Annotated in this window: 56 protein-coding genes, 2 tRNA genes and 1 other annotated feature (2 of these 59 cut by a window edge); of the genes, 10 read left to right on the top strand and 48 right to left on the bottom strand. The window is 35.1% G+C overall.

Annotated elements, in window-relative coordinates:
• Window positions 1–572: the final stretch of a 23S rRNA (uracil(1939)-C(5))-methyltransferase RlmD gene (gene rlmD / locus H3T43_RS06275; RefSeq protein WP_198213321.1), read on the top strand. The gene continues 805 nt to the left of window position 1, outside the view; the window shows 572 of its 1,377 coding nt (coding positions 806–1,377); its start codon lies off the left edge, out of view; its stop codon occupies window positions 570–572.
• 242 nt (window positions 573–814) lie between these two features.
• Here rlmD (H3T43_RS06275) and H3T43_RS06270 read toward each other — a convergent pair whose 3' ends face one another.
• Window positions 815–1,771, bottom strand: a complete 957-nt coding sequence (locus H3T43_RS06270) for an alpha/beta hydrolase (RefSeq protein WP_198213320.1) — start codon at window positions 1,769–1,771, stop codon at window positions 815–817.
• Between the two features lie 71 nt (window positions 1,772–1,842).
• Here H3T43_RS06270 and H3T43_RS06265 point away from each other — a divergent pair, with 71 nt between their 5' ends.
• A complete protein-coding gene (locus tag H3T43_RS06265; RefSeq protein WP_034977337.1) occupies window positions 1,843–2,127 on the top strand; it encodes a hypothetical protein in 285 nt (94 codons plus the stop codon).
• A gap of 28 nt (window positions 2,128–2,155) precedes the next feature.
• On the opposite strand, the gene H3T43_RS06260 is transcribed toward H3T43_RS06265, so the two are convergent.
• From H3T43_RS06260 to map, 6 genes are all read right to left on the bottom strand, one after another.
• Window positions 2,156–3,319 carry a hydroxymethylglutaryl-CoA synthase gene (locus H3T43_RS06260; protein WP_198213319.1) on the bottom strand — a complete coding sequence of 388 codons (1,164 nt, stop codon included), beginning with the start codon at window positions 3,317–3,319 and terminating at the stop codon, window positions 2,156–2,158.
• Complete coding sequence (locus H3T43_RS06255) at window positions 3,303–4,529, bottom strand: hydroxymethylglutaryl-CoA reductase, degradative (protein WP_198213318.1); 1,227 nt, start codon at window positions 4,527–4,529, stop codon at window positions 3,303–3,305. Before H3T43_RS06255 ends, H3T43_RS06260 begins: the two co-directional genes overlap by 17 nt.
• Window positions 4,530–5,678, bottom strand: a complete 1,149-nt coding sequence (locus tag H3T43_RS06250; RefSeq protein WP_198213317.1) for a thiolase family protein — start codon at window positions 5,676–5,678, stop codon at window positions 4,530–4,532. It abuts the gene before it with no gap.
• Window positions 5,679–5,834: 156 nt separating this feature from the next.
• Entirely contained in the window at window positions 5,835–6,722 is an 888-nt protein-coding gene (galU, locus tag H3T43_RS06245) for a UTP--glucose-1-phosphate uridylyltransferase GalU (protein WP_045927754.1), read from the bottom strand.
• A 65-nt stretch (window positions 6,723–6,787) separates the two neighbouring features.
• Window positions 6,788–7,705 carry a YihY/virulence factor BrkB family protein gene (locus H3T43_RS06240; protein ID WP_052060226.1) on the bottom strand — a complete coding sequence of 306 codons (918 nt, stop codon included), beginning with the start codon at window positions 7,703–7,705 and terminating at the stop codon, window positions 6,788–6,790.
• A 5-nt stretch (window positions 7,706–7,710) separates the two neighbouring features.
• The gene (gene map / locus H3T43_RS06235; RefSeq protein ID WP_034977323.1) at window positions 7,711–8,538 is read right to left on the bottom strand and encodes a type I methionyl aminopeptidase; all 828 of its coding nucleotides are present in this window, start codon (window positions 8,536–8,538) and stop codon (window positions 7,711–7,713) included.
• Window positions 8,539–8,674: 136 nt separating this feature from the next.
• Between map and H3T43_RS06230 the strand changes: the two genes are divergently transcribed.
• Window positions 8,675–9,121, top strand: a complete 447-nt coding sequence (locus H3T43_RS06230; RefSeq protein WP_034977320.1) for a flavodoxin — start codon at window positions 8,675–8,677, stop codon at window positions 9,119–9,121.
• Window positions 9,114–9,647, top strand: coding sequence for a GtrA family protein (locus H3T43_RS06225; protein ID WP_034977316.1), 534 nt, complete (start codon window positions 9,114–9,116; stop codon window positions 9,645–9,647). Before H3T43_RS06230 ends, H3T43_RS06225 begins: the two co-directional genes overlap by 8 nt.
• A 52-nt stretch (window positions 9,648–9,699) precedes the next feature.
• Here the strand turns inward: H3T43_RS06225 and wecB are convergent, their stop codons facing one another.
• Window positions 9,700–10,842, bottom strand: a complete 1,143-nt coding sequence (gene wecB / locus H3T43_RS06220; RefSeq protein WP_198213316.1) for a non-hydrolyzing UDP-N-acetylglucosamine 2-epimerase — start codon at window positions 10,840–10,842, stop codon at window positions 9,700–9,702.
• 418 nt (window positions 10,843–11,260) lie between these two features.
• Between wecB and H3T43_RS06215 the strand changes: the two genes are divergently transcribed.
• The gene (locus H3T43_RS06215; protein WP_198213314.1) at window positions 11,261–11,497 is read left to right on the top strand and encodes a DUF2188 domain-containing protein; all 237 of its coding nucleotides are present in this window, start codon (window positions 11,261–11,263) and stop codon (window positions 11,495–11,497) included.
• Window positions 11,498–11,666: 169 nt separating this feature from the next.
• Here the strand turns inward: H3T43_RS06215 and H3T43_RS06210 are convergent, their stop codons facing one another.
• The 10 genes from H3T43_RS06210 to H3T43_RS06165 form a co-directional block, all read right to left on the bottom strand.
• Window positions 11,667–12,107, bottom strand: coding sequence for a hypothetical protein (locus H3T43_RS06210; protein WP_198213312.1), 441 nt, complete (start codon window positions 12,105–12,107; stop codon window positions 11,667–11,669).
• Window positions 12,108–12,252: 145 nt separating this feature from the next.
• Window positions 12,253–12,325: transfer RNA gene (locus H3T43_RS06205), tRNA-Arg, on the bottom strand.
• Between the two features lie 53 nt (window positions 12,326–12,378).
• Window positions 12,379–13,707, bottom strand: a complete 1,329-nt coding sequence (locus H3T43_RS06200) for a PTS sugar transporter subunit IIC (RefSeq protein WP_198213310.1) — start codon at window positions 13,705–13,707, stop codon at window positions 12,379–12,381.
• The gene (locus H3T43_RS06195; RefSeq protein WP_198213417.1) at window positions 13,704–14,939 is read right to left on the bottom strand and encodes a DEAD/DEAH box helicase; all 1,236 of its coding nucleotides are present in this window, start codon (window positions 14,937–14,939) and stop codon (window positions 13,704–13,706) included. Before H3T43_RS06195 ends, H3T43_RS06200 begins: the two co-directional genes overlap by 4 nt.
• Window positions 14,936–15,643 (bottom strand): GH25 family lysozyme, encoded by a 708-nt coding sequence (locus H3T43_RS06190; RefSeq protein WP_198213308.1) that lies wholly within the window; start codon window positions 15,641–15,643, stop codon window positions 14,936–14,938. The genes H3T43_RS06195 and H3T43_RS06190 overlap by 4 nt, the downstream gene beginning before the upstream one ends.
• A gap of 123 nt (window positions 15,644–15,766) precedes the next feature.
• Window positions 15,767–16,768, bottom strand: a complete 1,002-nt coding sequence (locus H3T43_RS06185) for a D-2-hydroxyacid dehydrogenase (RefSeq protein ID WP_198213306.1) — start codon at window positions 16,766–16,768, stop codon at window positions 15,767–15,769.
• A gap of 151 nt (window positions 16,769–16,919) precedes the next feature.
• Window positions 16,920–17,291 (bottom strand): hypothetical protein, encoded by a 372-nt coding sequence (locus H3T43_RS06180; protein ID WP_034977295.1) that lies wholly within the window; start codon window positions 17,289–17,291, stop codon window positions 16,920–16,922.
• A 94-nt stretch (window positions 17,292–17,385) separates the two neighbouring features.
• Entirely contained in the window at window positions 17,386–18,570 is a 1,185-nt protein-coding gene (locus tag H3T43_RS06175; RefSeq protein WP_198213304.1) for an amidohydrolase family protein, read from the bottom strand.
• A gap of 49 nt (window positions 18,571–18,619) precedes the next feature.
• Window positions 18,620–18,858 (bottom strand) — a binding site (T-box leader).
• Between the two features lie 1,048 nt (window positions 18,859–19,906).
• On the bottom strand, window positions 19,907–21,970 hold the full coding sequence (locus H3T43_RS06170; protein ID WP_232350290.1) for a glucose PTS transporter subunit IIA: 2,064 nt from the start codon (window positions 21,968–21,970) through the stop codon (window positions 19,907–19,909).
• 1 nt (window position 21,971) lies between these two features.
• Window positions 21,972–22,673, bottom strand: coding sequence for an N-acetylmannosamine-6-phosphate 2-epimerase (locus tag H3T43_RS06165; RefSeq protein WP_198213302.1), 702 nt, complete (start codon window positions 22,671–22,673; stop codon window positions 21,972–21,974).
• A 139-nt stretch (window positions 22,674–22,812) separates the two neighbouring features.
• Between H3T43_RS06165 and H3T43_RS06160 the strand changes: the two genes are divergently transcribed.
• Entirely contained in the window at window positions 22,813–23,634 is an 822-nt protein-coding gene (locus H3T43_RS06160; RefSeq protein WP_109586028.1) for a MurR/RpiR family transcriptional regulator, read from the top strand.
• Window positions 23,635–23,704: 70 nt separating this feature from the next.
• Here the strand turns inward: H3T43_RS06160 and H3T43_RS06155 are convergent, their stop codons facing one another.
• The 9 genes from H3T43_RS06155 to H3T43_RS06115 form a co-directional block, all read right to left on the bottom strand.
• The gene (locus H3T43_RS06155; RefSeq protein WP_198213300.1) at window positions 23,705–24,190 is read right to left on the bottom strand and encodes a prolyl-tRNA synthetase associated domain-containing protein; all 486 of its coding nucleotides are present in this window, start codon (window positions 24,188–24,190) and stop codon (window positions 23,705–23,707) included.
• Between the two features lie 41 nt (window positions 24,191–24,231).
• A complete protein-coding gene (locus H3T43_RS09615) occupies window positions 24,232–24,372 on the bottom strand; it encodes a type II toxin-antitoxin system YafQ family toxin (protein WP_370520794.1) in 141 nt (46 codons plus the stop codon).
• Between the two features lie 4 nt (window positions 24,373–24,376).
• A complete protein-coding gene (locus H3T43_RS06145) occupies window positions 24,377–24,544 on the bottom strand; it encodes a hypothetical protein (protein ID WP_198213421.1) in 168 nt (55 codons plus the stop codon).
• Window positions 24,529–24,834, bottom strand: coding sequence for a hypothetical protein (locus H3T43_RS06140; protein WP_198213298.1), 306 nt, complete (start codon window positions 24,832–24,834; stop codon window positions 24,529–24,531). The genes H3T43_RS06145 and H3T43_RS06140 overlap by 16 nt, the downstream gene beginning before the upstream one ends.
• A gap of 54 nt (window positions 24,835–24,888) precedes the next feature.
• A complete protein-coding gene (locus H3T43_RS06135) occupies window positions 24,889–25,773 on the bottom strand; it encodes a restriction endonuclease (RefSeq protein WP_045927737.1) in 885 nt (294 codons plus the stop codon).
• A 215-nt stretch (window positions 25,774–25,988) separates the two neighbouring features.
• Complete coding sequence (locus tag H3T43_RS06130; protein ID WP_198213296.1) at window positions 25,989–29,006, bottom strand: DEAD/DEAH box helicase family protein; 3,018 nt, start codon at window positions 29,004–29,006, stop codon at window positions 25,989–25,991.
• An 18-nt stretch (window positions 29,007–29,024) separates the two neighbouring features.
• Window positions 29,025–30,239: a restriction endonuclease subunit S gene (locus H3T43_RS06125; RefSeq protein ID WP_198213294.1), complete on the bottom strand. Its 1,215-nt coding sequence runs from the start codon at window positions 30,237–30,239 to the stop codon at window positions 29,025–29,027.
• Between the two features lie 18 nt (window positions 30,240–30,257).
• Window positions 30,258–31,835, bottom strand: a complete 1,578-nt coding sequence (locus tag H3T43_RS06120) for a type I restriction-modification system subunit M (RefSeq protein WP_370520792.1) — start codon at window positions 31,833–31,835, stop codon at window positions 30,258–30,260.
• A 152-nt stretch (window positions 31,836–31,987) separates the two neighbouring features.
• Window positions 31,988–33,280 (bottom strand): P-loop NTPase fold protein, encoded by a 1,293-nt coding sequence (locus tag H3T43_RS06115; protein ID WP_198213292.1) that lies wholly within the window; start codon window positions 33,278–33,280, stop codon window positions 31,988–31,990.
• A 362-nt stretch (window positions 33,281–33,642) separates the two neighbouring features.
• Between H3T43_RS06115 and H3T43_RS06110 the strand changes: the two genes are divergently transcribed.
• Both H3T43_RS06110 and H3T43_RS06105 read left to right on the top strand, forming a co-directional pair.
• Window positions 33,643–34,077, top strand: a complete 435-nt coding sequence (locus tag H3T43_RS06110; RefSeq protein WP_198213290.1) for a LytTR family DNA-binding domain-containing protein — start codon at window positions 33,643–33,645, stop codon at window positions 34,075–34,077.
• Window positions 34,074–34,532 (top strand): DUF3021 domain-containing protein, encoded by a 459-nt coding sequence (locus tag H3T43_RS06105; protein ID WP_198213288.1) that lies wholly within the window; start codon window positions 34,074–34,076, stop codon window positions 34,530–34,532. The genes H3T43_RS06110 and H3T43_RS06105 overlap by 4 nt, the downstream gene beginning before the upstream one ends.
• Before the next feature lie 135 nt (window positions 34,533–34,667).
• On the opposite strand, the gene H3T43_RS06100 is transcribed toward H3T43_RS06105, so the two are convergent.
• From H3T43_RS06100 to rlmD (H3T43_RS06080), 5 genes are all read right to left on the bottom strand, one after another.
• Window positions 34,668–35,030 (bottom strand): TIGR02328 family protein, encoded by a 363-nt coding sequence (locus H3T43_RS06100; RefSeq protein ID WP_198213286.1) that lies wholly within the window; start codon window positions 35,028–35,030, stop codon window positions 34,668–34,670.
• On the bottom strand, window positions 35,027–35,407 hold the full coding sequence (locus tag H3T43_RS06095; protein ID WP_198213284.1) for a YbgA family protein: 381 nt from the start codon (window positions 35,405–35,407) through the stop codon (window positions 35,027–35,029). The genes H3T43_RS06100 and H3T43_RS06095 overlap by 4 nt, the downstream gene beginning before the upstream one ends.
• 226 nt (window positions 35,408–35,633) lie before the next feature.
• Window positions 35,634–35,774 (bottom strand): hypothetical protein, encoded by a 141-nt coding sequence (locus H3T43_RS06090; RefSeq protein ID WP_198213282.1) that lies wholly within the window; start codon window positions 35,772–35,774, stop codon window positions 35,634–35,636.
• A gap of 219 nt (window positions 35,775–35,993) precedes the next feature.
• Window positions 35,994–36,605 (bottom strand): hypothetical protein, encoded by a 612-nt coding sequence (locus H3T43_RS06085; RefSeq protein ID WP_198213280.1) that lies wholly within the window; start codon window positions 36,603–36,605, stop codon window positions 35,994–35,996.
• A gap of 279 nt (window positions 36,606–36,884) precedes the next feature.
• Window positions 36,885–38,231 (bottom strand): 23S rRNA (uracil(1939)-C(5))-methyltransferase RlmD, encoded by a 1,347-nt coding sequence (rlmD, locus tag H3T43_RS06080; protein ID WP_198213278.1) that lies wholly within the window; start codon window positions 38,229–38,231, stop codon window positions 36,885–36,887.
• 172 nt (window positions 38,232–38,403) lie between these two features.
• Here rlmD (H3T43_RS06080) and H3T43_RS06075 point away from each other — a divergent pair, with 172 nt between their 5' ends.
• Window positions 38,404–39,114: a Bax inhibitor-1/YccA family protein gene (locus tag H3T43_RS06075; RefSeq protein WP_045927725.1), complete on the top strand. Its 711-nt coding sequence runs from the start codon at window positions 38,404–38,406 to the stop codon at window positions 39,112–39,114.
• 67 nt (window positions 39,115–39,181) lie between these two features.
• Here H3T43_RS06075 and H3T43_RS06070 read toward each other — a convergent pair whose 3' ends face one another.
• From H3T43_RS06070 to H3T43_RS05995, 16 genes are all read right to left on the bottom strand, one after another.
• Complete coding sequence (locus tag H3T43_RS06070; RefSeq protein WP_198213276.1) at window positions 39,182–40,102, bottom strand: diacylglycerol kinase family lipid kinase; 921 nt, start codon at window positions 40,100–40,102, stop codon at window positions 39,182–39,184.
• Between the two features lie 30 nt (window positions 40,103–40,132).
• Window positions 40,133–41,563 (bottom strand): Asp-tRNA(Asn)/Glu-tRNA(Gln) amidotransferase subunit GatB, encoded by a 1,431-nt coding sequence (gene gatB / locus H3T43_RS06065; RefSeq protein WP_034977233.1) that lies wholly within the window; start codon window positions 41,561–41,563, stop codon window positions 40,133–40,135.
• A gap of 3 nt (window positions 41,564–41,566) precedes the next feature.
• Window positions 41,567–43,006: an Asp-tRNA(Asn)/Glu-tRNA(Gln) amidotransferase subunit GatA gene (gatA, locus tag H3T43_RS06060; RefSeq protein ID WP_198213274.1), complete on the bottom strand. Its 1,440-nt coding sequence runs from the start codon at window positions 43,004–43,006 to the stop codon at window positions 41,567–41,569.
• Entirely contained in the window at window positions 43,006–43,308 is a 303-nt protein-coding gene (gene gatC, locus H3T43_RS06055) for an Asp-tRNA(Asn)/Glu-tRNA(Gln) amidotransferase subunit GatC (RefSeq protein ID WP_198180909.1), read from the bottom strand. Before gatC ends, gatA begins: the two co-directional genes overlap by 1 nt.
• A 14-nt stretch (window positions 43,309–43,322) precedes the next feature.
• Complete coding sequence (locus H3T43_RS06050; RefSeq protein ID WP_198213411.1) at window positions 43,323–44,462, bottom strand: CamS family sex pheromone protein; 1,140 nt, start codon at window positions 44,460–44,462, stop codon at window positions 43,323–43,325.
• 13 nt (window positions 44,463–44,475) lie between these two features.
• Window positions 44,476–46,488 (bottom strand): NAD-dependent DNA ligase LigA, encoded by a 2,013-nt coding sequence (ligA, locus tag H3T43_RS06045; protein ID WP_034977226.1) that lies wholly within the window; start codon window positions 46,486–46,488, stop codon window positions 44,476–44,478.
• Window positions 46,489–46,534: 46 nt separating this feature from the next.
• Complete coding sequence (pcrA, locus tag H3T43_RS06040) at window positions 46,535–48,787, bottom strand: DNA helicase PcrA (protein WP_198213272.1); 2,253 nt, start codon at window positions 48,785–48,787, stop codon at window positions 46,535–46,537.
• 80 nt (window positions 48,788–48,867) lie between these two features.
• Window positions 48,868–49,515, bottom strand: a complete 648-nt coding sequence (locus H3T43_RS06035) for a glycoside hydrolase family 73 protein (protein ID WP_198213270.1) — start codon at window positions 49,513–49,515, stop codon at window positions 48,868–48,870.
• Window positions 49,516–49,679: 164 nt separating this feature from the next.
• A tRNA-Leu gene (locus H3T43_RS06030) sits at window positions 49,680–49,765 on the bottom strand.
• A gap of 72 nt (window positions 49,766–49,837) precedes the next feature.
• Window positions 49,838–51,589 (bottom strand): ABC transporter ATP-binding protein, encoded by a 1,752-nt coding sequence (locus H3T43_RS06025; protein WP_198213269.1) that lies wholly within the window; start codon window positions 51,587–51,589, stop codon window positions 49,838–49,840.
• A gap of 80 nt (window positions 51,590–51,669) precedes the next feature.
• The gene (locus tag H3T43_RS06020; protein ID WP_198213268.1) at window positions 51,670–52,350 is read right to left on the bottom strand and encodes a MarR family winged helix-turn-helix transcriptional regulator; all 681 of its coding nucleotides are present in this window, start codon (window positions 52,348–52,350) and stop codon (window positions 51,670–51,672) included.
• A gap of 107 nt (window positions 52,351–52,457) precedes the next feature.
• Window positions 52,458–52,922 (bottom strand): SprT family protein, encoded by a 465-nt coding sequence (locus tag H3T43_RS06015; protein ID WP_198213409.1) that lies wholly within the window; start codon window positions 52,920–52,922, stop codon window positions 52,458–52,460.
• A gap of 1 nt (window position 52,923) precedes the next feature.
• Window positions 52,924–53,622, bottom strand: a complete 699-nt coding sequence (locus tag H3T43_RS06010) for a glycosyltransferase family 32 protein (protein ID WP_198213267.1) — start codon at window positions 53,620–53,622, stop codon at window positions 52,924–52,926.
• A 3-nt stretch (window positions 53,623–53,625) separates the two neighbouring features.
• On the bottom strand, window positions 53,626–55,056 hold the full coding sequence (locus H3T43_RS06005; RefSeq protein WP_034977212.1) for an oligosaccharide flippase family protein: 1,431 nt from the start codon (window positions 55,054–55,056) through the stop codon (window positions 53,626–53,628).
• Window positions 55,057–55,059: 3 nt separating this feature from the next.
• Window positions 55,060–56,202, bottom strand: coding sequence for a CDP-glycerol glycerophosphotransferase family protein (locus H3T43_RS06000; protein WP_198213266.1), 1,143 nt, complete (start codon window positions 56,200–56,202; stop codon window positions 55,060–55,062).
• Between the two features lie 310 nt (window positions 56,203–56,512).
• Window positions 56,513–57,361: an aldo/keto reductase gene (locus H3T43_RS05995; protein WP_198213265.1), complete on the bottom strand. Its 849-nt coding sequence runs from the start codon at window positions 57,359–57,361 to the stop codon at window positions 56,513–56,515.
• Window positions 57,362–57,650: 289 nt separating this feature from the next.
• On the opposite strand from H3T43_RS05995, the gene H3T43_RS05990 reads away from it, so the two are divergent.
• Window positions 57,651–57,671, top strand: partial view of a CPBP family intramembrane glutamic endopeptidase gene (locus H3T43_RS05990; protein WP_198213264.1) — the start only. Its footprint extends 720 nt past the window's final position; only the first 21 of its 741 coding nucleotides appear in the window; the start codon lies at window positions 57,651–57,653; its stop codon lies beyond the right edge, outside the window.

Raw genomic sequence — 57,671 nt, 5'->3', positions numbered from 1 at the left:
GTAAAAATCAAATCACTGATGAAATTTTAGGCAAAAAGTTTGCCTTGTCACCGCGAGCATTTTTTCAGTTAAACCCGGTACAAACTAGTACTTTGTATTCACGCGCACTTAAATTTTTAGATTTGAGTCCAAATGAAACGCTGATTGATGCCTACAGTGGTGTGGGAACGCTGGGAATTTTGGCATCAGATCAAGTCAAGCAGGTTATTGGCATTGAAACTATTCCTGAAGCAATTGCTGACGCTAATCATAACGTGGAATTAAATCATATCAAAAATGCTAATTATATCCAGGGAAGTGTGGAAAAGATTTTACCTGAACTAGTAAAAAATGGCGTTCCAATTGATGCGCTGATTGTCGATCCGCCCCGAACTGGTCTAGCGAAAAGTTTGATCAAAACCCTGTTGAGAGTAAAACCCAAAACCTTTGTTTACATTTCCTGTAATCCATCTACTCTCGCTCAAGATTTAGTTCTTTTAAGTGAGGCATACAATGTCAGATTGATTGAAAATGTCGACATGCTACCCCAAACACCTAGATGTGAATGTGTCGTTAAACTTACTTTAAGATAAATAAAAAGTAAAATAGTTGTCGCAATCAGCGACAACTATTTTTGTGGATCGGGTGTCAATTGAGAATATTTCTTGAGATAAAATCCTCATATACAAATATATAAAACTTTACAAATTTTCGCGATAAACTTGTCATTTTAAAATTAGATAACAAACATATTATGGAGATAGAAATCTTGTAACCTTAACCACACTTTAATAATAGCAGATAAATGTAAGCGCTAGCAAATAAAATGCATAGTTTACTTCACATATTTAGCTAAAAATGTCGCAACACGCCTTTTATATTCCTTTGGATGCTTTGAAAATGACTTGGCATGTTTAGCTCCGGGAGCTACCCATATTTCCTTTGGTCCTCTGGTAGCATTATAATTAGGATAGACCATTTTAGTTGGTACAAAATTATCACGGCTGCCATGAATAAACAGCATTGGTCTATGATTTTTATGTAACTGTTTAACACTAGAGGCATTACCCATGAAATAGCCAACTTTTATCTTATTAATGCCACTTAGAATTTCAACTAGTGGAAAACGAGGAAAAGCAGGCATATTGTACAAGACTCCTGCTTCATGCTCAATTTCATCCTTGACGCTGGTATAGCCACAGTCTTCTACAAACGCTTTAACTTGATGAGGAAGTTTAAGCCCACTTGTCATCATGGCAGTTGCCGCACCCATACTTAAGCCATAAATTACTACCTGTTGGTTCTGACCATATTTTTGCAATAAATACGAGACCCATTTTTTTACGTCATCTTTTTCCGGCCAACCATACCCAATGTATTTTCCTTCGCTCTTTCCCTGAGCTCTCGGATCTGGAGTTAAAGTATTATAGCCTAATTGATGAAACAAGGCATCATATTCTCCCATATCTTCTTTCGTGTCCATATATCCAGGTAAAACAATAGCTGTCTTGTTGGAAGTTTTGTAAGGAATAAAATTTGCGTCTAATTTGAATTTTTCATCAGCTGATTCAATATACCACTTTTGTTTAGCAGTTTTTTTAAACCAAATTTTTTCACGGTAAAGAAGATCTGACTTCTTGATTACTTTACTTGAAGAACTTAAAAAACTTTTTTTACCTGGTACACATGCCACTTTAAAGAAATAGTAACCTGCTCCTGTAAATAATACACATACTAGTAAGATAATAATAATTGATGAAAGCCATAGCTTTTTATGTTTTAATTTTTTCAATTAGTTCAGCCACCCTCACTAAAATAATATCTTATAGTATAACATTTTAAATTTGTATAGGAATATTAAAAATGAGATTAACAGATTTATTACAATTAACCAATGATCTAAGCAACCAAACTAACTTGTATTTAACTATCGGTCAAAAAACTATTCCTTTGGCAAAAGTAAAAATTTCAAGCAGTGAATGCTTGCTTTTTCCAGGAAAAAAGTCACTTACAAAAGAAAAATTGATTAACTTGGTTAAAAATATTCACGGTCGCAGTATTCCGATATTTATTTATAATCAAAAAGAGAGAATTGCTGTTTATGGTATTCAAATTTTACCTGATCAAAATGGAGTTAGGCTAACCTAAAAAGGCTGCCGTTTGGCAGCCTTTTTATCTATTTTTGGAAATATTGACGAATGCGGTTTTTGGTTCCGGCAAAATACCAGTTGCCGTTTTCTTCATCACTTTGAAGCTCTAAGTTATCTTGTGGAAATTCTAAAGCCTGATTAAAAATTTGTTCATATTCAGGAATAGTTAATTTTTGACGGTGATTAATCATTGTTTGATCTGCATTTGCATGTAGATTCTTTTCATAACCCTCAATAATTTGTCCTGAATAAAACTCACCCATTGCCCCTGAACCATAAGAAAATAAACCAATCTTTGCATTTGCCGGCAATTTAGCATTTTCCAGTAAACTCAAAAGGCTTAAATATAAAGAAGCAGTGTAAATATTACCGACTTCCTTGCCATAACTAGCAGCAGCAGTAAAATTCTCTGTCAGTCGTTTTTTTGCCTTTTCATCCAGATCAGTAATTGCCCATTCATTTGCTTTAAAGCCCATTTTTACAAAAGGCAAATGATAAAGTAATGCTGTGAAATCACTAGTTTTTATTCCAGTTTGTCTAAGATAATCCTTGAATGTGTGTTTAAAAAAGTCTAAATACACATTTTTAGAATATTTACCATCAACTACGGCAACTGCTGAATCATTAGGGCGCCAGAAGTCATTAATATCCTCACTGTGTGAGCTGTGTCCATTATTTATAGCCAAAATTTGGGGATCAGCCTTTATCAACATGCTAATGCTGCCAGCTCCTTGTGTCACCTCACCCCCCGTGTTAACTCCATAACGAGCAATATCAGAGCCAATTACAATTGCACTATGGTGCGGATGGAGGCGGACGTAATCCCGAGCAATCATGATGCCTGCAGTCATGCCAAAGCAAGCTTCTTTTACTTCAAAAGTTCTGACATTTGCCGGTAATTCCAAAGCCGATTTGATGAAAAGCGAAGCTGATTTAGACTGGTCAACACTGCTTTCTGTTCCAACGATTAATAAACCGACTTTTTTACGTTCAATTTGATCTAAATATTTAAGCGTTGCATTAATTCCCATTGATACTGCATCTTGAGTCTGATCAGCAACACTCATTCTATTTTGACCAATACCAATCAAAAATTTATTAGGATCTTCATTTCGAGCTTTTGCCAAATCCACCATATCAACGTATTTGTTTGGTGTATAAAAACCAATTTGATCAATTCCGACTTGCATTATTTTCCTCTCTGATTTCTTTTAAAAATTCCTTAGCTGCAGATTGACTGTATTTTTTGCTATTTATGATTTTTTGGAATACAACTTTTTTCTCGGCAGCAGTAGCATCTAAAACTGCAACAATATTTCTGGCCTGCAGTTTCATGTGTCCTGCTTGTATTCCCTCGGTAGAAACTGCCAGTAATGCTGCTAAATTATTGGCTAAACCAATGGCAGCAATAATATTAGCCAATTGTTCTGCAGTAATTTTCTCCCCTAAAATACGATAGTTTTGCTTAACATCTTTTCTGGTATTAATTGAGCCGCCAACAGTTCCAATTGGCAAGGGAATGCTAAGCTTTCCGATAAGATTTTCATTTTCAAGCTGCCATTTGCTGAGACTGGTGTAGGTATCTTTTTTATTTGCAAAAACACCACAAGCTGCCTCTACTGCGCGAGTATCGTTTCCAGTTGCCAGTAAGACAGAATCAACTCCGTTCATGATTCCTTTGTTATTGGTAACGGCTCTCATTGGGTCTTCCTGACCAATTTGACTCAATAAAGCAATTTTTCTGGCAATTTCTGTTCCACCTATTAAACCAACAGGAATTGCAGCCTTGACCGTTGTGATTTGGCTAGGATAATTTGACAAAATGGCAAATAATTTTTGTTTAATGCCAGCAAAATCCTCTAACTCATCTGCCATAAATTCTAAAATTGAATTTACTTTATTTGCACCCATAGCCTCTGCAGGATCAACTAATACTTTTATATAAAGCAAATCATTTATTTGCTTAAGTTCTATTTTACGGACTCCACCGCCATGACTTACAAGACTGGCAAAATCAGTATTTGTCTTTTTAATAAGAGTTGGCAATACTTCTTGCAAGTTGGAGACTTCAAAATTTTCAGCCACCTGCATTACAATTTGACCCCAAATACCATCTCGTTGACTACTTGCGGTAAAGCCACCAGCTTTTGCAACAATACCAGCGCCATTATTAGCCGCTGCAACTACCGAGGCCTCTTCGGTCACCATTGGCACTTGGTAATTTTGACCATTAACCAATAGGTTTTGTGCTAAACCAACAGGTAAACGTAATTGACCAATTACATTTTCACTTAATAAATCCAAGTCATGCAAAACCTGAGAATCAACTTGATCCAGTTTAATTCCTTGTTTTTGCAGCATTTCTCGTCTTTTTTCTGGTGCTAACTTATAAAACTTCATTTAAAATTTCTCTATTTCATATGCAATTGCTTGTCCGCCACCAATACAAAGAGTTACCAAAACCTTGTGACCATTGATATGATTCATAATATTGACAGCTGTTCCTACTAAACGAGTTCCGGTAGCAGCAAGAGGATGACCTAGTGCAATGGCTCCACCAAAAATGTTTAGTTTAGCGGGTGGAATTCGGAGTTTTCGAGCTAAGACAACGCTAGGTGCAGCGAAAGCTTCATTAACTTCGATTGCATCATAATCATTAATGGTATTGTTTGTTTTTTGTAATAATTTTTCTACTGCAAAATATGGCGCTACACCCATGTATGCCGGATCAGTACCAGATTCAGCAAACGATCCCAACCGCGCCAGAGGTTGCAGTTTGAGTTCCTTTACTTTTTCTGCGCTTGCCAAAATAATCATACTGGCACCATCACTTAAGGGCGAAGAATTGCCAGCTGTAACTAAACCATTTTTCTTAAAAACAGGTTTTAACTTGCTTAGTGCTTCTAAATTAGTATCAGCTCGAATTGTTTCGTCCTGCTGGATCATTTTACCGTTTACTTCTACGCCAATTATTTCATCTTGAAAAAAGTTTTGCTGAACAATTTCAACTGCTTTACGATGAGAAGCTAAACTATATTCATCCATTTCTGTACGCGTAACTCCATATTTTTTTGCTACGTTTTCAGCCGTTAATCCCATATGCTCATGAGAAAAAGCATCAATGAGACCATTTTGCAGCATTTCGCTTTGAAACTGTGGTTTTTCTTTGTCCTCTGTTAAATAAACAGCATTAGACATACTTTCAGCACCGCCAACAGCTACCAAGTCAAAATCGCCCAGTTCCATCTGTCCTTGAGCCAGTCTGAGAGCTTTTAAACTTGAACCACAGACTTCATTAATTGTAACGCTGCTGCTTTTGGGACTCATCCCTGTTTTCAGAGCAATTTGCCGAGCCATATTTTGTCCTAAACCAGCACCCAAAACATTACCCATAAATAAGGCGTCTAGTTTTTCAGCAGGCAGATTAATGCTTTTTAGTGTTTCTCTTAAGGCTAACCCTCCTAAATCTATTGCATTTTTTTCAGCCCATAACCCATGATAGCGACCAAAAGGAGTTCTTTTAGCTGCAACAATATATATATCTTTCATTTAACCTATCCCTTAGCGAAAAGTTTCAAGTTGCATGATACAAAAATTTTCAACTCGAGGACAGTAATTAGTCAGACATTAAGAAAAATTTTACATAAAAAAAGAAACCATTAAATGATGGTTCCTTTAATTGCATAATTGATTTATTTGTTATTGTTAATTTTGTTCTTCTAATTTTTTTCCTAAATCAATAATATATTTACGTAATGCATCCTTCGTTTCCGGATGTTTTAAGCCATATTCTATCGATGTTTCCAAATAACTTTCCTTATTCCCAACATCATGACGAGTCCCCTTAAATACGTGCGCTAAAACCCGTTGAGTTTTATTCATGGTATCAATTGCATCAGTTAATTGAATCTCCCCGCCTTTATCTGGTTTCTGTTCAGCCAAAATTGGAAAAATTTCTGGAGTTAAAAGATACCGGCCAATAATGGCATAATCACTTGGTGCCTTGTCTACTTCTGGCTTTTCTACAAAAGATTTAACATTTATTAAGCCAGGCGCAATTTCACTATCTGGTTCAATTATGCCATATTTATAAACTTCTTTATGTGGCACCGGCATGACTGCAATTGTGGATGCATTAGTTTCACTATAACGGTCAATCAATTGTTTGGTTAACGGTACTTTGTCCATCATCAAGTCGTCGCCAAGCATAACGACAAATGGTTCATCTCCAATAAAACTACGTCCACGGGCAATCGCATCCCCTAAACCTGCTGGATAGGGTTGACGAGTATAATAAATATTAATTCCCAAATGGGTAATTTCCTGCGACATTTTAAGCAGACCAGTCTTGCCTTTTTCCTGCAGATTTTGTTCAAGTTCAGGATTGGAGTCAAAATGATCTTCAATCGAGCGCTTATTTTTTCCAGTGACAATCAAAATGTCTTCAATACCAGATTTTTTGGCTTCTTCAACAATAAATTGAATAGTCGGTTTGTCGACAATCGGCAACATTTCCTTAGGCATTGCTTTAGTTACCGGCATAAACCTAGTACCAAGACCAGCAGCAGGAATAATTGCTTTTCTTACTTTCATATTTTTTACGCTTTCTTTAAAATCATAAAACTAATATACCAAAATAAAAGTGAATGCGCCAATTTTTAATGACTGCGCTTTCTTTGAATATATTCAGCTAAACGACCCACTGAATAGTTTACTTCTCCGTAATTAAGCGTCACTATCGCAGCATTTACACATGTCCCCAGTAAAAAGAGGATTGAGGAAATATTCAACCACAACATGAAAATAATAAAAGTACCGATAATACCATAGTTTTCCCAGCTGATACGAAAATGATGCAGATAGAAACTAAAAAGCCAGGAAAGAATAATCCAGCCGAATAATGTAGTAAAAACACCTGGCCAGATAACTTTTTTCTTTAATCTGATGTTGGGTAAAAAATAATTGACATAATACAGTGAGCCTATCATTGTGATAATAATTACTGGGTAACGATAACTAAAAATTTTTTCAATTTCGCCAACAGAAAAAGAGAAAATTGGGCGTAAAAATTCGAGTACCTGCTGACCAAAAATCAAAGTTAAATTAAGCAAGGCAAATACTATAATCATGAGGTTGGTCAACATAATAGTAATAGATCTTGTCCAAACAGTAACTTGCCATTTTTGCTTTAATTCTTGGGCACGAACACCATAAACCCGATTCATACCAATTCTAATAGCATTAACTAACGAAGAAACAGACCATAATGCCAATATAATACCGAATGAAATATAACCACTTGATTTGCTTTTTAATAATGAGTTAATTATCGGCATAATAAATTTAGCAATTTTATCTGGAAAAATCAGTTTTAAATAACTGGCAATCGGTTCAGTATTAATATTAAATAACGGCAAAATATTTCCGATAATAATAATTAACGGAAATATCGAAAACAAAACATAGTAAGCAATCGCAATTGCGCTTGTTAAAACTTCACCTTGAGTAAATTTCAAGGAAACAGTTTTATAAAATAAAAAAGAGCGTTTCCTGATTGCCTCAGCTTTTTTACCCATGCAATTTAGTCATCCATTTCGTCAAAATGTGGTAAGTATTTTTCGTAGCCATCATATGGCTTTTGTAGCGTTAAAATTTTAGGACCATCCTTTGTTATTGCAAAGGTATGTTCAAATTGTGCGGATTTTGAGCCATCCGGTGTAGCGTAAAAGACCCAATCATCTTTAGGATCCGCAACGCTTTTTTCAACAATGCGCCAGTCACCACCGGCTTCTACCATTGGTTCACAAGTAATAGTCATTCCTTCACGCAGTCTTAATCCGTGTCCCGCTTTACCCCAATGTGGCACTTCTGGATCTTCATGAATACTTGGCTGGATACCATGACCGACTAATTCTTTAACGTCACCATAATGATGCTCATCTTCTACAAAATGCTGTATTGCGGCTCCGATGTCCCCAATGCGATTACCTAAAACTGCCTGATCAATACCTAAGTACATGGCTTTTTTAGTTGTATCCATCAAATCCTGATCAGCTTGAGAAATTTCACCTACTGGGTAAGTAGTACAAGAATCTGTTTCAAAGCCATTGAGATTGCACGTCACATCAACTTTAACTAAATCGCCTTCCTTTAAAACTGTGTCTTTACGTGGAGTAGCGTGGGCGATCTGGTCATTAACAGAAATACATGTCCCATATTTGTAACCTTCAAAGCCCTGCTCTGACAACCTGCCACCACGACTTTTGACAAAATCTTGACAAAATTCTTCAATTGACCAAGTGGTAATTCCGGGCTTAATTACTTCCCTTAGACCTTCAAACATTGATGCTAATAACCTGCCTGAAGCTTGCATGCCCTTCAATTCTCTAATGGATTTAATTGTAATCAAATTTAAATTCTCCTCTATTAAATGATGTTTGATTACATTATAGCGTTTTTTAAAAGTTTACTAAAGAATTTCATTAATTACGCAAAATTAGGTATAATGTTTTGATGAATTAGTTTTTGTGAAAGGTATGAATTTAATGAAAGCTAGAATAGTCTATGCAAGTATGACTGGCAACGATGCAGATATAGCAGATATTCTGGAAGAAGATTTGCAGGATTTGGGCTTCGATGTGGAAACGAGCGAAGCTGAATTTACTGACGCCAGTGATTACTTATCAAGTGATTTGTGCATCTTTATTACTTATACCTATGGCGAAGGCACTATGACTGACGATATTGCAGATTTTTATGATCAACTAAATGACTTGGATTTAACTGGAAAATATTTTGCTGTGATGGGCAGTGGCGACATGATGTATGCTGATCATTTTTGTGAAAACGTCTTTGATTTTGAAAAAAAGTTTAAGCAAGTTGGAGCAAAAGAAGTGACTAAACCTGTTACAATTGAAAATGCACCAAACGATAACGATATAGATGCAATTGATAATGCAGCTAAGGAAATGGCTGATCAGTTAAATGGTTAAGAATAAGAAAATGGATTCACAAAAATTTGACTCAATGTCTGATCCTAAAATTCATCACTTAGCACAAAAAGTAGTCAAAAGACATCGTAACTTATTTGTTTACATGATCTTTGGTTTTATAGCGGCTCTAATCAACACCGTGGTTTTTATGGTTTTACATAAATGGTGGCATAGCATTGTTTTAGTATCAAATACTATTGCATTTATTGTGTCTAACCTGGCCTCCTTCGTATTTAACCAAAAGGCTGTTTTTATCAATAATGTTGATGAGGAACATTCAACTTGGCAAAAACTGATTATCTTTTTTACTTATAGAATTATTAGTCTTATTCCGGACAGTTTAATTATGTTGGTCGGATTGTCCTGGCTTCATTTAGATGCACTGTTAGTAAAAATTGTTGATCAAATTTTAGTGGGTATTTTTAATTACCTCACTACGAGATCTGTGTTCCAAGCCCAAGAAACCACCATGATTGCACGAGCAAAAGAGAAAATTAAATCACGTAAAGAAAAAAGTGATAAATAAAAGCCAAGAAAAAACTTTTTCTTGGCTTTTTGTATAACAAAATTTAGACAGCTTATTTAAAATCAGCAGGTTTTTCACCCTTATTTTGAGCAAAATAATAGGCAATATCATCCATTATTCTTTCTGATGCATGACCATCACCATAAGGGTTCTTTGCATTGGCCATCTGGTCATAAACTTTTTTATTTTCAAGTAATTCCAACATTGAGTTTCTGACATTATCAACTTGCGTTCCCACTAATTTTAGTGTCCCAGCTTTAACACCTTCTGGTCTCTCTGTAGTATCCCTTAAAACCAGTACTGGCTTATTTAATGCAGGAGCTTCCTCTTGAACCCCACCAGAATCTGTCATAATAAAGTAACTTAATTTAACTAAGTTATGGAAATCAACCACGTCTAGTGGGGCAATCAAATGGATACGCGGGTCGTTACCTAAAATTTCGTGAGCAACTTTTTGCACACTTGGCGATAAATGAACGGGATAAATAATTTCAACATCATCTTGATTGTCTACAACTTGTTTCATCACTTTAAAAACTCGTCTCATAGGTTCGCCCTGATTTTCCCGCCTGTGCATGGTCACAAGAATTATCTTGTTTCCAGGCTTAATCTGGTCTAAAACCTCATGGTGGTAATCAGCTTGAACAGTTTCTTCCAAGGCATCAATAGCTGTGTTACCTGTGATGAAAATATTGTCAGAATTGTGGTTTTCTTTAATCAGATTTTGCTTACTTACCGCAGTTGGTGCAAAATAAAGATCAGTTAAATCATCTGTCATTTGCCTATTCATTTCTTCGGGAAAAGGTGAATACTTATTCCATGTTCGCAGTCCAGCCTCAACATGGCCTAAAGGACATTTATTATAAAAGCTGGCTAAACCAGCAGCAAAACTGGTAGTTGTATCTCCATGGACCAAAACAATATCTGGTTTAACTTCTTTTAAGACTTTTGTCATATCGATTAATACTTTGGCTGTGACACCCTCTAAACTTTGGTTTTTTTCCATAATATTAAAGTCATAATCTGGCTTGATTTTAAATATATCAAGAACCTGATCTAGCATTTCCCGGTGTTGTGCTGTAACCACCGTAATTTCTTCAAATCGATTATCTTTTTTTAATCTCTGTACCAACGGAGACATCTTTATAGCTTCCGGTCTGGTACCAAAAACAGTCATTACCCTAATAGTGTTCATAAAATCCTCCAATAACTCCAATAAATAATATATTAATAAATCAACTAACAAAACACAAGCAAATATTATGCAATATTATTCATTGAACTGAAACAGGTGAAAAAATGAATTATAATTTTAAGTTATTATTAATTACTGGTTTACTAATTGTTGTGGCCACTTTTTGTTTTGTTTTTGTTTTTGACAAGACAAAGACAGTCAAATGTAGAAGAATACTGCTTGGAATATCATTAGCTTTATTCATATTAATCATCTTTTTAATTATTCGGATTTTAAAATCGCCAATATACTAAACAATTTCGCCAGCAACTGCTTTAAATTAGCAAACGCACAAATAAACACTTTATAAAAAGTGTTTATTCTTTCACATTATATATTCATTAGCTGTATAATTACTTTGAAAAGAGGTGAATAAATTATGGGTAAGGAAGAAGTCACAAAAAATGTTTGGATTACTACTCACGGCGATAAATGGGCTGTTAAAATCGCTGGTAGTGACAAAATTTCTAAAACTTTTGACCGCAAAGCTGATGCCTTGGAATACGCAAAAAATCTAGCACAAAAAGAAAAAACCGAACTAATTAGTCAAAAAAGAAATGGGCGTATTAATTTAAAAAATTCATACGGTCATGATAGTCCCAAAGCAGCAGGCTAGTATATATTGATACATTATCATAAATACTATTTTCATATATTTATCTATTTCTGACATTTTAATTAATCTTTATTTCTCAAACTAAAATATAAACTTTATTTTATTCATATTTACATAAATAACAAATCTTTCAAATTCTGGTCTGATTATCTTCTTGGTAATCAGACTTTTATTTGTCCGCAATTATTTTTACCCCTAATATATCTGAACTATCAATACTATCTTCTTTTTTGTTACCAACAAATGTGAAATTTGTCTTTGTTGTGTTTTTGATTAAAACATCCGTTACTACAAAGGTTTTAATTGCACCATCTTTAAGCCTAAATTCTACTTTTTGACCTTTTAGGACAAATTTTAATTCACAGAATGGCATTTGATGTATATCTAAAGAAAAATTGGCACTGCCTGGAATTGCATCAACTACTTGTGAGATAAAAACATCATCTTTTGAATCATCAGCCATAAAAATCATTTCAGGTTGGTCATCATCTTCATCCTCAATTTCATTAACAAAGATTGTTCTTTTAGTACCATCTTTTAATTTGAAAGTTACATTACGAGCCCGAAAATTATCTAAAACTTCGGGTAAAGACATTTTGTGTGGATTCATTTTTAAAAATTCTAATTAAACTAAAAAAACCAATCTTGTTTAAAACAGGACAGTTAAGCTGAAAATGATCCTGCTACAAAGGATTATCAACTGTTTTCTAATAAATTTAAAATCTGTAAAATTTGTATTTAAATTATACCTTATATGACCCCGGTGAGATTCGAACTCACCTCTACGGTTTAGGAGACCATTGTTCTATCCAGATAAACTACAGGGTCGCAATAAATTAACTTTACCAAATTTGAGTGATAAAAGCCAATTTTTTTAGTAACTAATATTGACGAGTAAAATATGGTTGTGGTGCATTAGAATCAGCGATTTTATCTGCCGCAAAAACGAAGGGGATCCAAATAGCTAACGCTATCAGCATGTTGACAATTGACAATACGATAGCACGCCAATCATAATTACAGGCTAAAAATGGCCCGATGATTGGTGGCACAACGGCAGGAACTGCTACTTGTACAGGATTAACTAAATTCATCATGCTGACACCATATGAAAAAGCTACATTGACTAAAGGAGCAACAACAAACGGGATAAAATAAACTGGATTGAGAACTACAGGCAAGCCGAAAACAATTGGTTCATTGATATTAAAAATTCCCGGTGCAAGTGCAACTTTAGCAATTGTTCGGTAGTCACTCCGTTTGGAAAACAGCAGTATGGCCACAATCAGCATCAAAGTTCCCCCTGCTCCACCAAACCAGGCAAATGCGTCAAATGATCCGCGAACCCAGATAAAAGGTGCTTCTCTTCCTGCACGGGCAGCTGTAACATTAACGTTCTGGGCAGTTAGCCAAATTGAATCTAAAATTGGAGCCCAGACACTTAAACCATTAAAACCAAAAAAGCTAAAAATCTGGACTAATAAGGTCACAAGCATTACCATACCGAAGCCTTGACCTAATTTTACTAAAGGTGTTTGAATCGAATTGAGCAACCAGTTGCCAAAAAAAGTTCCCGTGATTGTCTGAAAGACAAAATTAATCATACCAACACAAAATATCGCAATAATTGCAGGAATAAGTGAATCAAATGCCATCTGCTCAGCATAAGGCAAATTGGCAGAAAGATGAAGCTTGATTCTCGCTCTAAAACAAAGTGCAAAGATAGCAACACCGATTGAACCAAATAAAATAGCAGTAAAAATTCCAGTAGTCGAAAATTGTGAAATATTAAAAACTTTATGAACAGGAACTACTTTGCCGTTAATTTTAAGTTTAGTTAAATTAGCAATGCTCATGGCCAAAGAAGATAAAGAAACAATTGCTCCAGCAACTGGGTCAACTTCCATGCTTTTAGCTAAATGATAGCCCAAAGACATTGACAAAAAGAGGGCAAATAAAGCAAAGGTACCACGCCAAACTACATTACACACTAGTGAGAGCGGCTGCATTGCCCAAGCAAAAGTGTGCCAGCCTAATTCACTTTTGGCTGCAGCAATCAGGCTTTTGACCAAAACAGCAAGAGAGCCAGCAATAGTAATAGGCATTACTGAGACAAATGCATCCCTTAGTGCCACAAGCCAGTGAGTTTGCCCTATTTTGTTAGCTACAGGCAAAATATAGTCTTCAAGCCAAGTAACTAATCGACTCATTTTTGCTCCTTTCTCTTCAAATAATGGGGGTGATAGCCCTTGTTTTTATTCTTATGCTTTTTATGTTTTTTGCTTGATCCATTAACCTTCTTTTCTTTAGTTGTGTCTCGCTTTTTATTTTCCTTTTTACGTGGCATTTTAGTAGTTAAATGAAACCCTGCAAAATATACACGTTCAATTTTAACACTCTGCTCAAGTAGCTTCCTAAGATCGCGCAAATCATGATCATCACCCAGGGTAACCACAAATCCTTTGGCACCCATGCGGCCAGTTCTTCCGGCACGATGCATGTATGTGTTAACTTCACTAGGGATGTCGTAATTTATCACATATGTTACACCAGCAATGTCTAAACCACGGGCAGCCAAGTCTGTGGCTATAAGCAATTTGCTTTTGCCAACTTTAAAATTATTAAGAGCCGCCTCTCTTCTCTGCTTGCCAAAGTCATTAGCTAAAATACCAAATTTAGTCTTAGTATGTGCTAAAATACCCGCAAAATGCATCATTGTTTGGTTTGAATCAAAAAATAGGATACCTTTAAAACCATCAAGGCGCATCAGCCGCTGAATAAAATCAACTTTATGCGCATTGTCTATTTGCAAAAAATAATTTTTAACAGTTGATTTCTGCTCTGGTCGCACATCAATAGTGATAAATTTGCGGGCAAAAATATCTTCTGCCTGTTTGGTTATATCAGATTCAGTAGCACCAAAAAGCAAGATTTGCGAATCAGCCGTCATATTCTGCCCTAAAGAACTTAATAATTCCATTTTATTGAATTCTAAAACGTCATCCGCTTCATCTATTACCAGAGTTCTTATTTGATTAACTTTGATGCGATTAGCTGAAAAGAAATCAAAAAATCTTCCGGGAGTGGCAACGACAATTTCAGGGTGTTTCTTTTTTAAATTATCTTCCTGACGTTTGCGATTTCCTGCACCAACAAGTGTAATTCCAGTTAAAGCGAGAGCATGAATAAAGGGATTAATGGCATGGCGAATCTGCACCGCTAATTCTGTTGTTGGTGCAATAATAATTAAACTATTGGGTTTGCCTTTTTCTACTTTTTCCAGTGCAGGTAAAGCATAAGCCAAGGTCTTTCCGGTTCCCGTTTTTGCAAGTGCGATACAACTTGCACCATTTAAAATTGGAATTCGCGTTTCTTGCTGAATCAAAGTTGGTTCAGCCATTTTTAATTTTGTTAAAACTGCTTGAATTTCTTGTTTCATTATTGTGTTAATTGTCCGTATTTCTCCTTGTACTGGGTAACTGTACCATTGTATGTTAGCATAACTACCCCACTTTCTAAATTTCTTACAGACTTTACCCGTCCGTCATTGTTATAGCGCCAAAATGAATATTGCATTTTATTTGGGGCTTTTTTACCGCCAGTAATAAACTGTACACCATGAGGAAAATATTTTTTATATTTAACTGGGATATCTACCATGACGCGTTTATTTAATCCTTGAAGCATGCCAGCAAATTGAGCCATTTGTTTAATATATGTTAAATCATAGCTATCAATAGCTGGTTCTATCCAAATTGGTAAACTTCCCGTGTCTGTGCCCACCTTTTTCAGAAAATACTGATAGTGCTGCAATGGTGTTGATTCATTGCTGTAAGCAACGATGGTGCCAAAAGCAAGTTTAGTTCCTAATATTTGATCACGATAAGACAAATAATCATCGTCAAAGTACGAGCGCCCCTGTGTACTTCTCAAATAGACAAATGAAATGCCGTTAGACTGCAGTTCATGTAAATCAACATAACCATAATTCTGGTTTAATTCAACGCCAATTGCACTTGAATTGCCATTTGGCGGTAAAGTAGTTTGCTTATGCATATTGGCTATACCAACGATAAGAAGCCCAATTGCAACAATTAGCAATATTAGAATCGCAGGTAAAGTAAACTTATGATGAAACCTTTTCATCTTTTTCTCCGTTTATTTTTCTACACCTGTACATTATAGCAATTTTTCAGCTACAGTTGCTAACTACAATCTTGACAATAAAAAAGTGGCTGACTTTTCAGTCAGTCACTTATTAAGCAGTAACTATTCTTCAACTAAATATATTGGTTTTTGTCCGTTTAATACTCGTTTAACATCAGTCATACTGTGTTCAATCATATTTTTAACAGAGGTCTTGGTGTAATATGCGGAGTGCGGCGTAAAGACCACATTAGGCATTTTTGCTAATTCCTGGTACTCAACTGGCAATTCGGAAATATCTTTGAATTTCTTCATGACAATTGCCTCTTCACCAGTCATAACATCCAATGAAGCACCAGCAATTTCTTTGTTCTTCAATGCATCAATCAAGTCTTGAGTATTAACCAATGGACCTCTAGCTGCATTAATGAGATATGCGGTGTTTTTCATTTCTTTAAATTGCTTTGCACTAATCATATCTTCCATTGAAGGCTCAAGTGGTGTATGCAATGTCAAAATATCCGCATTTTTGACTACAGTATCAAAATCGGTATATTCCAAAAATGCTTCATTAGCAGGATTTTCAACCAAGTCATAACCGAGTACGTTGGCTCCTAAAGCATGAAACATTTCTGCAACGCATGAACCAATACGTCCAACACCAATAATACCAACTGTTTGGTTATAGATTTCATCACTCATCAAATCTTCAGACCGAACAAAATTGAGGTGCTCTCTTTCATTATCTAAAATAGGTCCCCATTTTCTCAACAAGTACATTGCAGAAGTCAAAGTGTTCTCCGCCACTGCACGAGGAGAATATGCCGGTGTATTAGTTACAATCATATGATACTTGTGTACAAAGTCAAAATTGACAATGTTATACCCAACAGACCTTAAAGCTATTTGCTTAATTCCATATGAGCTCAGTTTACGATAGACCTCTTCCTCATCTATGTCAAAGACCTGCAAAACGCTGACAACATCATAGCCTTTCGCCATCTCAACAGTCTTAGCATCAAGCTTGTCTTCAGTTGAAACTAAATCATCTTCAGGATGATCTTTATTCCACTTGTCAGCATATACCTGTTGCTCCGGGGTCATATTGTAAAGTAAAGCTTTCATTATTAATCCTCCTTTTTTGGATAAAAAATTTATATCTCTTATTGTATCCAAAATTAGAATAAAATTAAAGATAAATTTTAAAAATAATATTTAATAATTTAAGCTTAATCACATGAAATCGAATAAGACTATCAGATTTGCACATTATAAATTAAATTTTTTGTTCAATTTGGTCGATATTAACCTGTAAAACTTCTCTTAGCCAAGGAAAACGTGCCTTCATTTCAGCAAATTCCGGTCCTTCTGCCAAGAATTTTCCGGTTCCTTTAACATGAAAGCCAGCTCCTGGACCAGCTGTACCCTCTACTTTTTTAGAACCCATAGTCAAAACAACATGATTGTCATTAGCAAAATCATTTTCAATACTATGCATGCCTGCTGCTGGGAGATAAAGGCGATTATTTTCCTCGTCGACTTTTACATACGACATCCACGTATTTACCACACTAGCAGGATTTGCATTAATAGTAACAATTGTGACTGGTCCTTCATCCTTCATTACATCTAAAAACTTCTGATTCATTTTTGTCCTCCTAAAAAATAAAAGAAGCTGCTTTTTTAGTAGCCTCCTTTATTATAGAACGTTTGTTCGAAAGCATGAAATAAAATGCTTATTTTTAGTAAGCTCGTTTGCCTTTTTTGTAAACCGCTTTGTCCTTTTGTACAACTGCACTGATTTTTTCTAACGGATTTTCATCCAGAACCAAGAAATCTGCATACTTACCTTCTTCTAAAGAACCGTATTCTTTATCTATTTTTAGAAGCTTGGCAGAATTATAACTGGTTTCCAAAGCCTCGAAATTAGTAAAGCCTTGTTCTACCAACAAAGGCAATTCTTCAGGAGTCATTGTAAAGTCATTAAATGGAGTTCCCGCATCAGTACCCAGAGTGATTTTGACACCAGCATTTTTAGCTTTAGTTATGTTGCCCCGCAAGTCTTTCCAAGCTGCAGCTATTTTATTCATTTCCCATTCAGGAATTTTCCCAGGAGCATATTCGATGAATGCCCAAGCTCCAACTATTGTTGGTGTTAAATATGTTCCTTTTTCAATCATCAACTTAATTTCTTCATCATTAACGTAAAAACCATGTTCAATGCTATCAACGCCGGCTTTAATCGCATTCAAAATTCCTGGGTTGCCCTCCGCATGTGCCGCTACAGTTAAACCTTTGTGATGAGCTTCTTCTACTGCAACGTGCATTTCGGCTTCACTTAATTGGGGATCATCGAGAGAGTCATTCTCAGTCATGACTCCGCCTGTTGCCATAACCTTAATTGCTTTAGCACCAGCCTTAATTCCTTGGCGAACAGCCTTACGCATCTCATCAGGTGAATCAACCAATACACCAAAGTTAGGCAAATCACCATGTCCACCAGTCATAGAAAATGGGTGTCCTGCGGGCACAATTTCTGGTACCTTAGTTAATTTGTTTTTCTTAATTAAATTATTAAGAGCAATATCTATATTATATGTACTGCCACATTCACGAATATAGGTAACACCTGATTTCAATAAATCATGCAAATGTTTAACGGCACGAACCGTAGAAGATACAACATCAGATTCACTGCCACCGTCAGGGGTCAAAGGATCCATAATAATATGAGTATGGCAGTTGATTAAGCCAGGAATCACATACTTATTCTGCAAATCAACTGTTTTATCTGCTTGAGGTGCAGTACCTGTAGCAATTTCGGTAATCTTACCACTCTCGTCATCGACCACTAATGTTGTATTAGACTGAATTTTATCATCAATCCCGTTAAACAAATTAACGTTAGTATAAGCAGTTTTAGTCATCTAAAAAACCTCCAAATTTTTGTATAAAAAAAGCACTCATCCTTTTCCTCTTAAGGACGAGTGCTCGCGTTACCACCTTTTATTCATTTATTACTCACGTAATAAACCTCATTAACTATCAAACAATAGCTTGCAAAAATAACGGATGCAACTCCGCCACTGGCTGATTATCACCAATGGACATCAATTAGAAGCCCATGTTCACTACTAACTGCTAACTGATTTTCACCAAATATCAGCTCTCTTTATCAGCAACAAAATAGTTACTCTGCTTTGCAAGATGTTGTTTATTTAATTGACTTTTAATCTATCATTATTTATTAATTATGTCAACACCATGAAGTAAAAATGAAGAATCGGCAGTTCACTTGGGGGTATAGCATTAACTATTTGGCTAAGAATGGTAAAAAATTTTATCATCATAGCCTTACTTTTCTGATGCTTTTATAATAGTTATTTTGTTTAACCTGATGATATTGCTTTTTTTAAGTTTATGCTAGGTAAAATTTTAGTAACAGGTAATCGATAACCGCTTTGATGCCACACCTCCAATTACGACTTTAAATTAGTTTTGATTACCACTGTTTTTAGTCGTTAAGCCAGAATGCTAATAATTAATCTATCCCTACTCATATGCGTTTTTTCTACTAATTGTAACTAGTATTAGCTTAATTGATTAACTAACAATCCTTTTTCCTGAAAGATGTAAAAGGCAAGAGCCTCAACTTTTTGCTTTAATCATCCGCTATTTTATTTCAACGTTGATGAGATATTAGCAAATTCAAATAAAAACTAAACTGATGAAATCCATCACCATTCAATGATTAAATGAATATTAATTATTCTAACTAAAACAACAGTTTATTGAGAAATTAGGTTTATACACAAGAAAGAAAGATACTTAATTAACAATGATTTAAATGTTTAATTAATGTCAAGATTAAACTGATAACTATATTTTTAACATCAGATTCGTTACCATTATTGGCTGCGTTCAGGTCTTAATTTCTTGGTGCTTTTAAAAGCAATATCCTAGTCCTGACCAGAGATTAACGGCAACGAAAAAGATTCTACAATGAAAGTTGATATAATTTAACCAATTACATTCATAAATAAAAATATTTACCTTTTGTTAATAATTTAGTGGTATTTATTTTGTTAATATATACAAACAAATAACTGTATGCATTTAACGACACAATAGCTTTTAATTTACATTAATCTTAAAAAATCTAACTTGAGAAATATATCTTTTTAATACTAGCTAAAAATAAAATCACAATCAACAAACGACCAATCTTTTGCTAACTAATATCATCTTAACTACTAATTTGACTTATTTGATTAAAGCATGATAAACATTATCTTGAACGTGAATCTTATCGCCTGTTTTAGCATCGTCACCTGCTTGTATAACATGATCTATTGAATTTGTAATTACTGTAATAATTGTTGGCTTTTTACCACTTGCTTTAATTTGCTCAAGATCCATTTCAGCCAACTCAATTTTTGGAGAAACTTTCTCTCCTTCTTTGACTTTAATAGTAAACGGTTTTCCTGCCAGATCAACAGTATCGATTCCCATATGTAATAATACCTCCAGACCGTCTTTCGTTTTAAGTCCAATTGCATGCTTGGTCTTAAAAATTGAAACAACTTTACCTTCTACTGGACTGAAAATATGTTGATCACTTGGTTCAATTGCAAAACCTTCACCCATCATTTTTTTAGAAAAGACTTCATCATCAACATCAACTAAAGATTTAAATTTACCGTTAACGGGTGCAGTAAATTCAATTGTCATTTTATTATTTTCACTTACTGTATTATCTTCAGCATCATGGCTAGTTGTGGTTTCATTTATTCTTTCAGGATGAGCAAGCAAATCATTTATTTCTTGACTATAAAGATCGGCTTTACCACCAAAAATAACTTGAAGTCCACCAGCAACTTTTAAAACACCTGGAGAACCTAATTTTTTAAATACAGATTCATTAACCTGACTGTTATCTTTAAGTGAAATTCTTAATCTGGTAGCACAAGCAGAAATAGTATTTATATTCTCAGCTCCACCTAAAGCTGCAATAATTTGCTCAGACTCTGTATGTAGATTGGTGGCATTTCCTGATTTGTGATCATTTCTTTCAACGTCATTATCTACTTCAGTTTGCATTCCAGGAATATTGACGTGGAATTTTTTAATACAAAAAGTGAAAACAAAGAAATAGAGGAAAAACCAAATAACCCCAATAATTAATACATTAGGCCAGTTTGTTTTATCTTTTCCTTGCAAAACACCAAACAGCAGATAATCTATTAATCCACCAGAAAATGAATTACCAATTCTGATGTTCATAATATCTGCAAGATAGAATGAGCAACCATCAAGAAATGAATGAATTAAATATAACCAAGGAGCTACAAATAGAAATGAATATTCTAAAGGCTCGGTAATACCTGTAAGAAAAGAAGTAAGACCACCTGAAAGATACAATCCACCATCTTTTTTCCTGTTAGCTTTTGGCAGGCAAAGGTACATTGCTAAAGCAGCTCCAGGCAAGCCAAACATCATGGTTGCAAAACGTCCAGCAAAAAACCGAGTACCATAAGTAAATAAACCATGGAAATTTGGATCAGCTAATTGGGCAAAGAAAATATTTTGCGCTCCGACAACGGTTTTTCCAGCTACTTCTGCTGTGCCACCGAGTGCCGTATACCAGAACATCGGATAAATAGTATGATGTAAACCGACGGCTCCGGTCAGCCGTAATAAAAATCCGTACAGGAAACTACCAAAACTGCCCATTGCTGCAATTGCATGTCCTGCAGTAGTCAGCCAACCTTGAATTGGGGGCCAGATTAAGTAAAATATTGCACCGATAACTATAGCAGCAATTGCAGAAATAATTGGTACGAATCTTGATCCGCCAAAAAAGCCTAAAAATTGTGGCAATTGAATTTTACGATAGTGATTATGCAAGTATGCAACAACGGAACCAATTACAATTGCACCTAAAACACCGGTGTCAATTGTATTTTTAGGGTTAAACAATTGTAGCAAACCGGAAATTGTCGCAGTATATACAAGATAAGCTACACCACCTGCTAAACCGGCAGTACCCTTATCACCTTTAGCTAAACCAACAGCCAAACCAATCGAAAAGATTAAAGCCAAGTTACTAAAAACTGCGTTACCAGCAAAATTCATTATTTTTAATGTATTTTGTAACCAAACTTGATTTAAAACTGGAAAAGCTGAAACAGCCGCATCATTTGTTAGAGCTCCGCCAAGTCCTAACAATAAACCGGCAACCGGCAAAATAGCAATTGGCAACATGAAAGCTTGCCCTAATTGGGAAAACCACTGACCAATTGCAGTGAATCTCTTATTTTTAGTCATTTTATTCTCTCCCTTTTTTAAATACTGAAGTGAACGTCCTAGCAATTTGCAGAGGTCTGGTAATAGCACCACCAACTACGATTCCAAGCGGATTAAGGTCTATTACCTTTTTTAATTCAGCTGGAGTATGAATTTTACCCTCTGCAATTAGTGGCAGGTCAGCATCCACAATTTTTTTAATTAATTGAAAATCTGGTCCAGACTTGTTTTCACTTTCAGCTGTATAACCAGCCAAGGTAGTACCAACAAAATCTACGCCACATTCATAAGCGTTCTGTGCTTCTTCAAAATTTGATATATCAGCCATCATTAACTGATGCGGATATTTCAATTTAACTTCTTTGATAAATTGATTAATGGTTTGTCCGTCATGCCGAGGACGTAAAGTGCAGTCAAAAGCTATAACATCAACCTTGGTTTCAACTAATTCGTCTACTTCTTTCATCGTTGGTGTAATGTACGGCTCTTCAGGTGGATAGTCCTTTTTAATGATTCCGATTATAGGTAAACTAACCATAGCTTGAATTTCTTTAATATCACGTACTGAATTTGCACGTATACCTACCGCACCAGCTTCTTCAGCAGCCTTCGCCATAAGAGGCATTATCCCTCCTTTTTCAGTATACAAAGGTTCTCCGGGTAAAGCCTGGCAAGAAACAATCAATCCCTTATGAATCTTATTGATAAACTTTTCTTTTTCCATATGTATTTTTACTCCATTAATATTATTTTTTGAAGTTTTACTTCATAAAGTATGATATTATTTTTTGGCGGGAAATGCAATCGTTTTCTTGAAAAAGGATGATATAATTTACTCATTAGCGAAAGAGGCTTTTTAAGAAATGAATTTTATTCAATTATTTAATGAGAACAAAAAAGAGTTGACCAAATCTGAAGTAAAATTAGCTAATTACATTGCTAGTCACGCAGAACAAGTAATTTACGATACAATAAAATCATTGGCTATAGCTTCAGACACAAGCGATGCTACCATTATTCGCCTTTGCAAGAAACTTGGCTTTTCAGGCTTTTCTAAACTAAAAATTTATTTAGCACAAGAATCAATTTCGCAGAATAAATTGGCTGCCACTAGTGCGGATAGTAACTTTTATATTGAAAGTGCAAACTTATTAATCGATTCAATCAACAAAACTAAAAGTTTGTTATTTCCCCAAAATTTACTTAAAGCGGTTAAGATACTCGCTAAAGCCAAGCGAGTCTATTTATTTGGCCTAGGGCATTCCGGAGAGTCAGCAAAAGATTTTGCTAAAACATGGTTAAGGATAGGTCTAATAGCGCATGCCGAAGTTGATCCCCACATTCAAGTACAAATTAGTTCATTACTAACAAAAAAAGATGTTGTTATTGGCCTATCTCTTTCGGGTCATACCAAAGATACATATGACTCTTTAAAACTAGCTAAAAAGAACGGAGCAAAAATCATTACTATTTCTAATGAATTGAGCTCGCCCATAGCAAATTTAGGCGACGTTCAATTACAAACAGCAGTGGGAGAATTTATAAATATTGGTTCTGTAGCCGGACAAGTTTCTCAACTTTATCTGTGCGATGTGTTAGCACGCGGGTACGAAATTTATACTAAAATTGATAGCAATTCCATTAAGGAAAAAGTCCTACCAGAAATATTAAAAAAAGAAATTTAATAGTTGCTATAAAAAAAGATGGTAAATCTATTTTTAGATTTACCATCTTTTATAATATTCAGAATAAAAGTTACATCTTTACTACCCTAACAGGATTACCCAAACCTTTTATGACTTTAAGCAAGTCTTGCTGATCTAGCCAAATAGTAGCTGTATTGTCGTTGGGATGAACAGCAATTCTAGGCTGCTGACTAAAGTATGAGTCAAGGTAAAACGGTATTTCATGCTCAGGATCGTTTAATAGACCTAAAGGTGTAACTGAGCCAGGTTCCAAATCCATTTTTTCTTTCAAATCTTGCGGTGAGACAAAACTAAGTCTGCGAGTGCCATTTTCCTCACGAAATTGCTGTAAGTTGACTCTTTTATCGCCCTTAATAGTCAAAAGATAGTAGTTACGTTTCTTGTCATCCCTCACAAACAGATTTTTAGCATCTGCTTCAGGATGTGGCAGAGCAATTTTTTCCATTTCTGCCATATTGTAAACAGCCTGGTGCTCTACTATTTCGTATTTAATTCCGTGTTGATCAAGGTAATATAATGTTTCGCTTTTGTTCATTTGGTGTTATTTTCTTAAAAGATGCTATTTTGAATCTTACTTCATAACTTACCAGTAGAAAGTTCCTTATGATTGGTGATAGTTACCATCCTTAAACGCTTTTTGGCATCCACCTGATAATAAATTACTAATAAATCATTAAGAACATGAAATTCGTGGTATTCACTCCAGAGTTTTTTCAAAACTTTATGAACAGTATATTTTTTCAATAGCTAGGATTTCAACTGCATCTATAATTGTCATCCTTGCATCCATTGTATCAACAGAAGAAAGATTAAACATACTTTGTAAATTATCCATTCTTTTTACAAAAGATTTTTCAAAACGCACTTCATATTTTAATTTTCTGTCCACCGCTTTTTCCAATCATCTAGATTATCTACTTTAATACTACTATCCTTAATCAATCCTAACTCTTCAGCTTTAGCTATTACCATAGCCTTTTCAACTTCGGAAGGTAAATTTGTATCTGATGTATTATCCTCTTTACGATTTACAGGATAACTAAATCCTTTATCATGGTTAAACTGAGAGATAAGCATTTTAACTGCCGTAGCAGCCGTCAAGCCGATTTGCTTGGCATTATCATCTAATTCTTGCTTTTCTTTCTTATTTAATCTAATTCCAAATTGTATAGTCGACATAGTATCACCTTATCTGTAAAGCAATAACGATAAATCAGTTAACATAAAGGTTGTTTAATCTTTATCAGTATAAAATGATTTCAACCGATACGTAGTTACAGGCTCCACGTAATAATTATATTTTGCCACCAGGTCACAGATTTCCTCACCATCAATCAAAGTGATAATTCTGGTGCCCTGACGTGCTGTCTTAATTGCGCCGCGAGTAAAATCAGAATTCGTAATAAAAATGCCAAATTCCGCGTTGTATTTATCCATTGCTCCGCGAAACTTATCTATTTCAGGAGCGGGCACATTGGATTGCCAGCGTTTTGCTTGTAGAGCTACTCTGGTAGTCCGATAATCATTTGAACGAACATAGCCAAAACCATCAAGACCACCGTCAGCAACGTAGTTAACGCCAATCGTCTTATCAACGTCGATCCCCATTTTGGTAAGTAAACCGCGGCAAAAAAGTTCAAACTTTTTCGGACTCATTTTCATCAGAGCATCTAACAAATCTTGTCTCCACTGATCTTCTTCTGTGACTTCATCCGTTGAATCCTTAGCAGAATCAATTTCAGACAAGCTTTTTTTCTTTAATTCCTGAGAATTATTATCTTCTAAAAAGGGACGAACATCCTTTTCCGGATTAAAAATATCGAGATTAACTTTACGACCTTTTTCAGATAATTCTACTTGATGATCATCTTCAGTTAAAAAACCAGTTCTTACTAAATACATAACTGCATAATTAAATGTATAGTCAAATGGTTTATACTTATTACCAGTTTTCTTAGATACCTTAACTTCATTCACTTCTTGTTCAGAAATTGCGGTGGAATTGTCACGAATATCTGAACAAATTTCACGCCTTGTTACCTGACCACCAAGACGACGCATTGAAATCAGAATTTCTTTCATAGTTACATTTTCTATATTAATTTGTCGATTAGCCATTCACTTTATTCTCCTAGTTAGATGCTTACTCTTATTATAATTTGAAGCTCATATATACTCAAACAGACTATGTAAGAAAAATTATACTAATTAAAGTTTTTTCAAAAATCGAATTAGCAAAAAAGTATTGGATAAATGATAATCCAATACTCAAATATAGGCTTTTAACTATTTTTAAGTCAAAGTTTTTTAAAAAATTGGTACTAGGTTATTTGTTACTCTTCAGATTCTAAAGGTTTAATCTTTGTATTGTAGACTACCTTAACCTTTTCGCGTACCTCAGTCTTCCAGCTAAGCCAATTCTTTAATTTACTATCAGGATGAGTCTCTTTGAACCTATCAAAATATCTTTTACTTACCAAATCTCCCATACCTTTATGATTAATTTCATCAGGCTGGTAATTATTAACAACATAATTCAAATTGCCATAATCAAGACCAAAATCGTCCGCAAGTTGACTTAAAATCTTTTTATTTTCCTGTTTGATAGAATTTTCTAATACATCTTCAACTTTTTGATCAGAATATTTTTGAGGATTAAGTTGAACATCTTGCCAAATCGAACGAATATGGTTCGCACGTGGCTCATTAGTTTTAGCATACTGATCAATGTAGTTACCAACTTGTGAAGTCTCACTTTGATCTTTAGACTTTTGTGCAACATTTACTTGTTGGCTTTGCTGATTCGCTGTTGAAATATAATCTTGAATGAGTGACATAATATAGCGTTCATCCACTTCTTTAATATGAATAGATTCAAGCTCATAATCTTCATCAAGATCAAGGTCTACTGGGTCGTCAACATTTTTATTTTCTGCTTTTAAATTATCGATAATATTTTGGTATGTACCTTCTAAAGTGTTTTCTATTTCAGGTGGGATATCATCAACATTAACTTGTGTAGAAACAGGAAGTTCATCTTGTTTATCCAACTCATCATAAGTCTTAATAGCAGCAAGTGCCTGATCATATTTTTGAAAAGCTTCAGCAAACTGTTTCTGTTCTTTTTTAGGGGCATCAATAAGTGCAGCCAATATTTGCGGATTATCGACATATTTGTCCAGTTTTTTACGTGCTTGTACATAACGCTTACGTGACGTATTCCAGTCCGGAGCAAGAACGCCATTAGTACCACCATTCGCATAAAGTGTCAACGCTTTATCTATTTCATCACTATACTGATTAGGATATTGGAAAGTTACTATTTGACCCCATTTTTTGCCATCATCATAAATACGGTTTGTTCTTGAAAAGGCTTGTATTAGGTTTTGGGCATTCATTGGTGGTCGGTCAAGATATAGTGTGGATAATCTTGGTGCATCAAATCCAGTCAATAACCGATCAACTACGATCACTATGTCTAGTTGTTGGTCTCGTGTTTGATATGCTTTATTTTTACATGCTAAACGATCATTGACATTGCGATTATAACTAGGAATATCAGTCATAGAAAGCTGGGTATTAAACATTTTATTGTAGTCATCCAATGATTGTTTCATTTCTGCTTGGTTAACCATTGATTCATCTTCGTTTTGAGAGATTGAATACGTAATAGCTATGCGGGGAAAATCCGGTGCCACTTTTTGAATACGATTAGGCACTTCACCGTTGGCAATTGCCTCTTTAAACAAGTGATAGTATTTCTGCGCTTGTTTAATAGAAGATGTTGAAAACAGTGCGGAATACCTGTGGCCATTGCTAAGACCTTGTTTACGATAAGCTAAATCTAAAATTTGCTTGACCACTGCCTTCATGTGAGCATCTGTGAGATAAATATCTTCGTTATCTGTTTGATTTGAATTTCCTTCATTATCTATTTTAAAACCAAGTACTTTTTTATCATGAATTGCGTCTTCAATCGTATATTTATGTAATATTGGACCATAAAGTTGCTCTGTGGTGCGGGCATCTTGTCCATTTTCAGCCCGTGCGTTTTCCGCAAAAATTGGGGTACCGGTAAAGCCATACCATAATGGTTGACGATTAAAAAATCGATCTAGTTCTCTTTTTTGAGTTGGCGTAACTGCTCTATGACATTCATCAACAATAAAAGATAATCTTAAGTCCTTCAGCTTTTCATATTTTTTAGCAATTTCAGGTGAATTTTCCATTCGTTTAAATATCGTTTGCAATTTCTGTCTGGTAGTTACAATCACATTGCGATTGCCATCACCCAATTGCTTAGCCAATTCAAAACTATTCGCTGTTTCATCCACGTCAATCGTGTCATTATTTGCATAAGTTTGAAATGCTGAAACAGTTTGCATGTCCAAATCTTTACGATCTATTAGAAAGATTGTCTTATCAATAGCTGGTATTTGTAATAAATTACGGGCAACTTTATAGGAAGTCAGGGTTTTACCTGAACCCGTAGCGTGCCAAATAAAGCCAGATTTTCCTTCACGCGATGCTTGGAAAATTGCTCGTATTGCTTGAATTTGGTAGGGACGCAGCAGAATGATTCTCTGAGCATTGTCATCTAAAACTGTATAGTCAGCAATCATGTGATGCGCCATCGGAATGGATAAGACATCACGAGCAAAATCTAAGTAATCATTAACTTGTTGCTTGTCTTGATTAATCCAAGAAATCAAAAAATTAGCACGTAAATTTTGCCCAGCAGGAATGTACTGAGTATTAGTACCATTGGTGACAACAAACATTTCTACAAAATTATAGATATCACCAAATTTATCCTCATCTATATACTTTTGTATTTGACGAAAGGCATCCATAAAGGGAAAATTCGGTGTCTTCAATTCAATATGAATTAGGGGTAAGCCGTTAATCAAGAGAGTAACATCAAAGCGCCTATCTTGATCAAGTGGTGACAAGCTCGACTTATTAACTTCTACTTGGTGGACCACTTCATAAACGGAAGTTCCACCAGCAATATTGGTGTTATCTAAAATCAATAAATCGGCATCTGGTAAAGAGGAATCATCACGTTTTAGGTGGTGCCTAACCTGCCTGTTAGCACCAGCCAAAAATTTGGCAGCTTGGTAAAAATTAGGCTGGGTTATTTGCGTACGAATAGTTTCCTTTTCATTTTGTGTTAGTGGAACATCATGAAGTTGATCGCGGTTGTTATCTTCAAGGATCTGGAAAAAGTTAGCCCATAATTGCGGAATTGTTCTTAAATCTTCACGTAAACGCCATTGATTAATACCTTGAGTTAATTGCTCAATTAAAGTTTTTTCCATTTGAGCTTCTTTAACTGCTGCCACTGACATATTTGTCTCCTTTCCCTATTATTCAACAAACATATTTTGTAAAAGACACTTTTTTACTTGTTGAAAATTTTGCAATTTCTTATTTTCTAATTCGATTAATTGATCAACCTTAGATAGAAGATTGCCGATTTTTTGTTGTTCATTCAAATCGGGAATTTTCAGAAGTAAATTCATTAATACATCTGCGTTTAGCTTCATTCGTCCACTACCAACTAAATACGGCAACAAATTTCTGTTCTTTAAAGAATAAGCAAGAAATAAATTATTTGAAGTACCAACTTTAGCTTGCAGGACATGTGCATGGTTATTAACCCATATATAGCCTTTTACAAATCTCACAGGATAATTTCTAACGTCGTTTGCCCCATCTTCAGCAATTAGAACAAATTCTCCTTCATGAGTATATCCTTTAACATAGTCTTGAATGCCATTAGCACCATAATAAGGTGTCTGACCAGATAATCGCTTATTGGCAGTTATTGGTTTCCGATAGTTATCTAACCTTTTTGTAATAGAATTAAGCCTTTTTTCATTCCAATCTCCTTCAAACCCCTTAAATCGCAATTCAGGTATTTTGGCATCATGTCTAGGAAATAGCTTTTGTAACAAAGCCTTTTTAAGCAGCTCCAACTTGTCGATCTTTTGCTGCTGCAAATCAAGTAGCTTATCTAACTTACTAAAAAAGTCACCGATTTTTTGTTGCTCATTCAAATCATTAGAAACTGAAATAAATAAATACGATAGATTTTTTTGGCTAATACCTTGAGCAGTACCACCTGTAGACAAACTCATTAACTTATTTTTAGTCGAAACTGTATTTAATTTATATAAAAGAAAAGAACCATTAATATTTTTTTCATCAACTCTAAATGCAATTGTTCGTTGACTAAGAATATATTTTTCATCATCTTTAATAATAGCTATATTGCCCATAGGTGCCTCGGTAGTAAAAAGTATGTCTCCTTTTTCTAGCTCCGTATTACCCATCCATTTTTTATATAGATCATAATTGCCAAAATGAACATCGATGTTTTTATCTATAAAGCCATTTTTTACATTAAGAGCAGATAAAGCCCGATACTTACCATTATTAGACCAACTTAAACCAAGTTTTTTTGGTGTTTTCCCCCTAAAGTCAATAATTTTTGCCAAACAATTTATAAATTTTTTTTCTGCCCATTCACCTTTAAAACCCATAAACCTAATATTAGGCACACGATTTTTATTACTCATTTTTCTAGTCCTATTCACTTATAAAATGTTCTTCAACTTTTCAAGTATATTTTGAGCATTTGGATCGGTACCAACCAATTCATCCAAAGAATGCTTAATTTCATCAGTGGTTTCTTTTTCTTCTTTTGTAATGCTAGCCATATCTGCAACTAGTTTTTGCACGTCAACTGGTGGTTCTTCTTCAAAAGTATCAACATAACGTGGAATATTTAGATTAAAATCATTTTCTTTAATCTCATCAAATTTTGCCAAATGAGCATATTTTTCAACATCTTGACGTGCAGTATAAGTAGATAAAATCCGATTTATATCTTCTTCACGTAATTTGTTTTGCGTTTTAACCTTTTCAAAACCTTTAGAAGCATCAATAAACATGACATCACGGTTTTGCTTATCTTTTTTAAGAACAATAATTACAGTTGGAATACCAGTACTATAAAACAGATTTGCTGGCAGACCAATAATTGCATCAATAGCACCATTTTCAAGGAGCTTTTGTCTGATTTTACCTTCAGCACCGCCACGAAAAAGAACACCGTGAGGCAAAACTATAGACATTACACCACTATGCTTTAAATGGTAATAACCGTGAAGTAAAAAAGCATAATCAGCCTTCGATTTAGGTGGCAAAACTCCATACGGTGAGAAACGAGGATCGTCCAAAAAGCCCTTGTTTGCTGACCATTTTAATGAATATGGTGGATTCATAACAACTGCATCAAAGTTATTGGCTTCCTCAGCTGGCCAATCCTCGTCCAAGGTATCGCCATTCCGCAAGTGCCTGTTTGCTTGGTCAATGTTGTGCAAAATCAAATTCATTTTGGCTAAATTATACGTAGAAGTATTAATTTCTTGCCCATAGTAAGTAACTCGATCATGAGCTGAACCATATTTTTTAAAGTTTAAGAGTAAAGAACCAGAACCCATAGCAGGATCATAAACCGTCATTCCTGCTGAATAATCTTTACCTACCAAAGTTAAACGGGTTAATAGCTCGGAAACCTGTTGAGGGGTATAAAATTCACCCGCTTTTTTACCGGATTCTGAAGCAAACTGACTAATCAAATATTCGTAAGCATCACCCAGGCTATCGCCTGAAGTTTTGACCAACTCTATTTTGCCAATTGCTTGAATAACTCCAGCTATAGTATCTGTTCTTTTTTGCGCCGTGCTTCCTAAACTTTTGGAATATAGATCATAATCATCAAATAACCCTTCAAAGTCTTGGTCCGAGCTTTCTAGTTTATTAAAGGCATCCCCTAATTGCTTGACCTGAAAAGTATGATTGTTGACCGCATTTAAAATACTATTATATGTGTATTCAGGTTCAATAACATAACCTAATGATACCCGCAACTCATTAACTAGTTCTGCATCATCAGCGTTATCTTCATAAATTTTTTGAGCTTCATCTAGTGTTCCATCAGGCTCATCTGACAACAATTCCAAAACGTTGTAAAGCATGTGATCAGATAAATATTTATAAAAGACAGTGCCTAATAAATAATTTTTATATTGACTCGCATCCATCTTCGATCGTAATGAGTCTGCCGCACTGAACAGACCTTGCTGTAAACTTGTTGTCGTATTTGACACTTTTATCCCCCACTTTAACTATCTTGATTTTTAGTCCTTTGTCTTTTTATGAATGAACTTAGTTTTGAATAATATTTTAATTAACTTATTAGTTACTACTTAATTGTACCATTTTGGATATATCAATCAGATAAATTTTTATAAGCTTAATTCTATGGAGTAGGTTTAGTTTCTTCATCTTTATATTCAGAAAATTCGGAAACTAGACTCAAAACTTCACTAATATGTTTTTTATAATCATTTTTTTCAGAAAATATACTTTCATATAATTTCTGTGCTTCATTTTTTTCATTTCTTTTTATTTCTTCAAACTTTAAAAAGGTCTTATTTACAGACAAAAAATTTATAAAATCTGTGCCATCTTTATTAGACATAAAATCCTCAAACTTTTGGCCATCAACCATTTTCAAAGCAATTAAATATGGAATTACAAAAAGATCTATTTTTTTAAATTTTTCTTTTTTTAGATAATCATTTTTTTCATTAATAACATGTTTATAAATAGCTGTATTTACTCTATTTTCAAAATGATTTCTTTCCCTATAGGTTAAGCCATATTTTATTTCTAAATCACTACAATAATCAAAATAATTAAGTTTATATCCAAATCTCTCTAAATTTTTAATACCAGATTCAAAATAAGGTTCTGGAACTTCCATAACAAAGTCAAAAAATCTGTCTAAATATCTATCGCCGTTGAAATTAGAGCCATAAAGCTTCTGTATTGTATTTTTCAATTCAAAAAGATTAACAGAAAACACAAAAGTTATTTTTTCATTATCAAAAAAATGTTGTACTCTTTCTAGCAGCTTAACAGCATATACTGGGCGACATCTATCTAATTCATCAATAAAAATAACGAGACGACCATCTTTAGGTATTAAAGAAGCTAATTCTTTCTTAAATTGAGCTTCAGTATTTTCTTCTGTTTGAAATATATCTAAAAGACTGCCAATATCAATTTTAGAAATTTGTTCAACCGCTATTCTGACAAGTTGCTGTCCTGCTTTAAAAGCTACGCTCTTGGCTTTTGTTTTAATGTTAAAAGTCGTTGTAGCTATGCTTTTAGACAAAGAAACAATTGGATCAATGTCAATATCATTCTTCCAAGCATCAAAATATACTGTTTTATATTTAATTTTTGTAGAATAATGAAATTTTTGGAAGTATGGTTCAATTTCAGCTTCAAATTCTATCTTGTACTTTTCAAAATTTTCTTTATTAGGATCTTCATTATTCAAACAATCTAGAATAAATTTACATTGCTTAATAAAAAAAGTTTTTCCTGTACCCCATTTACCATCAACAGCAATTGAAATTGAGCCAGATTGAAAATCAAGCATTTTTATAAAATTATAAGCGCTACGCCTTCTTTGTATGTTATTATCACCCCAAATAGATTTTATTATATTTTTACCAGTTGGTTTCATGTCTACACTTTTCATGTTTTTCCTCTTTAAAACAAATGTTAAACTAATCTATTGTCCCATACAAAAGATAAAAGCAAAATTATTGGCTTAACAGCTCAAATCCAATGATTAAAACTAGTTTAGTGCTAATTTTGAAAATTTAAGAAAAATTGTATGGTATACATCATCAGTTATATTATAAGATAACTATTTACGCTACTCAAAATTGTACTTTAGTATATTCATGTACTCAAACTCTCTTTTAATTAAGAAAGTTAAATTTTAGCCAGAAACACAAATTTTGTAACCATTAATGACATTTATTCCACCATTTGCAGTATCCTAGGATAAAAATAAAATTCATCTACTATACTTATTAACAGAAAGGAGCGTCAGGAATGAAAATTAATTGTCACATCGATCCTAATATTAGTGAAGAACACGGTAAATTATGGATCAAAAAAATGACACCAGCAATTAATGAACTTTTGCGAAAATTAGCAAAGTCCGAAAATTCATTATGGTGCCATTATCAATCTCAAATTTATCCAATTCAATTTGAAGACATTTATTCACTTGAGGTTGCTAACAGAGATATCAATGTTTTTACAGAAAAGCAGCAGCTTACATATAATGATCGTTTATCAAATTTGAAAGCAGATTTACCGAACTATTTTATTGAAGCTTCACGCAGCGCTATATTTAATTATCAGCATATCGACCACCTTGAATTACTTAATAATGGGTTAATCGATGTTGTTCTGACTAATAAGCATCGCGTACAAATATCAAGAAGAAATATTAAGAACCTGAAAGAGAGGTTAGGAATATGAAAAACACAAAGAGATTTATCAATTATTTGTTTAATTTTGCCGTTAGAGGCATCTTCATTGGTTTAATGATTTCTATCTTTTGCAGTTATGCATCACACAGCTCAGTTTACGTTCCATCCAGTCCATCTTTTACGACAAAATTTAGTAATTTGCTCAATGCTTTTAGCGTCTCAATTATTCTCTGGGCGGTTACTGGAATATTTTTCGGTTTTGGCAGTTTTATCTTCACTATTAACCAATGGTCATTATTAAAGAAGACGGTTATAAATTTCTTCACCTACTATTTTGGGTTTGTTTTTTTGGCCCTTTTAGCTGGTTGGGTTTCGTTAAACTTGGTTAACTTTACAAAATTTACTGTAATTTTCGTCATCATCTACTTAATTTGCTGGTATTATAATTACCATAAAATTGCAAAGGAAATTGCAAGTATTAATCATAAAATCAAAACAAAGTAATCTAATTACAATGGCAAAAAAGTTGAGCATTCATATCACAGTGCTCAACTTTTTTACTTGCGCTTCTTAATAAAGAAATTTATGAAAATATCATCATTCAATGTTAGTCTTCCGCTTTTTAGCAAACTAAACTTATTACAAATCTATTCCTTTTTGGTGCAAATTATCTAAGCAACTTTGTAAATATGCATTATCGTGCTCTGGGTAAATTGGATCAGTCCACGGAATAGCTGGTAAACTTTCGTACTCAGGACAATACTGCCCTCTATAATAAGGATCAAACCATTTAAGATCTGGATGATAATGGCGCCGTTGCATTTCAGCTAATACTAATAAATGAAATTGATACAATTTATATGGTGAATGTTTAAAAACATAGTTAACGGTAGCATGGGGCTTACCCCAGCCACGTCCGCGCAAAGCAGCAATTTCACGGTGTTGCCCCAATAACTGTTGCCTAGGCAATCGCCAAATTAAGTCTTGATGCCATAATCTCATAATTTTTCTTTATTCTCCTGAATTAAACGTGAATTTAATAAGTAAGAAACTTGATACTTTTCAGCTAAAAGTCTTAAAAATGGACCTAATTTATCTTCTTGTGGTGATAAGTTTTGCAATAAATGTAAGTAAGTTTGCTTTTCCTCTGGCGTACACATTTTCTTAAAGTAGCCCCAGACATGTTGATAAGCGTTGGTTAAAGTTTTAACCGTTGGTGTTTGCTTGGCAGCTTTTTCTAATAAACCCTTAAATTCAATATTCTTTTGCTCTGACCATTCGTTGTCCTTAGCTAGCAGCCTAATTTGCTCATAGCACTGTTGCGAATGAGCCATCACCCAATATTTATTGTAGGCCCATTCTTCTTGCCATTTATCCATTTTTATTTGTCCTGCTTTTTCAAGTATTTACATACATAGTTTTATTAATAATAAATTCTTCCTAACTAAATTTTATTACTAAATACTATTTCGCAACAAACGAATGAAACTAATTTTATTAAAACAGCTTGTCCAAAGCTAACAGCTGTTTCATGTATCGTTTTCGGACAATATTATTCTTAGCTTTACTCTGAAGTTGCTGTAAATCACCAGTAACAACTTTTCTTTATCCAAATTCAATATCCAGCACATCATAATTTTCATCAACAAAATCTTCGAAGTGCATTTCCTGAACAAAATTTGGAAAATCATTGTTAAAAGCATCAAGCCAAATCTTAGTATTATTATTTTGATAGGCTTTTTGCATTGGCGTTTTTTCACCCATAAAGTAATGTTTCAAATCATATAACAAGTAATCAATGCGATCGTGATAAATTTGATATCTCCTTTATTCAGCAGCAAGATAATAATATTTGCAAATTTTAGCTATTACAAAGGAACTCTACTATTTTCGATCTACCATTCCAATAACCTCAATATTGTAAATGGTTCCAGAAGGTCACACATTATACATTAATATGTAAAATCACATTCCAAGCTTCATCTGAAGTATTAAATTCATAATTGTAATAGCAACATCAGCACCCTTATCCAATACAAATAAGACTATTGGCTTCACCTTTTCCCATTTTCTTTTTTTTGACATTTTAGAATTATTTATTTTCTCTAACTCATCTATTCTAGACTTCACGTTTTCAGTATCTTTTTCACTAAGACCTGGCAAATTTTCTATCCGAGATTTTGCATTTTCGAAGGAAAAGTTCATGTTTTGCTCATTTTTATTGCTAATTGGAACATTCAAGTTAATATTTTGCATTAACGTGGAATTCTGATCAATTTTAAAAATATTAACATATCCAGTAAGCCTTCCTTTCATAATATGCAAATTATGAATTAATGACTCTTTATCCAAATATTCATAAGTAAATCCATATTTTTTATCGTAAGCATACATACTCTGACCAAAGTTTTTAATATAAGCTGAATACTTTCCATCTATTTCCATATGAACAGCTTTAAGTTGCTTTTCATCACCTGAATTAAGTGCCTCTTGAATAGACTTAATATCTGGAGAAATTATTTTTGTGAGATTTTTCACGTTTTTTGTAGATCTTAAATTTTCATCATCAGTATCCATTACTTCTGTATCCTATCTTCCCTTATTTATAAAAATCTCTTGTTTTTCTATAGCTTATAACTAATGTTAATAACTTTAATTTTAAGCTATTTTTTCCTGATTGATCAAAATTATTTCATCATAAAAACTGACATTAGAACTTTCTAACGTCAGTTTTTAAACTTTTATTCAATTACTTTTTCCAAACTTATTCACATTTACTTTACAAAAAGATATTTGTGTCATATCTTTATTATTTTATATCAATTTTGTCATCTTACAAATATTTATTAGCTATTTTTAAGCCCGTTCCAATACCGTCACTGCTTCTACATGTGGTGTTTGTGGAAACATGTCAACGGGATCGATTTGGCTAAAGGTGTAACCATCCTTCATAAATTCTTGCAGGTCACGAATCATGGTTGCGGGGTTACATGAAATATAAACAATCTTCTTTGGACTAGTTTTTACTGCTGCTTCAATAAATTCTGGTGTTAAACCTTTTCTTGGTGGATCAACAAAGATAACATCGGCTTTCATCCCCTTAGCAGCCCATCTTGGCATTACCTCTTCAGCTTTACCAGTCACGTATTTGGCATTATTGATACCATTCAACTTAGCATTATTATTGGCATCTTTCACCGCGTCAGACACACTTTCAATTCCACGGACCGATTTAACGTGTTTAGCAACACTTAAACCAATAGTTCCAATACCAGAATAAGCATCAATCACGATATCATCAGGCTTTAAATCAGCTTTTTTGATAGCTAAATCATATAAGCGGGGAGTTTGCAGTGAATTAATTTGAAAGAAACTTTCAGGGGAAATCTTAAACTTAACATCACCTATTTGATCCGTAATTTGTGGTTTACCAAAGATCAAATAATCAACTTTACCCAAGATAACGTTGGTCTTCTTCGGATTATAATTCAAGACAAGACTAGTTACACCCTCGATTTGCTTAATTGCATCAGCCACTTTAGGTAGTTGCGGAAAATCCTTGTGCAGACAAACCAAGATGACCATAATTTCACCAGTCGCTTTACTGTGGCGAATGTCCAAGTATCTGATTTCACCCTGATTATGAATTTCATCGTAAGCTGGAACACGATATTGTCTTAAAATGTCACGCACAGCAACTAAAACGCGGTCAATTTCAGGATCAGTAGTAAAGAAATTAGTCAGTGGCACTAAATCATGTGAATGTTTTCTGAAAAAGCCAATTTCAAGCTGGCCTTTAACGTCACGAACCGGCACTTGTGCCTTGTTGCGATAGCCAGTTTGTTCTGGACTAGGCAAGGTGTCTCCCACTTTTACATCATCTAAATGTGCTTTTTGCAATAAATTTACTACTTGATTACGTTTAAATTCCAGTTGCTTATCGTATTTAACGTGTGCTAAAGATGCCAAGCCGGTTTGAACCCACTGGTTGAGCTTAATATTAACCCGGTCGGGACTTTCCTTAACGATTTGCTCGATTTTAGCAAAAGCAAAACTCTTTTTGACTTTTAAGATCTTGGCTTCTACCGTTTCTCCCGGTAAAGCATTGTTAACGAATACCGTCATCCCTTCATAACGGGCTACTCCCATAGCTTCATATGATAAGTCGGTAATTTCAAGTTCAATTATTTGATTCTTTTCCATATTTTGTCCTTTTTTACAAACACTGATTAATATATCTATTTTACTAAAAATCCAAGCAAAAGTAATGTACATTCCTATTCTTAATATTGAATTAATTTCAGTTTTTTCCCTTCACACTTACTTTAGTCTGTGTTACTTTTAATACTAATAAATTAAAGAAAGGACGTTTTTCATGAATAATTATGATACCAATTCAGATAGGCGCCAAATCCACACCATCTCCGAAACTAATACTTTTTTAACTAAAATGTATGCTCTCATGGGTGGTGCCGTGCTGATTTCTGCGTTAGCAGCTTACTTAACAATGACCGTATTCAGAAGCGCTGTGATGAACATGCCAGTGGCTATGATGTGGCTCATCTTATTTGTACCTTTTGGCTTATCAATGGGTATTAGTTTTAAAGCTGATCGCAATCCAGTTGCCAGTTTAGTGATGTTAACGATATTATCAGCAATTTATGGTTTTGAATTTGCCTTAATTGCCGGCTTTTATACCGGCACCCAAATCACCTCTGCTTTTGTTTCAGCAGCTGCCGTGTTTATTGCCATGGCTTTATTTGGTACTTTCACTAAAAGAGATCTTAGCAACTGGAATTCATACTTGAGTGCCGCTTTACTTGGTTTCGTTGTTGCCTGGGTAGTTAATATGTTTTTACGTAGCCCTGCCGTTACCTATGTCTTCTCGTTTATCGGTGTCATTCTTTTCACGGGCTTAGTTGCCAGTGATGCTAACAGAATGAAAGCAATTTACAGTAATTACGGTGATCAAGTTTCAACTAATGGTTTAGCAGTTCTTGGTGCATTGCAACTTTACCTTGACTTCATTAATATTTTTATGTTCTTGTTGGAAATCTTTGGTGGCAGTGGCAATAGCCGCAACTAATAGATTTTGTTAACAAGTAAAAAGAGCAGCTACTATTAACGGTAGTTGCTCTTTCTTTGTGTTTTAATTACTCACCAACGAAAAATTCAATTCGTTGTTGTAAATTTTTAAAGGTAACAGGACAATAATCGCCAATTTCACCGTCAAGGTTAACCGGCAACTTCTCTCCCTTGCTTTTACCAATTAACTCAATCTTTAAACTACGCGTCTTGGTGTAAATAATGTCAGGGTCATCAACATGCTTGCCGTTTAATGCTAAAGCCATTAATTTTAACAACTTTACTGGTTCAGACGGCTTAACAATTATTAGTTGGAATAAACCATCACTTAGTTCAGCATCAGGCATTATTTGTTCAAAACCACCAATAGAATTAGTCATTCCGAGCAATAACATTGAAAGCTTGCCCTCATACACGCCCTCATCATATGTCAGACGCAATTCATTTTCAGTTAAATGAGGCAACATTTCAGCACCTTTAATTAAATAGGCGGTATAACCCAGAGCAGACTTTACTTCTGAAGGAACTCCATAAGTTAATTCGGTTAGTGAGCCACAAGCTGCAATATTGACGAAATACTGAATATCTTTGGCAAAAGTCGCTTGACCAATGTCCATTTTACGAGTTTTATTTTTGAGAATAACTTTTGTCGCTTCGGCAATATCATTTCGTGGAATATGTAGAGCACGAGCATAATCATTAGTTGTACCGGCAGGAATAATTGCCATCTTAGGTCTTTTCTCTAAATAAGCAATGCCGTTTACTACTTCATTGATAGTGCCATCACCACCAGCGGCAACAATCAATTCAAAACCTTCATTAGCTACACGAGTTGCTTCTTTTTGCGCACTCTGCTTTTCTGGTGTAGTTCTGAAGGCACTTGCCTCATATCCAGCTTGTTCCAAAACGTCCAATATATCCGCGACATTTTTAGGCATCTGTTCGTGACCAGATACAGGATTATAGATCAATCTTGCTTTTTCAGTCATAATTTCTACCCTTATTATTTCAAAACTTACTTAACGCTTCTGCAATTCTTCATTCAGTAACTTATTAATTACCTTTGGATTTGCCTTGCCCCTGGTCTGTTTCATCAACTGGCCGACAAGATAGCCAATTGCACGGTCTTTACCGTTCTTAAAGTCTTCTACTGATTGTGGGTTGTTATCAACAACTTCTTTCACCATAGGTGCCAAGACGCTGGTATCAGATAACTGCACCATACCCTTGTCTTCAACATATTTCTTAGGATCGGTACCATTAGCAATTGTCTCTGCAAAAACCTTTTTAGCAATCTTAGAAGAAATCGTGCCATCTTTAATCAACTTAATCATGGCAGCCAAATGCTCTGGTGTCAACTTAATATCAGCAAGTTCAACGCGATTATCATTCAAATAACCATTAACTTGGGTATTCATCCAATTGGCAGCAAGTTGTGGATCAGCTCCAGCAGCAACCGTTTGATCAAAGAAGTCTGAACTTTCTTTGGTTTGCAGAAGAACATTTGCATCATATTCTTTCAAACCAAATTCATTCACATATTGGTTGTAACGTTCTTCGGCTGAGCGTGGCAAAGTTGACTTGATTTCATCAATCCATTCTTGACTAATATGATCAGGTGCGATATCAGGTTCAGGGAAGTAACGGTAATCAGCATCGCCTTCTTTGACACGTTCCAAAACAGTTTTACCAGTTGCTTCATCAAAACGGCGAGTTGAAAGTTGCACGCGACCGCCAGAAAGGAGAACTTGTGCTTGCCGCTTTTCTTCATATGCCAAAGATTTACGCACATGTTCAAATGAGTTCAGGTTCTTCATTTCAACTTTGGTACCCAGTTCCTTTTGACCGGCAGGTCTAATAGAAATGTTGGTATCAACACGCATTGATCCCTCTTCCATCTTAACATCAGAAGCTCCTGTAAACTGAACAATTTTACGTAATTTTTCAAGGTAGGCGTATCCTTCATCAGGATCAGCAATTTCTGGCTCAGAAACAACTTCAAGTAAAGGAACACCCTGACGGTTTAAGTCAACGTATGAATACCCGTTTGTACCATGAGTATTTTTGCCGGCATCTTCCTCGATGTGCATTTCATGAATGCCGATACGCTTTTTCTTACCGTGAGATTCAATTTCAACGTAGCCATCACGAGCTAGTGGTTGGAAAAATTGGGTAATTTGATAAGCCTTAGGGCTATCTGGATAGTAGTAATTTTTCCGGTCAAAATGAGTGGTTGGCAAAATATGAGCATGTGTGGCCAATGCGACCATAATTCCTAAACGATAAACGTCTTTGTTAACGTAAGGTAAAACACCCGGCATTGCCCAATCAATTACATTTGTTTCAGTGTTGGGCTTTGCACCATAACTTACTGGTGAAGGTGAAAAAATCTTACTTTTAGTTTTTAATTCAAAGTGAACTTCGAACCCAATCGTTGATTTAAAATTCATCAGTTAATCCTCCATTCCAGTTGGTGTTTTTTCATAAAACTTATTAGTTCTTTCAATAAAGTCAGCTACTTGGAAAATGCTGCCTTCATCAAAGCGTTTGGCCATAATCTGCAGTCCTACAGGCATTCCGTCAACTAAACCAGCAGGAACGCTGGCAGCAGGAATTCCGGCTAAGTTGGCTGAAATTGTCAAGATATCGTTGTTGTACATTTTAATTGGGTCAGAAATTTCACTACCGATGCCGAAAGCAGGAGTTGTGGTGGTTGGTCCCACAATCACATCATTTTCAGCGAAAATCTTATCAAATTCGTCACAAATTAACGTTCTCACTTTAGATGCTTGTCTAAAGAAACGATCATAAGAGCCAGCTGAAAGAGCAAAGGATCCCAGCATAATCCGGCGTTTAACTTCTTCGCCAAAGCCTTCTGAACGCGACTTAACGTATACATCTAGTAGGTTCTTAGTATCTTGAGCACGGTAGCCGTAGCGAATACCATCAAATCTTTGCAAGTTTGACGAAGCCTCACTTGAAGCAATGATATAGTAGTCGGGAACTGCATATTTAGTTAATGGTAAAGATACCTCGGTGATAATAGCACCTGCTTCTTCCAGAGCATCAATTTGTTCTTGCAGAACAGCACGCATATCACCATCTACTGCAGCCATATATTCTTTAACTACTGCTACATGCATCCCCTTAACATCTTGACCAATATATTTGGTAAAATCAGGGACTGCTCTAGTTGAAAGAGTAGAGTCGTGATCGTCACTACCTGCAATAACATTCAGAACTTCAGCTGAGGTCTTTGCCCGCTTACTCATCACACCGATTTCATCTAATGAAGAAGCAAATGCAATTAAACCCCAACGTGAAACTCGACCATATGTTGGCTTAATACCAAAAATACCGTTAAATGCAGAAGGCTGTCTGATTGAACCACCAGTGTCTGAACCTAAAGCAGCAACGACTTGACCCGAGGCAACAGCAACTGCCGAACCACCAGATGAACCGCCCGGTACTTTGTCCAAATTCCACGGATTATGGGTGATGCCAAAGTATGAGTGCTCCGTAGAAGAACCCATCGCAAATTCATCCATATTGGTTTTGCCCACGAAAGTCACTTGTGCTTTTTTCAGCCTTTCGATAACCGTCGCATCATACATCGGAATATAATTATCCAGAATGTGACTAGCTGCCGTTGTTTTAACACCGTTAGTAAGAATGTTGTCCTTAATGGCAATTGGAATTCCAGCAAGTTTGTTTTGGTCAAAATCAAGATCACTTGCAGGTTTTGCATCCTCTTGAACAGTAATCCAAGCATTCAACTTATCATCTGTTTTTTTAATATTATCAATTGTATCTTGCACTAATTTGTCAGCAGACAAAGTTCCTTGGGCAAGCTTTTCATTTAAAGAGTCAATATCTTCATTTAAATAATTCATTACTCGTCCTCATCCTTATTAATAATTACTGGAACCTTAATGAAGCCATTGGCTTGGTCAGGAACATTTTTCATTAATTCATCTCTGTCTTGCCAGTGTTCAGGCTTATCTTCTCTAAAAACAGTATCGCGATCAACAACCTGCACTGTCTCCTTAACGCCATCGGTATTAACTTCTGACAATTGATCCGCCATATTAATAATCGAACTCATTTGTTCGGTTACTTTGCTGATATCTTTTTCATCGATTTCAAGTCGCGACAAAGTCGCAACGTGTTTAATTGTATCTTCTGTAATTTCCACGCAAATATACCTCCTTATTCGCCACCATAAATATGGACTTGATAACTACTATCCCCTGTTTCCTTGGCAACTAAAGCTTGGATGTCATTAACAGAGCCAATTTTAATTTCAATTGGCACGTTATTAGCCAAATACTTCTTTGCAGTTGATAAAACAAGTCTCGTAAAACTTTGAATTTGCTCATACCCATAAAACTGGGTAGTAATTGAAATATTTTCCTGAGCTAATTTACCATTTTCATATCGTAAAGTTGCCGTTACACCACTGATATTAGGGAAATAATTTTGAATAGATTCTTTAAAACTATTGAAACTGGAAGCATCACTGCTGTTGATCGCTTTTTTACCACCAACAGTAGGCAAAACTTCAGATTGAGTATTAATAGTTTTCCATTTAGTTATTTTACTACTATTAGCAGCCGCTGTCCCACTCAAAAAGTAAGTTCCAGCAACTAACGAATCCTTGCTTTCTTTTGCAAAAAGACCAACAGTGATTGGAATTTTCTTTAACGATTTTTTCTTCCGCAAGCGAGCTACGACTTGCTCAGCTGCTGCTTGGCCATATTGCTTTTGCTTTGCACGCGATATTTGGGCTTGATATTCAGGACCATCTTTTTTCTTTTGATAGTAATCAATAGAATTAAGAGCAAGACCAACGCTAATACCGCCAATATGATAATTCGAACCGGATCCTGTCAAAAAATCTTGTTCAAGTATTTCTTCTATGTAATACGGCTGATAATTTTTCTTAGTTCCAGCTGCAGGATTCAGACCATTGGGATTTGACTTTGACTTGCGCCCTAACCATTCATTAGCCATGTTGGCAGAAATATACTGACCTTCTTGAAAAACATAAGAATTGGTTGAATAAACACCCTTAGAAATCTGAACCAAACCTCGTTCTAATTCTCTGGTATCCACAGAATTATCATTATTAGTTGCTGTTAAACCAGATATTGGGCTAGTTACATAGTGTCCGTTTTTAAGCAAAACAGTATATCCATTGTTACCAGTATCAGTAGTCTGATAAGTTTTAGAATTGGAATTAGAAGATGTTTTGGCATTATTCGCCAAGTCAGAATTTTTCAAGTTTCCACAAGCCGTCAAACATAATGATATTCCTAAAAGCGCTAATATATGCAAGTATTTTTTCACTTTAAATGGTCCTTTATTTAACTTGAGCAATTGCTTCTTCCTCAGTCAATAATGGTACACCCAGTTTCTGAGCCTTGGAGTATTTGGAACCAGCATCCTGACCATAAATGACATAGTCTGTTTTACCAGAAACAGAACTAGTTACTTTTGCACCTAAAGATTGCAATTTCTTAGTAAATTCACTTCTAGTATAGTGAGCCAAAGTCCCTGTTAAAACAACAGTCTTATCTTTAAAGTAATTATCTGGAATAGACTCAGTTTCTTCTGGACCTGCACCAAGATAATCCATATTAAGGCCGCTATTTTTAAGTTCATTGACTAAATCTACGACTTCATCTTGAGCAAAATAAGTAGTCAAAGATTCCGCAATTGTCATGCCTATTGTATCTATTGCAGCCACATCTTGCACGTCCGCTGCCATAATCTTTGCCATATTTTTAAACTTTTGTGCAATCAAACGTGCAGCTTTAGCACCAACATGATCAATACCCAGTCCAGTTAACAATAATTCGACTGAATTTCTTTTCGAATTATTTATTGCATTTAATAAATTGCTGATGGATTTATCTTTGAAATGATCTAGTTTTGCTAAATCAGATGCATTTAAATGATATAAATCAGCCACATTATGTACCAAATCGTTCTTAATTAGCTGTCGCACAATTTTGGGTCCTAAACCATCAATATTCATTGCAGGTCTTGAAGCAAAGTGAGTAATTCCTTCTTCAATTTGAGCGGGACAAGACGGATTAACGCAACGCAAAGCCACTTCATCTTTTAGATGAATCAGTTTTTCACCACACGATGGGCACTTTGTCGGAATTGGATACGGCTGGGCATCCTTAGGCCGTTTAGCTAGCACCACTTCTGAAATTTCAGGAATAATGTCACCCGCTTTATGTAGCATAACGGTATCACCAATACGCACATCTTTTTGTTGCAACAAATCGGCGTTATGCAAAACTGCATGTGAAACTGTGGTACCAGCAAGTTGCACAGGATCCATGATAGCAGTCGGCGTTACGACACCAGTACGACCAACGGTCCATTTGATTTCATGAACCACAGTTTCTTGCTCTTCTGGTGGGAACTTATAAGCTATTTCCCAGCGAGGCACTTTAACCGTGTTTCCCAGTTCTTGTTGTAAATCCAGATCGTCAACTTTTAAGACAATACCATCAATGCCATAATCAAGTGAATTTCTTTTTGCAGTAAATTCATCAATAAAAGCAAAAATGTCAGACATTTTAGCAATTCTGCGCCCAGTTTGGTTGGTATGAAAACCAAGCTGAGTCATTTTTTCAATAGCCTGGTGTTGACTGGTAATTTCTGCTGGTGGATTAACCCAAGTATAAATAAACGTACTTAAATGACGGTGCTTGGTAATACTGGCATCCAGTTGCCTCAAAGACCCAGCTGCAGCGTTACGCGGATTGGCAAAAGTTGTTTCTCCCTTTTCATCACGTTCTGCATTAAGCTTTGCAAAAGGCTCTTTGCCCATATAACATTCGCCCCGTACTTCCGTTGTCAATTTTTCAGGTAAAGTTTGGGGAATATCTGCAATATAGCGAGCATTAGGTGTAACGTCTTCACCTACTTGACCGTTACCTCTAGTGGAAGCTCTAGTTAATTTACCGTTAGTATATTCAAGTGCAATTGATAAACCGTCAATTTTTAATTCGACGTTATAAGCAACCTCATGACCAATCTGTTTTTGTACTCTGTCATCAAATTCTTGTAATTCTTCTTTTGAAAAGACATCACCCATTGATAACATCGGAATTTCGTGATTAACCTTAGCAAACTGATTGTCAATCTGGCCCCCAACCTTTTGGGTAATTGAATCTTGCGACACCAGCTGCGGAAATTCCTGTTCAAGTTCAACTAAACGATTATAGTTTTTATCATACACATTATCTTCAACTTCAGGTGTGTCTTTTGTATAATATGCATTTGCCCATTCATCTAGCTTATCTCTTAGCGCAGAAACTTCTTTTCTGGCCTCATCAAGAGTTAAATCTGCCATTTTCTTCCTCCTGATTAAAAAATAGTATTTTTTACTTCTAATTTAATTATACCTTTTTAATTGGTGCAAATGCTGCTAGAAGCCGCTTAATTCCTTTGCCACTGAATGCAATATCTAGCTCCATGTCTTCGCCTTTACCATTAACCTTAGTTACAACGCCTCTTCCCCAAGACTTATGTTCTACTTGATCACCAACATTCCATCCCTTTTTCTCAGCTCCAACTGCACCAGCGGGTTTGATTTTAGGAGTGTAAACCTGTGCATGGGCTCGTTCATCGCTATTAGCAAAGGGAGCAGTTTGTGTCTGGTAATTGTCATTTGAGAAAGTAATTGGAACTGAATTTTCAATATCCAGATCATCTTGATCAATTTCTTCCAAAAATCTGGATGGCGGATTATTCTGCATTCGACCATACATCATACGCGAATATGCATTAGTTAAGAATAGTTCGCGCTTAGCTCTGGTAATTCCAACATATGCCAATCTACGTTCTTCTTCTAACTGGTCGTCTTCCATTAATGAACGTGATAAAGGAAAAAGTCCATCTTCCATCCCCACTAAAAAGACTACAGGAAATTCCAGTCCTTTGGCAGCGTGTAAAGTCATTAATGCCACCTGATCATCATTATTAGCTAAATCATCTTGGTCACTTAAAAGAGAAACTTCCGCTAAAAAGTCACTAAGAGCATTTTTGGTCTCATCACTGTCATCATTTTCTTCATATTCATCATCAAAACGTTTCGTAACAGACAAAAATTCATCCAAGTTTTCTAGTCTGGTTTCAGCTTCAATTGTGTGTTCTGCCTTAAGAGCAGCTGTATAGCCAAAATCCTGCAGTATTTTTTCTGTTAGCCCGGTAACGCTATGATCTCTGGCAAAATTAATCGCATCGCGTAGTTTAGCGCCAAAATCACTCAGTTTGGCCGCTGCCCGAGCAGTAACGCCCGACATATTAAGGTGATCAAAAGCTCCTAGAATCGACAAATTATTTTCACGGGCAAAATCTAGAAAACGTCTGACACTAACTGGTCCCATACCACGTTTAGGGGTGTTAATAATGCGGTTAAAACTCATTGAATCGCTCGGATTAGCAACCAATTTCAGATAAGCCATAACATCCATGATTTCTTTTCTGTCATAGAACTTATGACCACCGACTATTTGGTAAGGCACGTTTGACTTTACGAATGATTCTTCGACCGTTCGAGACTGGGCATTAGTACGATATAATACCGCAAAATCATGGTAAGAGCGTCTTTTTTCTTTTACCTCTTCTTGAATTTTAGAAATAATAAAGTGAGCTTCATCATCGCCACTTTGGGCACGATAATAAGTTACTTTTGCTCCTTCACCTTGGTCAGTCCATAATTTTTTAGCCTTACGGTTGCTATTATTCGTAATTACTGCATTAGCAGCTGCCAAAATATGACCAGTTGAACGGTAATTTTGCTCCAGTTTAACGGTTTGAACACCTGCATCATGATAATCTTTTTCAAAATTCATGATATTTTCCATATTAGCACCGCGCCAGCCATAGATAGACTGATCCGCGTCTCCCACAACGCAAATATTTTTATATTGTGCAGCTAATGCATGACACAGTTCATATTGTGCCTGGTTGGTATCCTGGTATTCATCAACTAGCAAATAGCGAAACTTATTTTGATAATAATGCAAAACAGTAGGATCAGTTTTAAACAGAACTAAGGTCTGCATGATCAAATCATCAAAATCCATAATTTGATCATTCTTTAAGCGTTTTTGATATTCCTGATAAACTTGGGCAGTTACTTTTTCAAAAGGTGAAGAAGCGCTGGCAGAATATGCATCTGGAGTAAGTAAATCGTTTTTGCCATTAGAAATAGCAGATAAAATCCTGCGTGGTTCGTACATTTTAGGATTAATATTTTGTTCTTTTTGAATATGCTTAATCAAAGTAAGCTGTTCCGCCGAATCAGCAATTGAAAAATTACTGGTATAACCAATTTTTTCTGCATCTCGCCTTAATATTCGCACACAAAGAGCGTGAAAAGTAGACATCCAGATACTGTCAGCCTGTTGTCCCAATAATTTATGCTCACGCTCTCTCATTTCAGTGGCAGCCTTATTGGTAAAAGTGATAGCCAAAATATTCCACGGGGCAATTCCTTTTTCAGCAACAAGGTAAGCAATTCTTCTGGTTAAAACGGAAGTTTTCCCTGAACCTGCTCCTGCAACAACTAATAATGGTCCTTCAGTAATCTGCACTGCCTTTTTTTGCTGTGGATTTAAACCCGCTAAAATTGATTCTGCGCTCATTTTGAATTCTTTCACCCCAAAAATTTTTTAACTATTCTATTGTACCAAAAATCATGACCATATTTTGAGTTGATTGCATTCTATTTATCAAAACGTGCAAGATCGTATTCTTCGATTAACTTAATTAATTTGTCGGCATAATTGGGGTCTGTTGCGTAACCGTCTTTAACTAAAGCATGAGCCTGAGTTTGATAATTCTTAGCAGCCAGAACGTGACGATATTGTTTTGCATCCCAAGTTGTCCCCTTCTGGAATAGCCTAGCATGAGCCCTTATAGAAGCTTCATAAGAATCATAGATTTGAAAACGAGCTTTAACAACTACCCATTTGCCTTTTTCAAACTCTTTGGTTTTTAGTACTGCCGAAGTATTAGGATTATTTCCCTTGACGCCAAATAGGTTATTGTATTTTTGTGAAAGGTCGCTTTTGCCATAATCACTTTCAAGGCAGGCCTGAGCAATCGTGATGCTTGGCAAGAGATCGAAGGATTTATCTACTTCTTTAGCTATGGGACCTATTTCTCTTATAAAAGCTTTATGTTGCCTGATGATCTTCTGCCTTGCCTGTTCTCGAGCAAGCTGCTCCTGTCTAATCTGCTCTGATTGAATTGCCTGTCTGCGATAATAACGAAAAGTTGCAAAAGCAATAATCAATAAAAATAGAATTATAAATGTTCGAATGATGATCGCTGTATTAGATAATTTTTTGCTTTTTCGTTTTCTCGCCATTTGTTTTCCCTTGCTTTAAAAATCTCTTCTTAAGTATAACCTCTCTTGAGTATAAATTATGCAATGTAATTAATTTTTAAAATAAAAGTAGTAAGCTAACATAACAATTTTGCTCATTTATAATTAAGTATACAAAAAAATGGAGCCAAAGCTCCATTAAAAAATGCGGGCAAGAAGACTCGAACTTCCACGATCTAAAAGCGATCACAAGATCCTTAGTCTTGCGCGTCTGCCATTCCGCCATGCCCGCAGCACATTCAATACTATAACCCAAAATTAAATTTAACACAAGACTTTTCTTACTCATTTTGTCTAAAAAGGTTTAATCGACCATTTGCTCATTTACATACTTGGCATACAAACTGTGATTTTGCATTAATTCGTGGTGAGTACCATGACCTGTAATTTTACCGTTCTCTACAAAATAAATTTGATCAGCATTAACTATCGTAGCCAAGCGGTGTGCGATAACCAATGTGGTTCTATTGACCATTAGTTTATCAAGAGCTTGTTGCACCTTCCCCTCAGATTCTGAGTCCAGACTTGCCGTTGCTTCATCCAACATTAAGATTTTAGGATTACGCAAAAAGGCTCTGGCAATAGCTAAACGTTGTTTCTGACCACCAGATAGTTTAATTCCACGTTCACCAATTTCAGTTTCCATTTTATCAGGAAATTCACGCACAAATTGATCGGCGTACGCCAATGCAAGTCCATGCCAAAGATCATCGTCTGTCATATCTCTGGTCAAACCGTAAACCAAATTTTGCCGGATCGTTCCGGAAAAAATAGCACTGTTCTGAGAAACATAGCCTATTTGGGAGCGCCAGTTTGCCAGGTCAATATCCTGAATATTTTCATCCCCAATAGTGAATTTGCCACTTTCAGGCTGATAAAAGCGTTCTAATAAGGCAAAAATGGTAGATTTGCCACCACCACTAGGTCCCACAAAGGCAATTACAGAGTTGGGTTTTGAAACAAATGAAATAGATTGTAAAACGGGTTCGTTTTTAACATAACTAAAACTAACGTTTTGTGCCGTCAACGTTTTATTACTCAAATCAAAAGTATGATGACTTAAATTCTTTTCAGGTTCAATTTGTAAAATTGCTTGTATGCGTTCAGTTGAACCCAAGGCTTTTTGTATCTGTGAAAAGAAAGTTGCAAAATTAGCAACTGGTGCAATCACGTTAAACAGATATAGTAAGAATGCTACAAGAGAACCACTGGTCAAAGAACCCTGACCTACGCGAATAATACCAAATGCCAGAATGCCTGCAAAAGCCGCCATCATTAAAGTCATGATAATCGGCTGCAAAATAGCTTCAACACGAGCATCTAGTACGCCAATAGTAAAAATCTTCTTGATTCTGTGGTTACCCGATTCTTGTTCATACTTTTCGCCATTACTGGATTTAATTAAACGTACTTCAGACAATTTTTCACTGACATCACCGTTAAATTTAGCTGTTTCTGACTGCAATTTACGACCAAGTCTCACCATAATGCGACCAATTGGCAATAAAATTACTACCACAATAGGAATTACAGTAAACATTAAGGTAGCCATTTGCCAATCCATCACAAATAAAATGATTAATGAGAAAAAGAGTTGTATTGCGCCAGTAATAAAGTTAGGAAATTGAGAAGCCAGCAAATCTTTAATAATTCCCGTATCATTAACCAAGCGAGAACTGCTTTCACCTACTTTGGTAACATCAAAATACGTAACAGGTAACTTTAAAAGATGTCCCCATAAGCGTTCACGAAGGCTCTTAACTACGCTTTCACCAAAATAGCGCAGAACAAATCCCCCAACTGTTCCTAAAATTAATTGTAGGACAAAAACAACGATAATAATAATTAAGCTCGAGTAATTAAAATTATCCCACTTGCTCGTATCCACTAATTCTCTTGTCAATAGTGGCAATACTAAATTTGCTACACTTGTGATCAGACTGAGAAACAGCCCTATTGCAAATAACGATTTTTTAACATTCAAACTTTTTAACAAGTTTAAAAAATCACTGAATTTAACACTTTGTGTTTTATCTTTAAGTGACTTGAATGCCATAAAAGATACCGGCTTTCCTTAGTTAGACTAAATAAAAAAGTTTTTCAATAATTGAAAAACTCTTTATCTTATCTTGCTAATTATAATTCTTCATTTTCATTATGCCAGAATTTACGCCAAAAGTCCCGATCATATTTGTGCATTTTATCATAATTGTAACAATTTTTGGTAAAGTCACGTGGTTCAAAGTCATGATTGCAGTGATGCTTCCTATACATGTGGCGGCACATGTCTCGCATATCAGACCTAGAGAAGTCATGGTCTTCAGCATATTTACGCCATTTTTTAATCCTTTCCATGCGGTAGGCAGGATCAACAAAGTCAGTGGCTTTTTCCTTAAAATCCTCATCCCAGCCAGCAGCAATTTTTTGCAGATATTGACCAAATTGCTCCTGCTCTTCCGCAGTCAAACCGGCAAAGAAAGGCTCGGTATCTTGCTTGTCTTTTAATTCAGCCAGCTTGGCAGCCTTTTCTTTCCCAGCTGCTGTTAAATAAACACGTTTAACTCGTTTGTCCTGCTCATCAACTTCACGTGAGATATCACCTTTTAGTTCCATTTTTTTCATTAATTCAGCTAAAGAACCAGGTTTCAAAGCCAAAATTTCAGCTAAATAATTTTGGGTTAAACCGTCTTCAAGTTTTAAAACTGCCAATACCCGTTTTTGTCCAGATATCGGTTCTTTGTTTTGAAACATATAATAACGACTAGCCCGCAAAATAAAATGCAGTTGTTTCATTAATTGATCACTTGCTTGACTCATAACTAAGCTCCTTTTATGTAATAAAAAGTTAGGTACCTAATATAATTTACAATTAAATTATAGTTTGGCACCTAACAATTTGTCAAACAAAATATGTTAATTAGCTTTTATTTAACTTCTTTATAACTGACTAATTTTAACCTACCGCCGCATTTACCACAGCCATAGCGACGTAAATTAATGCGTCGAACCCGCACAAACTGTTGGCCACATATAGTGCAAACATACAAATATTTTGCTTTTCTTTTGCGTTTGAGACCTATGTCTGGGGCATATCGCGAACCACCTACTTTATCAAGCAAAATATTGAAATCTTGATCCTTGTGGCGATATCCTTTATGAGTTAAGTGCAAATGATAATGTGTTAATTCATGTTTAATAATGCCAATCAATTCTTGACGATACTGTGGAGCTAAAAAATGCGCATTAACTTCAATATGATGATCGTCTAAGTGATACCGACCACCAGTAGTTGTCATCCGCTTATTAATTTTTACTTGGTGTTTAAACTGCCTGCCAAAAAATTGGCAAGAAATACTTTCCACCAATTTTTGCAACTCTTCTTCCGTCATGTTACCTGAAAAATCTGGCATAAAGTGCAGCCTCTTTTTTTGTTTTAATTCTGACTTTAAGAGCTGTAACTAATTTTCTTTTTAATGGCTTAGCACCTTCCATCCACGTACCGGTAAATACATGGATTGTCTTTGATTTTGCTGACGGATTACAAAGAACGCCATCAGGATAAACATGTATGCCTTCCTGCAATTGCTGTTCTTTGTTATTGGGCTGAGCATTATACTTATTTTTTAAAATGTCAGACACCGATACAGTATTGACTCCCGCCAATTGGTCCTGCTTATCAAATGTAAAATCACGGTCATCATAATAAGAAAGCATGTCCTTAATTAATGGATGGCCTTTTTCGGCGCCAAATACTGCTGTAAAGGGATTTTCCTTATTTTCAAAACCGACAAAAGCTCTATTACCTAATAAATCATGCAAATTGTCCAAGACTAAAACGTCAGTATCCATATAAATGCCGCCCATTTCATAAACTGCTTTAGCCCGAATATAATCGGAAACAAATGCCCATTTTTTAGCTTTATAAGCCTGCTCGACATATTTATTTTCGTGGATATTGAAATTGTCCTCGTTCCATTCAATTATTTGGTAGTCTTGCAAATGCTTTGTCCAAGTTTTCATGCAATGCTGAATATTTTTAGGCTTAGGGTTGCCCCCCACCCATACATAGTGAATTATTTTGGGAATCATAATTTAACCTCTGGTAAAAAATTTCTTCAATAGCAAAATTATGTCTTGATTAAAGTCTAGTTTCAACAAGAACATTAAAGCGATATACAAAACAAACATAATGATTGATTTGACTAGCATGTTAAGAAATGCTGATGAAAACATTTGTGGCAAAAGCATCCCCGCTGTCAAAACAATAATTGCAATTATAAAATATTTAGGAATTTCGCGAAAAGAATATTTAAAATCATAACCATCCCGAACAATCCATAGTCGTAAAAGCAAAACTATAAACTCGGTAATTAAAATTGCAATCATTGCTCCCGTTGCACCATAAAACTGATCCAAGAAATAGCTTAATACTACTTCTAAAATGGCTCCCACTATAACGGGAATGGCATAATCTCGGTCTCGGTGGTTTGCAAGTGCAAATTGGTTAGCAAAAACTCCACCTGTTGGAATCATTATGATGGTCAAAGTGAAGAAGAACATCAAAGGCGTCATTGGGATAAATTTATGCCCAAAAAAGAAAGGCACAAATTCTTTAGTATTAGCCATAATAATAACTGCAAATAGTGTTCCCAGCATCACTGTCGCTTCCAAAGATTTTTTTAAAATAACCCGTTGTTCTTTTTTTCCTTCACCCGCCATTTTAGGCATAATTACTAAGGAAATACTAGTTACAATTCCCAAAACCATATTGGAAATTCTTTGTGAATTGTCATAAAAAGCAACCTGAGTGGAATTCTGAAAAAGTCCTAAAATAGGCTTGTCAAGCGAAGTGTAAATCTGTGTTGCAATTTGCGGAATCAAGAGAGTGATGATTGCTTTAACAGTCGCACGGTATTGATAAAAGTGTTTGACAGGCCCACCTACATAACGGTGTATATCAAACCAAAAGACAAATGATCCCAACATAGTAGAAACCGACATAATCAACATATACTTCCAAAGATCACCGGGACTTTTAACCCATAATAAAATCAAGATAACAGATACTAGTTTAACGGCAGTATTTTTTAAAACCACTCGGCCAAAATCAGCCAGTCCCTGAAAGAACCAGGAAATATCTACTTGTGCTGAAATAAGATAAGGCACCATTAATAACAAATATTGACCGTACTTAATATGGAAAAAACTGGTTACAGCAATTACTAACGCAATTGTCACAAAACCAGCAATAGCCTGAAAGTACCACAACCCCCAAAAAGCTTTGGTTAAATCCTGTTCACTACCGAAAGATCTAATCTGCGAAATTGTTCTCATACCAATATATGACACAGACAGTGTACAGAATATCATTAAGAACTGAACAATATTATTCACATTACTATAAATACCATATGTTTTAGGACCCAAAATTCTGGAAAGGTAAGGCACGGTTATTAACGGTACTAATACCAAAAATATTTGGTAAACCGCATTATATAGAATGTTTAAAAATGTTCTTTTCACAATTTACCCTCTATTTTTTAACAACTTAAATACATTTTCACAATTTGAATCAGCCTGCACCTCATTAGTTAAATTTAGCCAGTAGTGCCGCTTTTGACTGAATTGATCAGGCATTACAAGTGCCTTAATCAGCTCCTGCTGCGTTTTCACACATAGTCCAGGCACAATTTCTTCATAAGGACTCATTAAAAGTCCTCGCTTTTTTTCGTATTGCCTCAAATAATTGGTAATAAATATGATTGGTTTGTCAATGTTTAAATAATCAAAATAAATCGAAGAATAATCAGTAATTAAAAAGTCTGTATTACCTAAAATTTCATATAAATCAATATTAAGTTGATACAAATAGTCGTTATTGAGAAAGGCAATATTTGAAAAGCTGCTCCGCAGGTGTTTAAACAGGTTCATTTCATAGGGATGCAACTTTACTATTAAAAACTGATGGTTCTTTTTTAAAGAATTATTCAGCTTCACAGCATCAAAATCAGGCAATGCAAAGAAATTACCCTGTTCAACTTGCGTCATAATTTGTCGATCATCCATTTCATAACGAAAAGTTGGCATGTATATTCCAATTTGAGCATCATTATCCTCAGCTTTGAATAAGTCAGTTAATAATTTCTTTTTACTAATAGCAGGATTTTTCAAGGCATCAAGACGAGGAAACCCAGTTTTTCGATATTTGTTAGTTTCAATCGCGCAACAAGCACTCATTAGACTTTCGTATAAATCACTGCTTGAGCAAACAACGTCAGCATTTTTTTGCCATAAATTAGCATTACGCTGATCAGTTTTGAGACTAGTATTATTAGCCATAAATCCCATGCGCTTGAGTGGAATACCATGCCAGAATTGAATATTGATTTGACTAGCATGAACTTTAAATGGTTGGTGTGTCGTTAACACAAACTTTGCTGCACCAATTTGTCGCCAGGTTTTTAAAGATAAATGTGAAGACGGCCATGGTTCAACGGTAATAACTTCATATTCAGGATGATTTTTCTTCAAATATTTGCCAAATAAATAACCATTTGAACCCGATCTACCAGCGCCATTAAGTATAACCACTTTATTATCTTGCACTGGTGTGAAACGAGCAATTAATTTCATTGCCACCAAATATAAACGAAACAAAAAACTCTTCATTATTCAACTTCCCAATTTCTTACCTAGTATAAGGGTACAGAAAAAGCCTGAGAGAACTCAAGCTTTTTTACTTTATTTTTTAGTTTTTTAATGATTATGGTTTGTAAATAACTTTTTTAGTTGTTGTTTTTCAATAATTTGCATTTGCTCATATAAAGAATCCACAATTAAAATAGAATTTTCTATGGACTTTAAAAAAGAAGCAAAAATACAGTATTAAAGAAAGTTTTAGTAATATATCAATATTTTTTACCTTTGGCGGACTGTATAAAAGTTGACATATTGGGGCTTAATACACAAGCATTGTTTTTTAATATATTGCCAGAGGCTCTTTATGATCTGGCTTCGGATAAGCTTGTTCCAAAATATTTAAGTCTTCAGTTGTTAACTCAATATCTAAAGCCTTAAGGTTAGATAATAAGTGCTTTGAACTGCTACTTTTTGGTATCGCTAAAACATCTGGCTGTTGCATTACCCAAGCAAGTAAAATTTGATAAGGACTTGCCTTGTGTTTTTCGGCCACCTGTATGACTGCCTCATTTTTGGTCATTGTACTGCCCATTTTTGGCCCTCGACCTAGTGGACTATAGGCAATCAACGGAATATTATGTTTCCTTTGCCAAGGCAACAGACTATATTCAATTCCTCTGGTTTCTAAGTTATATAAGTCCTCATTAGCAACGCAGTTTTGACCATCCGGCAATTGCCAGAGTTCTTGCATATCATCGATATCGAAGTTTGATACGCCCCAAGACCGAATTAGTCCTTCATCTTGCAAAGACTGCAATTCCGAAACGGTCTCCGCCAAAGGCACCATTCCGCGCCAATGATATAGATACAAATCTAAATAATCAGTTTTTAGTCTTTTAAGACTAGCTTCCAAGCTTAGTCGCATTTTGGGTGCAGAAGCATTTTGAGGCAATACTTTAGATATTAAAAAAATTTGTGATCTTTGATAAGGCTTTATCGCCTCACCAACTAGTTCTTCCGAATGACCATTGCCATACATCTCGGCCGTGTCAATCACTGTTAAGCCAGCATCAAGTCCTGAACGAATAGCTGTTATTTCTTCTTCTCTGACTTCTGGATCATCCCCCATTTCCCAAGTACCAATACCTAAAGCTGGCAGAACTTGATTATTGATAGTAACATTTTTCATAAGCAACCTCCTTATGATTCTACCTAAACTATTGTGCATATATATATAATTATATAAGCTAAAATAAACAAAATTTTAATAGCATCCACTTATGGATTTTCCAATCTCGATATAATTAATTGTAACACATGTTCCACTAGTCTATATTTGTCTAAATTCACCTTTAAGTTAAGGTATCAAAATCTCATAGAGTAGTTATACAAAAATATCATGTTTTGCTTTTCACAAGCTTGGGGATTGTATTTTTATGATTGGCAATATAAAATCAAAAATAAAAAGGTGAATTTCAATGACAAATAATTTAACAAAT

It is taken from the genome of Lactobacillus sp. M0396 (genome assembly GCF_016101625.1).
Taxonomy (GTDB): domain Bacteria; phylum Bacillota; class Bacilli; order Lactobacillales; family Lactobacillaceae; genus Lactobacillus; species Lactobacillus huangpiensis.
This window is presented reverse-complemented; position numbering and strand designations above follow the sequence as displayed.

Excerpts from the sequence above, each read along its gene's own strand:
- galU (WP_045927754.1), bottom strand. The coding sequence starts at position 6,722 with ATGAAAGTAAGAAAAGCAATTATTCCTGCTGCTGGTCTTGGTACTAGG.
- H3T43_RS06240 (WP_052060226.1), bottom strand. The coding sequence starts at position 7,705 with ATGGGTAAAAAAGCTGAGGCAATCAGGAAACGCTCTTTTTTATTTTAT.
- H3T43_RS06155 (WP_198213300.1), bottom strand. The coding sequence starts at position 24,190 with ATGAACAAAAGCGAAACATTATATTACCTTGATCAACACGGAATTAAA.
- H3T43_RS06000 (WP_198213266.1), bottom strand. The coding sequence starts at position 56,202 with ATGAAGAGTTTTTTGTTTCGTTTATATTTGGTGGCAATGAAATTAATT.
- H3T43_RS06095 (WP_198213284.1), bottom strand. The coding sequence starts at position 35,407 with ATGGATAAATGGCAAGAAGAATGGGCCTACAATAAATATTGGGTGATG.
- H3T43_RS06160 (WP_109586028.1), top strand. The coding sequence starts at position 22,813 with ATGAATTTTATTCAATTATTTAATGAGAACAAAAAAGAGTTGACCAAA.
- H3T43_RS06110 (WP_198213290.1), top strand. The coding sequence starts at position 33,643 with ATGAAAATTAATTGTCACATCGATCCTAATATTAGTGAAGAACACGGT.
- H3T43_RS06100 (WP_198213286.1), bottom strand. The coding sequence starts at position 35,030 with ATGAGATTATGGCATCAAGACTTAATTTGGCGATTGCCTAGGCAACAG.
- H3T43_RS06250 (WP_198213317.1), bottom strand. The coding sequence starts at position 5,678 with ATGAAAGATATATATATTGTTGCAGCTAAAAGAACTCCTTTTGGTCGC.
- H3T43_RS06125 (WP_198213294.1), bottom strand. The coding sequence starts at position 30,239 with ATGAGTAATAAAAATCGTGTGCCTAATATTAGGTTTATGGGTTTTAAA.
- H3T43_RS06200 (WP_198213310.1), bottom strand. The coding sequence starts at position 13,707 with ATGAGTCGATTAGTTACTTGGCTTGAAGACTATATTTTGCCTGTAGCT.
- H3T43_RS06230 (WP_034977320.1), top strand. The coding sequence starts at position 8,675 with ATGAAAGCTAGAATAGTCTATGCAAGTATGACTGGCAACGATGCAGAT.
- H3T43_RS06255 (WP_198213318.1), bottom strand. The coding sequence starts at position 4,529 with ATGAAGTTTTATAAGTTAGCACCAGAAAAAAGACGAGAAATGCTGCAA.
- H3T43_RS06010 (WP_198213267.1), bottom strand. The coding sequence starts at position 53,622 with ATGATTCCCAAAATAATTCACTATGTATGGGTGGGGGGCAACCCTAAG.
- pcrA (WP_198213272.1), bottom strand. The coding sequence starts at position 48,787 with ATGAGCGCAGAATCAATTTTAGCGGGTTTAAATCCACAGCAAAAAAAG.
- ligA (WP_034977226.1), bottom strand. The coding sequence starts at position 46,488 with ATGGCAGATTTAACTCTTGATGAGGCCAGAAAAGAAGTTTCTGCGCTA.
- H3T43_RS06165 (WP_198213302.1), bottom strand. The coding sequence starts at position 22,673 with ATGGAAAAAGAAAAGTTTATCAATAAGATTCATAAGGGATTGATTGTT.
- H3T43_RS06140 (WP_198213298.1), bottom strand. The coding sequence starts at position 24,834 with ATGTCGACTATACAATTTGGAATTAGATTAAATAAGAAAGAAAAGCAA.
- rlmD (WP_198213278.1), bottom strand. The coding sequence starts at position 38,231 with ATGGAAAAGAATCAAATAATTGAACTTGAAATTACCGACTTATCATAT.
- H3T43_RS06185 (WP_198213306.1), bottom strand. The coding sequence starts at position 16,768 with ATGAAAGCTTTACTTTACAATATGACCCCGGAGCAACAGGTATATGCT.
- H3T43_RS06085 (WP_198213280.1), bottom strand. The coding sequence starts at position 36,605 with ATGGATACTGATGATGAAAATTTAAGATCTACAAAAAACGTGAAAAAT.
- wecB (WP_198213316.1), bottom strand. The coding sequence starts at position 10,842 with ATGAACACTATTAGGGTAATGACTGTTTTTGGTACCAGACCGGAAGCT.
- H3T43_RS06180 (WP_034977295.1), bottom strand. The coding sequence starts at position 17,291 with ATGAATCAGAAGTTTTTAGATGTAATGAAGGATGAAGGACCAGTCACA.
- H3T43_RS05995 (WP_198213265.1), bottom strand. The coding sequence starts at position 57,361 with ATGAAAAATGTTACTATCAATAATCAAGTTCTGCCAGCTTTAGGTATT.
- H3T43_RS06115 (WP_198213292.1), bottom strand. The coding sequence starts at position 33,280 with ATGAAAAGTGTAGACATGAAACCAACTGGTAAAAATATAATAAAATCT.
- H3T43_RS06025 (WP_198213269.1), bottom strand. The coding sequence starts at position 51,589 with ATGGCATTCAAGTCACTTAAAGATAAAACACAAAGTGTTAAATTCAGT.
- H3T43_RS06135 (WP_045927737.1), bottom strand. The coding sequence starts at position 25,773 with ATGGCTAATCGACAAATTAATATAGAAAATGTAACTATGAAAGAAATT.
- H3T43_RS06105 (WP_198213288.1), top strand. The coding sequence starts at position 34,074 with ATGAAAAACACAAAGAGATTTATCAATTATTTGTTTAATTTTGCCGTT.
- H3T43_RS06170 (WP_232350290.1), bottom strand. The coding sequence starts at position 21,970 with ATGACTAAAAATAAGAGATTCACTGCAATTGGTCAGTGGTTTTCCCAA.
- H3T43_RS06035 (WP_198213270.1), bottom strand. The coding sequence starts at position 49,515 with ATGGCGAGAAAACGAAAAAGCAAAAAATTATCTAATACAGCGATCATC.
- H3T43_RS06130 (WP_198213296.1), bottom strand. The coding sequence starts at position 29,006 with ATGTCAGTGGCAGCAGTTAAAGAAGCTCAAATGGAAAAAACTTTAATT.
- H3T43_RS06175 (WP_198213304.1), bottom strand. The coding sequence starts at position 18,570 with ATGACTAAAACTGCTTATACTAACGTTAATTTGTTTAACGGGATTGAT.
- H3T43_RS06265 (WP_034977337.1), top strand. The coding sequence starts at position 1,843 with ATGAGATTAACAGATTTATTACAATTAACCAATGATCTAAGCAACCAA.
- H3T43_RS06075 (WP_045927725.1), top strand. The coding sequence starts at position 38,404 with ATGAATAATTATGATACCAATTCAGATAGGCGCCAAATCCACACCATC.
- H3T43_RS06015 (WP_198213409.1), bottom strand. The coding sequence starts at position 52,922 with ATGACGGAAGAAGAGTTGCAAAAATTGGTGGAAAGTATTTCTTGCCAA.
- H3T43_RS06020 (WP_198213268.1), bottom strand. The coding sequence starts at position 52,350 with ATGAGTCAAGCAAGTGATCAATTAATGAAACAACTGCATTTTATTTTG.
- gatB (WP_034977233.1), bottom strand. The coding sequence starts at position 41,563 with ATGAATTTTAAATCAACGATTGGGTTCGAAGTTCACTTTGAATTAAAA.
- H3T43_RS06260 (WP_198213319.1), bottom strand. The coding sequence starts at position 3,319 with ATGCAAGTCGGAATTGATCAAATTGGTTTTTATACACCAAACAAATAC.
- gatA (WP_198213274.1), bottom strand. The coding sequence starts at position 43,006 with ATGAATTATTTAAATGAAGATATTGACTCTTTAAATGAAAAGCTTGCC.
- H3T43_RS06070 (WP_198213276.1), bottom strand. The coding sequence starts at position 40,102 with ATGACTGAAAAAGCAAGATTGATCTATAATCCTGTATCTGGTCACGAA.
- H3T43_RS06215 (WP_198213314.1), top strand. The coding sequence starts at position 11,261 with ATGGGTAAGGAAGAAGTCACAAAAAATGTTTGGATTACTACTCACGGC.
- H3T43_RS06225 (WP_034977316.1), top strand. The coding sequence starts at position 9,114 with ATGGTTAAGAATAAGAAAATGGATTCACAAAAATTTGACTCAATGTCT.
- H3T43_RS06190 (WP_198213308.1), bottom strand. The coding sequence starts at position 15,643 with ATGAAAAGGTTTCATCATAAGTTTACTTTACCTGCGATTCTAATATTG.
- H3T43_RS06090 (WP_198213282.1), bottom strand. The coding sequence starts at position 35,774 with ATGCAAAAAGCCTATCAAAATAATAATACTAAGATTTGGCTTGATGCT.
- H3T43_RS06210 (WP_198213312.1), bottom strand. The coding sequence starts at position 12,107 with ATGAATCCACACAAAATGTCTTTACCCGAAGTTTTAGATAATTTTCGG.